Genomic DNA, 57671 nt, shown 5'->3' on the forward strand with positions numbered 1-57671 from the left:
TTCGGATTGATGTCCGGTCAAAATCTTGATAATGATATTAAGGTGGCTATAGCACGAGGGATCCACCTCTTCCCATTCCGAACAGAGAAGTTAAGCCTCGTCACGCCGATGGTACTGCGTAACAGTGGAAGAGTAGGTAGCCGCCGTCTTAGGTGAAAGGAGTCAGTCGAAAGATTGGCTCCTTTTTTTGGTATATACACTAGCCGTTTAATTTTCAATGATGTCTGCCTCTTATTGCTAGCTTCCATTTACAACAGTCATTTAGATGTAACATGACATGTCTGGTAGGAGGCATTAATAAAATACCAGCTATATCTTTTTTAGCCCAGAAATCAAGCAACCAAATCGAATCTTCATGATTTGTGATACCACCTTCTTCTAATATCCGGCTTATCCTTTGAGTTGGGATTTTGCGACGTATATCATCGGGAGATAAGGTTCGGATGATTTCTCTGCTTTTTCGTCCTACTTCATTCCTGTATTCTAAGAGTTCTTGAATACGTAGACTTTTGCTTAGCTGAATAATCTGGTTATCAGATAAGGCATTTCCTGTGTCTCTGATAGGGGAATTCATTCGGGTTTGCCAGTCTTCATTGAAGATCTGCTTTTCCCCGTTAACTAATATATTCATGGTCAGATCCTCAATTCTGCTGATATGCCATAATACCCAAGCGATGGTTTCATCTTTCGCTGTAGGCATAATGGCATATTCATCCTCTCTTAAATCTCCGACTAGCTCATCGACCTCGTTTCTCTCATTACCAGACACCACAGAGAGGTGTAATTTTCCATGAATCTCAAGAAAGAGCTCCTTGGTTTGCTCTATTAATTCCGGTTTACGGATAATGCGGTTTAGTTCTTTATGTGATTCGCTTAATCCGGCTCCAAAGTATTTCATTTTGGGGATTATTGGTAGCGTACGGCTGTCCCGGCGGCGGTAACCATCAGCATGCTTCCGCTTCCTCCTACGGTCTCATAATCTAGATCTACGGCGATTACAGCGTTTGCGCCCATTCGTGCCGCATGATCGCTCATTTCTTTCAAGGCCGTTTCTTTCGCTTCGCGTAAGACACTCTCGTAAGAACCTGCACGTCCTCCGACAATATCCCGGATGCCTGCGAAGAAATCTTTGAATACATTCGCTCCGATGATCGTTTCACCGGATACGATTCCGAAGTACTGGGTAATTTCTTTTCCTTCGATCGTGTTAGTTGTTGTGAGTAGCATAGCTTTTCAATTTAATCGTTTGAGGGCAAATATAAGATAAAGGGCGAACCAGTGTACTGATTCGCCCTTTGTTTTTATGTTTCTTTATATGAATTTATTTTACCGGTTGATCGGTCATGATAAACTCAAGCTTACCTCCATTTATGATATCGGAGTGGCTGATGAAAGGAGTCTCTAGGACTTTACCGTTTAGCTTGACTTCTTTAACGTATTTATTGGCGGGATTATTGTTGGTCGCCACGATCTCGAAAATACCGCCTTTTACGTGCATAGAAGCCTTATTTACCATCGGACGGCCCAATGTGTAAACCGGAATACCCGGACTTACCTGATAGAAACCTAGGGCGCTCATGACATACCAAGCAGACATCTGTCCGCAATCCTCATTACCGATGATACCATCCGGTTCGTTCGTGTAGAAATTCTGCATGATATAATCTAAATACCCTTGCCCTTTCCATGGAGAATCTGTCCAGTTATAAAGATAGGCCATATGGTGGCTCGGCTCGTTTCCATGAGCGTATTGGCCGATCAAGCCGGTAATATCTCCGGAGGCTTCCGCCCCGTCAATCTGGGAAGAGGTGGTGAATAAGGTGTCTAAACGTGTTTCCAGCTCTTTCTTGCCACCGATAGCGGCGATGAAGTTATCCATATCATGTGGTGCGAAGAAACTCCATTGGAAGGCATTCCCTTCGGTATAGTCGCTTTTCATATGCGAAGAATAGCGAGGGTTGAATGGAGTACGGAAAGAACCGTCGCCCATTACCGGACGCATCATCTTCGTCTCGGGATCTAAATAGCGTTTGTAGTATTCGGCTTTCTTGGCATACTCATTCGCCAACTCCATGTTGCCTGCCTTCTTGGCGATTTGGGAGATACACCAATCCTCGTATGCCATCTCCAATCCCCACGATACGGATTCGGGAACAGAGTCGGCGGGGACGAAACCATATTTCTCCTTATAGTAAGGGTGCATCGTGATCAGATCCAACTCACGGGTTCCTTTGAACTTCTCGGCAAGATCCTCACGGTAAACGGAAGAACGTGCGCCGGCTTCCGCCCACGTGCTCATATCACCTTCCGCTAAATCTTTCGCTACAAGATCGGCGAGGACCGAGACGGCCGGATATCCTACCATACAACCTGTATAACTAGAGGCTAAAGGCCATTTGGGTAATATTCCACCTTCTTTATAACCTTGCACGAGTACCTTACCCCAATCTGTCGCTAAGTCCGGATTAATGATTGTCATTAACGGATGAAGCGCACGGAACGTATCCCACAAGGAGAATACGGAATAATTTACGTAACCCGGTTCGGCGGTATGCACTTTCTTGTCCATGCCCAGATAACGCCCGTCCACGTCTTGATAAGCGAAGGGGGCGATCATGGTATGGTAGAGCGCCGTATAGAAATTGACCATGACTTTCGGATCTGCCTCGATCTGGATCAAGTTTAACGCCTCGTTCCAAATATGCGTTGATTCCTCACGGGTCTTATCGAAATCCCATCCGGGCAATTCTGCCTCGAGATTCTTCTCGGCGCCTTCCGGATCGACTACGGATAAGGCTACTTTTACATAAAGCGGTTGTGCCTTTTCAGAGAATTTGTAATGGAACTTCAAATCTTCCGCCGTATTCAGGCGCAAAAACAAGGAGTCCTTACGTAATTTCCCGTCCATGTATTGGTATACGGTCTCGATCGGTTCCGAGAAAGTAATCCGATAGGACATGGAGTGGAAATGTGCCCAACCTTGTGTCTTCACGGTACCTTCCACCGTGGAGTCGTTTACAAGTAAATATTGGTTACCGATCAGCTTATGTCCCCAGTTCGGTTGAAGGATATGCCCTAAGTCAAGCAGGACACGACGTTCTTTGGGATTGTCGTATGTATATTTATGGAAACCTACACGATCCGTAGAAGTCAATTCCACGTTGATGCCAAAGTTATCCAAGCGTACGGCATAATACCCCGGTGTCGCTTTCTCAGTGTCTTTCTTGAAGGTAGCTACCGGTTTGATGGAATCTCCACCGGAGAAAGGTAATAAAGCTACGTCACCCAGATCGCCGATACCCGTACCGGAAAGGTGCGTGTGGCTGAATCCATAGATATGGTTGTCGTCATAATGGTAACCGCTGCTCGCGTCCCATCCTAAGATATGGGTATCCGGGCTTAGTTGTACCATCGCGTACGGACGGGTAGCTCCGGGGAATGTGTGTCCATGGAACCCGGTTCCGATGAATGGGTTTACATACCTCACCTCGTCTTGTAGTCGCGGCGACTCCGGCGCTTGCTTGCATCCTACCAGCAGGCAGGCAAGAGCGGCCTGAAAAAATAAGATCGTTCTTTTCACTGTTATTATTGATTTAGTTTGTAATAAGCGAATTATCAATCATCTGTCACAAAGATAATGGCTTTGGGGGAATATTGGAAATTTCCTTTTAAAATCTGCAACCTTTTTCGGGCTTGGCTCGTCTTATAGATAAAAAAGTATGGGAACAAACGAATTTACGACAAAGATATTGCCGCTGAAGAATAACCTTTTCCGGGTTGTTTTCCGGATTACCGGAGACGTGGAGCAGTCTGAGCAGATCGTTCAGGAAGCCCTGCTTAAGGTTTGGGAAGACCGGGATAGCTGGATTGTCATTGAGAACTTACCTTCCTATTGCATGATGGTAGCGCGTAATCTGGCATTGAGGGAAACCTATTCCGGAGATAAGGAAAGGATGGAGCGGTATGCGGTAAGGTAATCTGCTTATGGATCGTGTATGGACTATCAACGAATAAATAAGTTGCTGGATAAATATTGGGAATGCGCCACATCCGTGGAGGAAGAACGGGAATTACGCCGGTTTTTCTCCTCAGCGGTGATACCTCCCGACTTATTGCCCTATAAGGCTTGGTTCGTATCTCATGAGGCCGAGGCATTGCCTCCCTTGGGGAAAGATTTTGATGCTCGTATATTGGAACAGATCTCGGAAGATCGAAAATTAATCACTACATTTGGAACGTTATTTAAATCTATTACTCATTTAATTCATAAGATTATGGGAACGAACATGAAGAAAGTCTTTACCACCCTTTTATGCCTTTTGTTTTGTATCGCGATCTCGGCGCAGGATAAAGCCGCTGATCTCAGTAAGCTCGTAGGCGATTGGTCCTTCTCTGCCCCCGACGCTCCGTATGGATATCAAGATGGCAGTTTGCAGATAAAGCAAGAGAACGGCAAGTTGACCGCTAAAGTGAATATACAAGGTAGTACCTTGGAGATAAACGATATCAAGGCGAAAGGAGATACCTATACCAGTTCTTTTTATGTGGATGGAACGCCTGTAGATTTAACTATGACCCAGAAAGGAAATAAGTTAGAGGGAATGGCCGACGCCGGAGGTATGCAGATTCCCGTGAAATTCAAGAAAACGAAGAAGTAGCCGCTTTGTGGTACTGTGAGTTTCTGTTAACTTCGCGGCAAAAACTACAAAGGGATGTTTACAGTAATCGGAATCATGTTCTGCGGCATTGCCGTCGGGTATTTCTTTCGTAAAGTAGAATTGCTGCAAAAGATCGGTAAGCCTATTTCTTATACGATTCTTCTTCTTTTGTTCCTGCTGGGAATTTCGGTAGGGGCTAATGAGTCTATCGTGAATAATCTTACGACGTTGGGCGGGCAAGCCTTGTTGATTGCTTCGGCCGGTACGTTGGGGAGCGTCTTGGCGGCGTGGGGAGTTTATCATTTCTTTTTTAAGGAAAGGAGCCGGGGATGAAAGGGAGTTTGATCGTCGTGGGCTTCTTTGCCTTGGGGTGCTTGCTGGGATGGAGCGGTTATCTGCCCGGGGTCATTATCGAGAATGATATAACGGTTTATGTACTTTACCTCTTGATGTTTCAAGTAGGGATTAGCATAGGAAGCGATAAGAAACTGAAAGAGATTTTGTCGAGCATACGGCCGAAACTCTTATTGGTGCCTCTGGCTACTATTATCGGGACGTTGAGCTTCTCGGCCTTGATCAGCCTTGCTCTTACCAAATGGAGCGTGTTCGATTGTTTGGCGGTCGGAAGCGGTTTCGCCTATTATTCATTATCCTCCATCTTGATAACAGAGCTAAAAGAACCGACGCTGGGGGCTCAATTGGCGGCGGAGTTAGGAACGATCGCCTTGATCGCTAATATTATCCGTGAGATATTCGCCTTGCTGGGCGCTCCGTTGTTCGTTAGATATTTCGGAAGGCTATCTCCGATCTGCGCGGGAGGAGCTACTACGATGGATACGACATTGCCGATCATCACCCGTTATTGCGGAAAGGATTTGGTCTTTGTCTCTATCTTTCACGGGATCTTGGTGGACTTCACGGTTCCGTTTTTCGTTTCTTTCTTCTGTTCGATGTGAGTGAAAGAGGCTTCCGAGATCTCGGAAACCACCTTGCAAGGTTGAAAAGTCATTTCCGAGGCCTCGGAAGGCATTTTGCAAGGTTGAAAAGTCGTTTCCGAGGTCTCGGAAGGCATTTTACAAGGTTGAAAAGTCGTTTCTGAGGCCTCGGAAGGCATTTTACAAGGTTGAAAAGTCATTTCTGAGGCCTCGGAAGGCATTTTACAAGGTTGAAAAGTCATTTCCGAGGCCTAGAAAAGCTATTTTACAGTTTGCAGCATCACTTCTACCGCTCTTTTTAATTGCGTGTCCTCGCCGGAGAGCTGCGCCTCGGGAGTATTGTACACCTCGACATCCGGTTGCAATTGTTGGTTTTCCAGATAATTGCCTTGCATATCTTTCACGCCTACTTGCGGGATACCGAACACCAAGGTCGGATCGATTTGCGTTTCCCACCATACGGCTGTCATGGTTCCCGGAACCGGGGCGCCGATCAGCTTGCCGATACCTAAGGTCTTATAAACCCAAGGGAAACCATGAGCGTTCGAATAATTATCCTCGCACATCAAGACACAGGACGGTTTGGTCCACTTATTGTAAGGATCGCTACCGATGTATTGTCCGCGAGGCTCGAAGCGCTGATACTCCTTGCCGCTCAATAAGGTAGCCAGATCATCATGCAACCAGCCACCTCCGTTATGGCGGGTATCCACGATCACGGCTTTCTTATTCCGGCACCGGCCTAATAAAGCGGAATAGACCTCACGGAAACTCTCGCTGTTCATACCTCTCACATGTACGTACCCGATTTGCCCGTTCGATAATTTATCTACGGTTTCTTGGCAATTCTCGATCCATCTTTTATAAAGGAGGTTCGATTGCTCTCCGTTACCGATCGCTTTCACCTGTTCCTCGAAACGCTGTTTACTGGTAGGATCATAGACAGAAAGCATTACTTTCTTACCGACTTTACCGCTTAGCAGTGGATAATAATCGGCGTCTTTCTTTATCGGTGTTCCGTCTATCTTCTCGATGATACAGCCTTTCTTTATCTGGCTGTCGGCCAATGTCAGCGGGCCCTTGGCGATGATTTCCTCGATCTTCAATCCGTCGCCCGTGTATGCGTTATCGAAGAAAGCGCCTAAGCTGGCGGTTTCCGGCCCGGTTAGTCCCGGATTGTAACGAGCGCCCGTATGGGAGCCGTTCAACTCGCCCAATAGCTCGGAAAGCATCTCTTGGAAATCAAAATTGTTGTTGATATGCGGAAGGAAACGGGCGTAAGCGGTCTCATACCCTTTCCAATCCATGCCCCGGAGTGTCGGATCATAGAACTTATCCAAGACTTGACGCCAAGCGTGGTGGAAGATATAAGCACGCTCCTCTGCCGGACGATAAGCGAACTCGGCCTTGAAAGCGATCGGTTTTTCCTTGCTATCCTTCAACTCTATCTTTTTCAGTTTACCGCCGGCGGTAAGATAGAGGTTCTCTACTTTCTTATCGGCGAATAGAGTGCCTCGACCGACATTCTTGAGCAGTAATTTAGTGGACTTTTCCTTCAAGTCGTGTTCCCATAAATCAAAGCCTTTCTCGAAAGCGGCGCAATAATATAGTTTATCTCCTTTCGGGGCGAGTACGGCGTCTCCCAATGAGGATGAATTAGCGGTCAGGCGAATAATCCGGTCCTTGCGGTTCTCCAAATCAAACTTCAAGGGGGCTACAGGCTTATCCTTATCCTCTTTTTTCTTATCGGAATCTTTATCGGATGTCTTATCCTCGTCCTTATCTTTGTTTTCATCCGCTTCTACCAAGGCCAGTTCTTCTTTACTGAGGCGGAATTTATCGTAAGCCTCACCGTCGAAGAACATGATGTACACATCCCGCTCAGCACCCCAGCTACCGTGGCTGCGGAAACCGGCACGGTCGGAGGACCAGATCATGGCCTTACCGTCTAATACCCATTTCGCGTCGCCATCCGAATAACCGCTTTCCGTCAGGTTCGTTACCTCGCCGCTACCGTCCGCTTTCACGAGGGCGATATCCGTATTGTTCCATCCTCCGACGGAGATGTAATCTACCAAGAACCACTTGCTGTCTGGCGACCATTGGAAATGCTGGTCTCCATCGCTATACGAATAGAGGTATTTCCCGTCCAATACGGTGCGGACCTGCTTGGTCTTTCGGTTGATAACACGTAAGGTGGTGCGGTTCTCAAGGAAAGCCACCTCGTTACCATCCGGAGAGTATAAGGGTTGGAACGAGGTTTGTCCGGAGACGACAAGAGGCTCCTCTTTCAATTCCGGGGCGTACGTGAATTGCTTATCTTCGTCACGTGTAAGTTTACTTTCGTAGATTCCCCATGTTCCTTCCCGTTCGGCGGAATATACCAATGAACGTCCGTCGGGGCTGAAATCTATATTGCGCTCTTGTTGCGGCGTGTTCGTGATTTGACGAGTCGTCTCGTATTCAATAGAAGTTACGTAAACATCGCCACGAGTGATAAACGCTACCTCTTTTCCATTCGGGGAGACGGCGATATCCGTAGCTCCATCGGTCAGAAGACGATGGATTACGTCGTTCTCGATCTTATCCGCGACGATCTGGATATTCACCTTGGCAGGTTTCTGGCCTTCCTTAACGGTATAGATCTCGCCGTCGTAACTATAGCATAGAGTCCCGGTATTATCGGAGGTAAGGAAACGCACGGGGTGGGTGGTATGCGTCGTGATTTGTTTCTCGCTGTTGCCTGCCAAATCTTTCTTGAAGATGTTAAAGCTTCCTTTCTCCTCGCTTAGGTAATAGAAAGACGCCCCATCCGCGGCCCATACAGGATTACGATCCTCACCGCCAAAAGTGGTTACTTTCTGGAAAGAGCGATCTTTTCCAAGCGTACATAACCAGATATCACGGGTGATAGAAGATTGATGATGCTTGCGCCAAGGGTCCTCGTAACCTTTGTAGTCATTGTATAATAATTTACTGCCATCTTTGCTGAGGGCTATATTTTCCATGTATAACGAAGAATATAAATCCGGCCTTCCTCCGTCCGTGCTTATCTCATAGACTTGCATAAAGCGGGTGCCGGGGAATTGGATATCCTTGGCGTCTTGCAATACGTTGGCTAGATACAAGATGTGTCCGTTGTCCTTAAAGGTAGTGGGATATTCGTTTGTGGAGTGGGTGGTGAGCCGCTTAGGTTCCCCTCCCTCCTTGTTCATGAGAAATATATCGAAGTTGCCGCTACGGTTGGAGGCGAAGGCTATTCTCTGTCCGTCGGGCGACCAGACCGGACGGGTATCATGCGCCGGATGTGTTGTCAACTGCCGGGCTTTTCCTCCGGAAGAAGGGACCGTGTAGATATCCCCTTGGTAAGAAAATGCGATCGTCTGCCCGTCCGGGGAGATCGCGCAGTAACGCATCCATAACGGACTGTCGTCTGCTTGCGCCGCCGCCGATAAAAATAACGCCAGCGCAGGAATCATCAAGTTTTTCATGTGTACTCTATTTTAGATTTACAAATGTAATCGATTTTCGATATTTATTAGGAGAAATAATTGCGTAGATTAAATTTTTAAATATTTTTGCATATGAACTTTAAAACCGCCAAGATGATGACTAAATATAGGGTGTGTATGACTTTTATGTCCATTTTATTATTGCTATTTCATTTTGTGTTTCTGTTTTCTTGTGGAAAGCTACCGGAAAAAACATTTGCTTTTTCTGATAACCTGCGGATTGACTCTTTGGAACATATGGCTATGGATTCGATTTACCGGAATCCTCGATATGCTCATTCCGCATTGGATGAAGCTTTAAGTCTAACTAAAGATAGCGATAAATATTATAAATTACTTGCGGTTAAAAGCCAGATTTATTTTGCAAATAGTGTATATGATTCCGGGTTTGTTTTACATCGGTCAATTATAGATTATTGCGACCGTGTACCGATGTCTCCCAAGATACATGGACTCTTAGGGACGCTGAAAAATACGGTTGGCAATTATTATTCATTTTTGGATAAAACGGATTCGGCCCTCCTTTGCTATTCCGAGGCGTATCAAGAGATCCGGCAGAGTGAGATGGAGCATAAAATCCCGGATATTTATATCAATATAGCGGATATATATGCCCGGAAAGGAGCTTACGATCAGCGAGCCCGCTACTTTCGCCAAGCTCTTTTCGTGAGTGATTCATTGGGTATTATGGATCGGATGTCCTTTCCTATTTATTTTGGTTTGGGCGAGACGTATATGGAATTGAGGGACTTTGACTTATCCGATCACTTTTACCGTTTGGCGGAGAAAGAACTGGATTCTCGTAACTTGAGCGAGAAATTCACCTTTTGCAATAGCCGGGGAAATTACTATTATTACAAGGAAGAATACGCGGAGGCGCTTCCTTGGTTCTTGAAAGCCCGTGAGGTGGTACGTCCTACTCATATGGATTTCTATACCAACGTATGCGAGATCAATTTAGGGGAGATCTATCTATGTATGGATCAGTTGGATTCCGCTCGTTTTTATCTGGAAAAAGGGTTTAGGTACTTCCATACCTATAATAATAAGACGGCCTTGTACCATTTGACAACCCTGAAGGCTTCGCTAGCCTTAAAAGAGGGGAACTCCGGGCTGGCTTATCAATTGTTGAGGAGTTACACGGATACGGTAGGCATAGATCCCAAGATGGTAGTGATCCGTAATAAGAACTTGCAGAATTACTTCGCTACCACGGGCGATTTTAGGCGTGCTTATGAGTATCAAACGAAGAATAGCGTCATTGAGAACAATATTCGTAGCGAACGAACCCAGATGCGTGTCGCCGAGATCGATATGCGTTATAGGCAAGATACGACTTTGCTCAAGCGGGAGGCTATTATTAAACAACAGGCCGGCCGGATGGAATACTTGGAAATGAGCCGTTGGGTTTGGATCTTGCTTTTTGCGATCTTGTCGATCGTCAGCGGCATGGCTTATTACTTTATGAAACGTAAACGGCATGCCCAGTGGTTAAGCCATATCGATCAGGTGACGAAGCTGAAGATGGAGAGTATCCGCAACCGTGTATCCCCTCATTTTATATTCAACGTTTTGAACCGGGAAATCAGCACGGAAGAGGAGGGAAGCCTCCGCCGCACGCAACTTTCCGGGCTGGTGGAGTTGTTGCGGAGTAGCTTGGAGATCTCGGAAAAGCTCAGTATTACGCTGCGGGAGGAGCTGAGGTTCGTGCGTACGTATCTGAACCTGCAAACGCAAGCGCTGGGGCCGGACTTCCATTTGGCATGGAATATCGATCCTTCCCTTGACACGGACGCGATCTATCTCCCGGCCATGCTGATCCAGATTCCCGTAGAGAATGCCGTGAAACATGGCTTGTGTGCGATTGAGGGCGAGAAGCGATTATCCGTTTTCGTGGAGCGCGACGGGAAAGGCATCCATATCCGTATAGAGGATAATGGACCCGGGTATCGTCCGTTTACGAATGCGGGACATACGAACGGTACGGGGATGGGAACGAAAGTCCTTTACCGTACGATCCTATTGTTGAATAGGAGAAATAAAGAGAAGATCACCTATTCGGTCCAAAGCAAGGAGAAGGGGATGGGGAGCGGAACAATCGTCAGTTTCTTTATTCCGTTGGATTTTAATTACGCTTTCTAGGTATCGTGAATGTACGAAAGTAATCCGGGCCGTTTCCTCCGGATAGTGGATGGAAGCGGCCCGGATCGAATTGAATCGAATCGGTTGATTCGGGTTATAGTCGCTCAATGTCTTCAACAGAAAGTCCGGAGCATTGGGCGATAAGTTCGGAGTCAAGTCCTTGCTCCTTCATCTTTCGGGCTATCTGGAGTTTTTCCTCTTGACGGCCTTTCTCGATCCCTTTCTGCATTCCTTTTTCAATCCCTTCCGTTTGTGCGTAATCGATGGTCGCATACCAATCCCGATAATTCTTTAGGTTTTCCTCGTAGATCGCACGTTCTTTTTCGCTGAGTGAGTTGACGTTCGCCACGTCCAGCAAGCGAAGGAAGGTCTCCTGTTCCTCCTTGAAGGGAGATTGTTCAAATAGGTTCATATTCTTCAATGTATAAATCCAACGTTCGAAGGAGCTCTTGCACTCCTCCTTGCTTAAACTGAATAACGGGAACGATATGTAGATCTGCTTCATCTTGATCTCATTGAACACCTTTCCCGTCCTCTCGTTAGCGAGGACAACATCTGTACGGAAGTCTGTGAACTCCGGCAACTTGAAATTCAAGAAATAGACTCCGTAGATGGGTAGCAACCGATATTGCCATTGCTTGCCGATTTGTCCTTGCCGGGCCACCATGCGACAAAGATAATAAAAACCTCTGTTAAAGAAATAGTGCTGGGGACAATTCTGCATCTCTAGGATGAACTTGGCCCCGGACACGTCCTCGCAGAGCAGGTCGAATATGATGGTACGGTTCTCGACGGTCTCGGGCTTGATCTCCTTGTCGAGGTAGGTGATGTCCTTGATCTGTCGTTCGCCGGCTAGGGCGGCGTTAAGGAACTTGATGGTAACTTGCTTGTCTTGGAAGACAGCCTTAAATCCAGCATCAGTCATGATGTCTACGTATTGTGCCATAGTTAAATGGTTTTAGGTGATTACTGCTCCAAAGGTAAGGTTTATTTTCGTATCGCACATCCTGTTTATTGTATATTTCTTAAAAAGCAGATTCATGGTAGTCAGCTTTACTATTTATAGAAAGTACGATTAGTATTAATAGTAGTGCAAAATACTATGGATAGTAATCGGCTCCCATTTTGATCAATTCTTATTATACGCTGATTATCAGAAATATAAATAACAATCTTTAAATATTAGGCTTATTGTACTTTTTAAGAGATCAAATTTGGTATGGTTGACTTATTCTTTTCACGTATAAAGATAACATTAAATAATAGACTAAGCCGCTAGCATAAAGTTCTCCAAGTGAATAACTAATCACTTCTCAACTCGTAAGCTTATGGCTTGACAAGCCTTGGATTATACGTTTGTAGTATTTGCAATGATTGCATGTGAATGTTTGTATTTTGTATTTATTATGCGGTTATGGATGGATACCATATATTAATGTACATGCGTACATTATATAATAGATAGAAACGGCTAGTCTAAACGATCGATTCTTTTAGTCATTTGCAAAGGTACGCGTTTCTTCGATACTTGCAACCCTTCCAGACGATTTTTTTATCGCTTATTCTCTTTCTTATCAATAGGATAGGTTATCCTTCACGAAACAAGCGATTCCTTCAACGAACCTCCCGTTTCGACGCTCAAAAAACGCAAGATTTAGACGATCGTTTAGACTAGTCGTTTTCGAGAAAAACAAGGGTGCTAAACGGCGGGATGGACTTTAATTAACACTATTATTAATATTAAATTTTGAATTTATGAACAAGAAGTTTTCTACTCTTTTGGCAGGTATGGCACTGTTAAGTGTTATGTCTGTTAATGCACAGACTACACCAAGTCGAGTAGACCCGGAAACTGTATTGGGTCAAGAATGGCGTTTAGGCGGTTTGAAGGAGGGAGCTAATTCTGGTCTTTATCAGTTGAAGGTCATGGATGGCACTACTCCTGCTTATCTTGCGATGGAGCTAAATCGTGGAACAGGTGATTATGAACTACGTGTTTATAGTGCAAGCGAAGCTAAAAATAATTTAGAGGCTACATTGTGGTGTGTTTCTGTCTCTAATTATAATCAAGGTCAAGCTCCTATTTATGACTTCCAGAATAAATTGTCTGGAACTATGTTGGATTTGACAATGGCTGGCCATGAGAAGACTGAGAATGGTACGAATGGTGCTTGGAAACCTGTTTTAGGTGGTGAGATCGCAGGTTGGGCATTCTCTCGCTCATACAAGGATTTGGAAGAAAAGAGACCTTTGTATTCTTATTTCTCAACGGACTCAATTGTTGGTTTGAAAGCGGATCCTACTACCGGAGCTGTTAAGGTTGCCAAGTGGGGTGCTAATCAAATAGATGCCACTTCAAACGCCGCTGATGTGACTAACTTTGCTTTGGTTGGCGCAGCACAAATCGCATTGAGCGAAGATCAAGTAAATACGAAGTTGGGTCTTCTTCAAGATAACAAGGCTGGAGTACAATTGACTTTCACTCCGGACGTGAAAGGTACTAGCTTAAAGAATCCGTTCAATGAGCAGAAGTTTATCGCAGAGGATAAAGATAATAACAAATGGCTTTTCATCAAGCAAAAGGATAAAGAAGCTTATTTGAAAGTTGATACGGCTTATACGAATGAGACAGGTACAAAGTTCTTAGCTTACGGTTGGACAGAGAAAGCAAAGGATAAAGCTGATGCTTACAGTTCTATTAGCTCTGAATTACGTGCTCAACATCAGTTCAAATTCATCTATTCTCCGAGTGGCGATAGCTTATACATCTATGTAAAAAAAGTTACTTGGAATAATGATGGCAAGTATTGGAATACGCACGTTACGGCTACTCCAGTTAACGAGCATGAGTTCTGGCGTGTCTCTTTGCAAGACTTGATTAAAGATGAAACTTGTATTTTGACAGTTGATCCGGAGGACCAGAACACTCATATTTCTTTGGGTCTTAGCGGATGTGAGGAAAAGGGTTCTTCCAAGACTTCCGTTGATGATGGTGTTTATTTCATCAAGAATAAACAAGGACAGTATTTAGCTTCTCCTATCTATGAGAATGGTACTATCCGTTGGACAACCGTGAATGAGGATGAGCAGAGTGTTGCTCATATGCCAGCTTATCAATGGGTTGTATTGAAGAAAAATACAAGTAATGATAAAGTGAAGGCTGTGTCTCCGGTTACTATCTCTAACCGTGAATTCGCAGATAAAGTTATAAATGCGGATTTTGATGGTGATGGCCAGATGGAGTCATATAAGACTGCTGTTTATTCTACTGTTCAGTTAAGAAAGGCAGAGGGTGGTTCTTATATGTTTGTATATGGAGATAAACTTACAGCGGAGTATGGCTCTGTCGGTATAGATTCTTTGTTCTTCGAGAAAGTTCCGGCAGCTTCTATTTCTGATCCGTATTTAGGTTACAGAAAGTTGGAGAAAGATTCTTTGTTGGTTAACAAATATACGTTTAACTATTGGCATCCTTATGCTACGGATAAATACATCGCTAAATCTACAGACTCTACGTTGACTGTGTTGGATGGAAAAGATGCTTTCGTAATTGATACATTGACTGAGCGTTGGAAAAATAACTCAAAGATATTTGCGACTGTAGATATCCCTTACGGTTATAAGGTTAGCGATGATGTGGCTAAGAATCGTATTAAAGGCTTGAAGACTCTAGTGAGAACTGCTTATGAGGTTTCTTATAAAGATGGTAAAGGTGAACTTAATGAATGGAAAGTTAATAAGGAAGATAAGTTTAATGTAGGTTCTAGTGCTACTGGTCATCAGCAATCTTATACGACTTATTATGCATTCTTCAAAGAAAACAACTATATCAGTGGAAAGCACTATTATGCGATTGTTAATGCTGCATATGATAATTATTCTAATGCTACAAAATATGTATTAGGTTATCAGAAAGCTGGAGTATCCGATTATGACGGTGCCGCTACATTGAAGAATCAAGTATTAGGCGAGACTCGTACTTCTGCTTTCGCTATCGAACCGGACAACACTCCGCTTTACCGTCGTTTCAGTTCTCTTGAACTTGAAGGTAATGAAGGTGACAAGGCCGATACTTTACGTTTTATCGAGAAATACCGTAAAGAATACTTGCAGGTTGAGAATAATAAGAACTTCATGAAAGAAGGTATTGACTTCTTAGGTATTTATACTCCGGATAAGACTGAGGATGGTTTGTCATTCATCGTTGATACCGCATGGGTAAACCGTGGTTCTGGTAATATCAAGCCTCAATATTTGATCTCTATTGATCGTAACGATTTCGAAGGAGTTGAAGGCGTACCTTGTACGGAAGATGACCATCACTTTACCGCAGAAGGTAAACCGACAGATAAATGGCATTGCGTTCACGCAAAACCGGCTGTTCCGGGCTTTGAAAGAGGTAAATATTTGATCAATTTCCATGATTTCGCTAATAAATATGGTTGGTCAACATTATCAAATGGGGAGCAAGATGCTGACTACATGTGGAAGAAATATGATCGTGCAGGTTTCGTGGAAGCTATCCGTGTAGCTGATACTTTGTATATCTTGAGAGATGAGTTCAAGAACTTACCGAACGAGAAGATCAACTTCGCTGATTTGAACAAGGCTGAGGAGGATGCTTGGACTGCGGCTAAGAAGGCTGGAGTATCTGAAGATGAATTTGTTTCACACAAATATATCTTATCTGGTGATAACCATAAGTATGTGACTTGGTCTATGCGTTTCGTAAACAAGGAAGTTGCCGCTAATGAGGTAGAAGCTGATAGAGCATTCTTGTTCGAGTCTATGAAGAGTAAACATGTTTCTGATTACAATAATTCTGCTATGGGTGACATCGCTCCTACATATGCGGCTTGGTTGAGAATGCAGAATGGTTGTTTAGTTCTGTCTGATGATCGTTCTTCTAATTTCGATGAGATGAATACAGGTGGTGACGATGCTTTGATCTTTAATGTGGAGCAAGGTGATGATATCGCAACAGATAACGAAACAATCGATGCTGTAGAAGGTATCTCTGTAGTAGCCGGTAACGGTACCGTAACCGTTCAAGGCGCAGCTGGTAAGTCTGTAGTTATCACGAATATCTTGGGTAAGGTAATCGCTGAGACCGTTCTTACTTCCGATAACGCTACAATCTCTGTTCCTGCCGGTATCGTAGCAGTGGCTGTTGATGGTGAGGAAGCTGTTAAGGCAATCGTGAAATAAGAAATAAACGAAATAAGATAATCATACAATTCCCGTGCGGGTATCGATCCAAGTAATCCGTGACGGATGAACAGGCGGGAGTTGGATTAATATTAATACTAAAGTAATAAATTAAGAGGTCCGTAAGTACCTCCGTGAGGAGGAAGTACGGATAAAGGAACAAGAGGATGCGTCGATATAATGTACGCATCCTCTTTTGTGTTTATAGCGGGTGTTGAGGATAAATCCTGCTTCTACTTGCAAAAGAGCGAGATAAGCAACGGCACGCTGATCTCGAGGATAATCCCGTGAATAATAGCCACAGGTACGATATTCTTTCCGGAATACCGGCTGATAACGGGAAGACAAACATCCATAGAATTGATTCCCGCCACGGATACCGGAGCGAATTTACCAAAGAAAGAGGCATACAACGGTGCCCCGAATAAAGCTAACATTTCCCGGATGATATTAGCCAATAACGCGATAGCCCCGAGTTGCGAAGCGATTTCTATCCCTGCCGACGCCTCTTTCAGTTGTACGATAAGCAAGGAGGATAAGGAATAATAAGCGAATCCGCTTCCTACAGCCATACAATCATATATATTCCACGAGGTCAATAACAAACTCGCCGCCGCAGAGAATACTAACGTGCCGATGATCGTAAAGAACGGCAGTAACAAACTGGAAAACCGGATATCCTTTACCATCTTTCCTAATTCGGCGTTTGCTCCCAGATTCAATCCTACTTGGATAACGAGGGCGTATAGCAAGAATTGCGGTAGTTTTTCGCAATACGTGGAGATAGTCGTGTTGGCGAAGGTTCCGCAAAAGATTCCCGCTGTGAAACATAAGATAACGATTAGGTTATTTTTCATTGAGACCTCCTTTCTTGATAAATAATTTATAAGCGATAAAAGATGCTACCAGACTTCCCAATACTCCGCAAATAGCTAGTATGGCAGCTTGTATTCCAAACTCACCAATATTATTCAGCAAAGATTGGTTGGCTCCTATGGTAATACCAAATATGAACAACATCGCGAAAATCGTATAAGAGATGGAATGTTCCAATCCCTTGAAAGCGGGGACGTGTCGGCATAAATAACCGACGCTTATCCCCAGACCTAATAGACCTAGAATGATAAACATAAGCATATTGTATTTTGAGATGCGCAAGACATCCTTTCCCCGGAAACGAAGCATACGAATACTCCCTCTTTTCCGCAGAAGTTAAACTTGAGTGCAATTAATACCTAGATGTAGGTGTAGAAGAGAACTATAAAAAGAAGTCCTCTCAAGAAGAGTATGAATGGATTTAGACAAAACCGCTGAACCAATGAACATGCACGATCGTGTTACCCGAGAAAGCTCGGGTATACCATCTTTTTGAGTTGTTCAGAAGCTTCTTGTTCATCTTATTTGTATCATTGTTTGATTTCTGGCGCAAAGGTAGTAATAAATTAGAGATTCTAAAACTTTTTCTAGGATCGGATATATAAGGGACTTGACTTGGATTTTGGATCTTTTTATGTACATTTGAGGTCCTACCCGCTATTGGGCCAACTAAAAACGGATAGAACAGATATGATTAAAAGATAAGATTGGTTATGAGGAAAAGAATGATTTTAACAGCATTGGCGGCTGTCGCTATCCCTACGTTGTTGATGGCGGCGGATGAGGCGAGATTAATGCGCTTTCCGGCTACAAATGGTTCAGAGATTGTATTCTCGTATGCTGGCGATTTATATAAGGTCCAGGCTACAGGTGGTGAGGCACAGCGATTGACATCGTATGTGGGGTATGAGATGTTTCCCCGTTTCTCCCCGGATGGTAAGACGATCGCTTTTACGGGACAGTACGACGGTAACACGGAAGTGTACACGATGCCCTCTTCTGGCGGTGAGCCATTGCGTATCACTTACACGGCTACGAATAGCCGTGATGATCTGGGCGATCGCATGGGCCCGAATAATATTGTGATGACTTGGACACCGGACGGCAATGGTATTGTTTACCGCAACCGCATCAGCGATGGGTTCTCCGGTAAGTTATATACGGTAAATAAAGAAGGTGGCCTTTCCGAGGTGGTTCCCTTGCCCGAGGGCGGCTTTTGTAGCTATTCGCCCGACGGAAAACAATTGGCTTACAACCGGGTAATGCGTGAGTTCCGTACATGGAAATACTATAAGGGCGGTATGGCCGATGATATCTGGGTTTATAATCCGGAGAAGAAAAGTGTAGAGAATATCACGAACAATGAGGCGCAAGATATCTTTCCGATGTGGATTGGTGATGAGATCTATTTCCTTTCAGATCGGGATTACACGATGAACTTGTTCGTTTACAATACGAAGACTAAACAAACAAGTAAGGTGACGAACTTCACTGAGTACGACGTGAAATTCCCTAGTAGTTTCGGGAATACGATCGTTTTCGAGAATGGAGGCTATATCTATAAGATGGATGCGGCGTCGAAGAAACCGGAGAAAGTGAACGTTACCCTTGCCTCCGATAATGTCTACGCACGTAGCGAGATCAAGGATGGTTCCAAATATATCACGAGTGCCAGCCTCTCCCCCAAAGGTGAGCGTATGGTGGTGACAGCTCGTGGCGAGGTATTCAATATCCCGGTAGATAAAGGGGTTACGAAAAATATCACCCGTACTCCGGGAGCGCACGAACGTGACGCTCAATGGTCGCCGGACGGAAAACATATAGCATATATCTCCGACGCTACCGGCGAGACCGAGCTGTATCTCCAAGATTCCGAGGGGGGCGAGCCTACCCAGTTGACCAAGAATAACGATACGTATATTCGTACTTTCCAGTGGAGTCCGGATTCCAAGAAGATTGTCTATACGGATCGTAAAAATCGGATCAATCTTTTGGACGTATCTAACAAACAGCTAACAAATATCTCACAAAGTCTGTTAGGTGAAGCCCGCAACGTAAGTTTCTCTCCAGATAATAATTGGTTGACTTATTCCCGTGTGTCCGATAATAATTTCTCAATCGTCTATGTCTACGATATCGCGGGTAAGAAAGAATATCCCGTGACCGATAAATGGTACGAGTCTTATTCTCCGGTATTCAGTACGGATGGCAAATATCTGGTATTCACTTCCGCCCGTGATTTCAATCCTACGTATAGCCAAACGGAATGGAATCATGTGTATAATAATATGGGTGGCGTATATCTGGCGTTATTGTCTAAGGATACCGCTTCCCCGTTTATGGAAACGGATGCGGAGGTAGCCATTGAATCTACCCCGGCGAAAGCGGATGCCTCTAAAAAGGACGAGACAAAGAATGAGGCTTCTACTCCGGTCGTAAAGATTGATATAGAGTGTATTACGGATCGAATCGTTAAGCTCCCCTTGCCGGGATCGAATTACTACGATCTTTATTCCGATGGAACGAACGTGTATTATTTCACGAAAGGCGGCATGAAGATGTTTGACTTGAAGAAACAGAAAGAGGAAACCGTTAGCGATGCCGCTATGATGGTTGATCCGGCTGGCAAGAAAGCTGTTTTCTTTAAGGACGATCAACTATTCGTAACCGATATACCGAAGGGTAAAGCGGATTTAAGTAAGCCGGTTAATCTGGCGAATATGAAGATCACGGTAGACTATACGAAGGAATGGGCGCAAATCTTCGATGAGGCTTGGCGTGCTTTCCGGGATGGTTTCTATCTGGAGAATATGCATGGCAAGGATTGGAAGGCGATCAAGGAGAAATACGCCGCCCTTCTTCCTTACGTGAAAACACGTTTGGACTTGAATTATATTATTGGCGAGATGATCGGCGAGCTGGGAGTAGGGCATGCTTATGTGAACCCCGGTGAGGTGGAAAGTCCTAAACGGGTATCGATGGGTCTGCTAGGTGCTGAGGTTTCTCGGGATAAGAGTGGTTTCTTCCGCTTGGAAAAGATCCTGCCGGGGGCTTCTTGGAGTAAGGAATTACGTTCTCCATTGACAGAGCCGGGTGTTGAGGCGAAGGCCGGAGAGTATATCGTCGCTATAGACGGAGTACCTACGAATAGCGTGAACGATATGTATAAGTTGTTGATCGGGAAGGCGAACGTTCCGACCGAGTTGTCCTTGAATAGCAAGCCTCAGTTGGCGGGCGCTCGTAAGATCGTGGTCAGTCCGTTGGCGGAAGAATATTCTTTGTATCACTATAATTGGATCCAAGATAATATCAAGAAGGTAGATAAGGCGACGAACGGTAAGGTCGGTTATATCTATATCCCGGATATGGGGCCGGAAGGCTTGAATGAGTTCTCCCGCTATTTCTATCCGCAATTGGATAAAGAAGGTTTGATTATCGATGATCGTGCGAATGGCGGTGGAAATGTCTCCCCGATGATTCTGGAACGTCTGTCTCGTGAGCCGTATCGTTTGACAATGCGCCGGGGTTCTTCTTTGATCGGGACCGTACCGGATGCCGTACAGGTTGGCCCGAAAGTTTGCTTGATCAATAAGTATTCCGCTTCCGATGGCGATTTATTCCCGTGGGGCTTCCGTGCGCTTGGCTTAGGTAAATTGATTGGAACCCGTACTTGGGGCGGTATCATCGGTATTAGCGGCCCGCTTCCTTATATGGACGGTACGGATATCCGTGTGCCTTTCTTCACGAGCTATGATCCGAAGACGGGTAACTGGATTATCGAGAACCACGGTGTGGATCCGGATATCTTGATCGATAACGACCCCATCAAGGAATGGAACGGTGAGGATCAACAATTAGACCGTGCTATCGAGGAAGTCATGAAACAATTAAAAGAACGCAAACCGCTAGCCCCTGTCCCCGCACCAAGGGACTGGAGCCATAAATAATGAGAGGTTATTTGTAGAGATGGGGCACGCCTCGTCTCTACAAATAAATAGTAAACGGATTAAAAACTAGTAATCTATCTATGGAACGATTCGCAGCCATTGACTTTGAGACCGCTAATGGAAAGCGGAGCAGTATTTGCAGTATAGGTATCGCCATATTGGAGGATGACTGGGTAGTAGATAGCATTTATACCTTGGTACGTCCTACCCCTAATTTCTATACCCGTTGGACTACGGCTATACATGGGTTGAGCGCTGAGGATACGAATGATGCGTTATGTTTCGAGGAGGCTTGGGAAAGCATCGCCCCGAAACTAAAGGATCTCCCCCTTGTTGCCCATAACAGTCCGTTTGATGAGGGATGCCTGAAAGCCGCCCACGAGGTATATGACTTAGCCTATCCGAAATATCCCTTCTATTGCACTTGCCGTCTATCCCGGAAGATGTACCCATTTCTGGTAAATCATCAGTTGCAGACTGTAGCCGCCCACTGCGGTTACGACCTTACCCAACATCATAACGCCATGGCCGACGCTTACGCCTGTGCCCATATCGCCCTTACGATGATGCGGGAAAAAGAGGTCGATACCTTGGAGGCGCTTATGGCTTCCTGCTACTCTAGGTAACTATGGGGTGTTTTTCCCGGCTATTTTATCCACCACGACAGCGATAGCGCCATCTCCCGTCACGTTGCAAGCGGTGCCAAAACTATCCATGGCAATATAAAGGGCGATCATTAACGCTTGCAGTGTCTCATTGAATCCTAGCATACTTTGCAAGATACCCAAAGCGGCCATAATAGCCCCTCCCGGAACCCCCGGAGCCGCTACCATCGTAATTCCCAGCATCATGATAAATCCGCTGAAATTGGAGAAGGTAACCGGTTCTCCCGCCATGATCATGATAGCCATAGCGCAAGCTACGATTTTCATGGTGCTACCTGCCAGATGGATCGTGGCGCAAAGCGGAACGGTAAAGATCGCTATATTCTCCCGTACGCCATTCTTGACAGCCTGCGCCAGTGTCACGGGAATCGTGGCGGCGGAGGATTGGGTCCCTAGAGCCGTAGCGTAGGCCGGTAACATATTCTTCAAGAGGCGGAGCGGATTCTTCCCGGCTATGGCTCCGGCTATCGTGAATTGAATCAATAACAATAATACATGTAAGGCAAAGATGACTATGATAACCTTAAGGAACATCGTGATAATACTCATGACTTGTCCACTCACGGTCATGTTCAGGAAGATACCGAAAATATGGAGCGGTAATAACGGGATGATAACCACCTCGATCAGCTTAATGATAATTTCCTTGAAATCCGTGAAAGAGTCACGCAGGGTGGTTCCCGCTATATTAGAAAGCCCTAGGCCAATCGTAAAGGATAGCAGCAAGGCTGTCATGACATCCATTAAAGGCGGCATATTTACCACGAAGTAAGGTGTCAGCATGAAATCTTCCGGATTCTCCATCGCCGTCAATTCCGTGTTGGTCGGTAGTATGTGCGGGAATATAGCCGATCCGCTCAGGAACGTGAAGAAACCCGAGAAGACTGTTGAACCGTAGGCGATCAAGGCGGTTATCAATAATAGCTTTCCGGCTCCTTTGCCCAGATCTCCGATAGCGGGAGTCACCAGCCCCAATATGATTAGAGGGATGGAGAACGATAGGAAGTTGCCGAACAATGAATTGAAGGTTACAAAGATACGTGCGATTCCTCCCGGTAAAAACTGGCCGAACAATACGCCGGCGGCGATAGCGATAACGACTTTAGTTAACAATGATACTCTGATCTTCTTCATGGTGTTGCTTTATTTTGAAGCCAATGGCGGCCATCGTAATACTCATCAACGGACTGATCAGGTTAAAGAAGCAATAAGGAAGATACGTCAGGGTCGCTACGCCTAATATCGTGGCTTGCGTCATGCCGCAGGTGTTCCACGGTACCAGCACGGACGTTACGGTTACGGAATCTTCCGTCGTACGGCTTAACAGGCGACTCTCATATCCTTTTTTCTTGTAGATATCCTTGAACATATTTCCGGTAAGGATAATAGATATGTATTGATCGGCCGTAACGATATTCAAGAATAAACCGGAGAATACGGTAGACGCCACCATGCCGACCCTCCGTTTCATAAAGCGCAGGAATACGGACGTAAGGCTTTCTAGCATACCGCTGGCCGTCATGGAACCACCGAAGCACATGGCGCAGATGATCAGCCAGATCGTATTCATCATACCCGCCATACCCCGGGTGGCGACCAAGCTGTTCAAGGCCTCGTTGCCCGTATCGATTTGGGTACTCCCGTAGAATGTCATGAATAATCCCTTAAACAGGGAGGAGGCATCCGCTACCGACGCTCCCGCTACCTCTTGCAATAAATGAGGCTGGAAAAAGATCGCGAGCACCCCCGCCATCGCTGTCGAGATAAACAAGGTGATCAAAGACGGTACTTTCTTGGCGATTAATATACCCGTTACCACCGGTACGATCAGTAGCCAGAGCGAGATATTAAAACTTTCGTTCAACGAGGCGGCGAACTCGGCTATTTGCCCGGATGCGTTCGAGGTATGCGTAAAACCCGCTATGGTAAAGATAATCAACGTGATCACCATAGACGGTATTGTCGTAAGCATCATATACCGGATATGGGAGAACAAAGGGGTATGCGTTACGGAAGAGGCTAATACCGTCGTGTCCGAAAGCGGTGAGATCTTATCCCCGAAATAAGCGCCCGAGATGATCGCCCCGGCTACCCACCCCGTAGCGAAGCCCTGTGCCTCACCGATACCCATCAAGGCGATACCGATCGTGGCGATGGTAGTCCACGAGCTACCGGTCATAACGGATACGACAGCGCAGATCACGCAACAAGAGGCCAGAAAGAAACTCGGATGGATAATTTGCATCCCGTAATAAATCAAGGTCGGGACGATACCGCTGATCATCCAGCTACCGGATAGAGCGCCAATCAACAATAGGATAATTATAGCTGTGGCCACTCCCAATATGTTTTTACATATCGCCTCTTCTATATCACGCCATTTGACTTTGCAGAAGATCATGGCCAAAAGGGAGGCGACCGCCGTGGTGGTAAGTAATACGACTTGGCTTCCGCCGCTCAACGCGTCGCTGCCAAAAGTGCGTATGGTTACAAACAAAAGAGCTACCAGCACGAGGATAGGCACTAGTGAAAGTAGAGGGGAGGGCATCTTCTTAAGATGATTTTCCATTGTTCATTCAGTCGCTTAAATAATGATGGTGCGAAAATACTAAAAATACCTTGAATAGCGCTATGAATTATAGATTGATTTCCTTATTTCACAGTCTTTTGGACGATCTTATAACCGGTTGCCGCTATAAGAATGCTCATAAACGGGCTGACGATATTAAAGATGCAATAAGGGAAATAAGTCCAAGTAGATACGCCAAGGATTGTAGATTGTGTCATGCCGCAAGTCGTCCACGGGATCAGCACGGAGGTGACGGTGACGGAGTCTTCCGTTGTCCGGCTAAGCAGGCGGCTCTCGAATCCACGTTGCTTATATACTTCTTTAAACATTTCGCTGTTCAGGATGATGGCGATAAACTGGTCCGCCGTGCAGATGTTCAAGGATAATCCGGACACGACGGTAGAGGCGACCATGCTGGTACGGCCTCGCATGAAATGCAAGAAGATACGTGTGATGCTTTCCAGCATGCCGCTAGCGGACATGGCCCCGCCGAAACACATGGCGCAAATGATCAGCCAAATCGTGTTCATCATCCCGGCCATTCCCCGGGTAGAGACTAGAGAGTTCAGGGCCTCGTTGCCGGTCTGTATCTGCGTGCTGTCATAGAAAGTCATCAGCAGGCCTTTGATATAGGCGATAATCCCGCTATCCGTGATCCCGGAAATCTCCAATAAGGCGTTTGGCTGGAAGATCAAGGCGAATATTCCGGCGAGTATGGAGGAGGCGAAAAGCACCACGATCGAAGGTGTCTTCTTGGCGATCATGATTCCGGTAACGATCGGTACGATCATAAGCCAAGGCGTGATATGGAACGAGCCTTTCAAGGCTTCGGAGAAAGTGGCTATCTGGGATGCGTCCGCTGCCTCCCTCGAGAATCCGGCGATGCTGAATACGATCAGTGTGACGATCATAGAGGGAACGGTCGTATAAAGCATATACCGGATATGCGTGAAAAGGGGCGTGTCCGTTACGGAGGCCGCCAATACCGTAGTGTCTGATAACGGCGACATCTTATCCCCGAAATAAGCGCCCGATATAATCGCTCCGGCTACCCACCCCGTACTGAAGCCTTGCGCCTCGCCAATCCCGATCAAGGCGATCCCGATGGTGGCGATGGTAGTCCACGAGCTACCCGTCATAACCGATACGATACTGCATAGCAGGCAACAGGCCACGAGGAAGAAATCCGTTTGCATGACTTGCAACCCATAATAGATCAAGGACGGCACGATCCCGCTTACCATCCAACTGCCCGATAGGGTTCCGATCAATAAAAGGATGATGACAGACGGTGCGATCCCATAGATGTTACGGGCGATTTGCCCCTCGATATCTTCCCACTTGATCTTGCAATGAAAGACGGCGATCAAAGAGCAGATCGAGGTGGCTATCAATAAGACGATTTGGCTGGCTCCTCCAAGGGAATCGCCCCGGAAAATATAGATGGCTACGGCCAGCATGATGACTAATGTCACTACGGGTAGTAAAGAGATCGCGATGGAGGGTGTCCGGGGCTTTTCTGCCATGGGTTTATTCACGTCGTTTGTTATTTATCATGGATAATCCGAATAAATTCTTTATACGGACCTTCCTTGTGTTATCAATTCTAATTAATTTCGCTGCAAAAATAAAAAAGGATTTGGATAGGGGGGTAACTTATGGTAGTAAATAATCGGTTAGGCTATTTATTTGTCTTTTTGGGGATGAGTATGGCGCTATATGCCCAGCGAAAGACGGAAGTGATCCGTTATGGCGATCTGGATCAGTGGGTGGTACGTAAGATCACGGAATCGGCTATTATCGGGAAGGAGACAAAGACTCTTTACTGCGTTGGCCCTATGGATACGATTATCGGAAATAAACCTTTTGAGCCGAAAGCTTCGCCTTGGGGCAGTTCTAACGTGATGGCAAGGGTGAGCGGGATTACGAAAGCTAGCGTCAGTGTCTACCCCGAAAGACGGGATGAGGGGTATTGCGCACGGCTGGAGACGGGTATAGAATCGATCTCGGCGATGGGTATCATGAACGTGAAGGTGCTGGTCGGTGGATGCCTCTATCTCGGCCGTTTTCTGGAACCGGCGAAGAATTCTTCGGAGACGTGGGGGCAGATCGTTTGCGGTATCCCGTTTCACCAAAAACCTACGTCCTTGTTATTCGATTATAAGGTGAAACTCTCCGGTGATCCCAATCGTATTAAATTGAGTGGTTTTAGCAAGAGATCGGAGGTAAATGGCATTGATATGCCTTTGGTGAATCTCTTTCTTCAGAAGCGTTGGGAAGATAAGGACGGGAACATATATGCTAAGCGTATCGGTACGCTGGTAATCCGGATGGATGAAAATACGGATTGGGTAAACGATGCCAGTTTTACGATCTTATACGGCGATATCACGAAACGTAGCGATTATGAAGAATATATGGGGTTTCAACTCGGTGAGTCCGCCCGTTATAGCTTGAACAGCAAAGGCAAGAATGTGCCCATCCAAGAAATCGGCTGGGGAACGGAGGACGATGAGGTAACCCATATGATCTTAGAGTTCTGTTCCAGTCACGGAGGCTCATACATAGGGTCTCCGGGAAATACCTTTTGGGTAGATAATATCCGGTTGGGATATTGATCCTATTATCGTTGAAACCCTATGGTATTTGTCTCCGGTCTTGATACAGAAGCCAACAAATGAAGCGTAGCTTGTTTTATTCTATGGTTTCGTGATCAGAATATAATAGTCTGATATTAGCCTCTAATATTCTGAATCCACTCCCATGGTCGTGCGGCATACCATATTTGGGGCCAGATTTATAGCTCCCGATTCTTATATCATACATTATCTTCCCATCGGTTAAGAGTGATATAAAACGTTCAAATGATGGCTCTGTATATATATCGGCTTTATTGAAGTAGAAGAGTTCCTTACCTCCTTCTTTTTTCGTTTGGGCAGTTACATATAATAAGTTCTTTAGCTTCTTTGTTAGTGCTTTTTGAATGTCTTGATAGGTGTAACCTACGCTACAATCTAACAGCTCTTTTGTATTTAAGTCAAATACTCCTATTAATATTGTCTTGGCGACAGGGTTGTTTAGGAGTTTAAAAGAATATTTCTTCATATATGTGTTATAGCTATTTGCAAACATAGACGTATGCAAGCTATTTATAGATGGTGCATCTTCATAAGGTGTGCCAAATTTATCTTTTAAATAAGCATTCGCGCGTTTGGGAAATGAGGGGCTTTTAGTGAATAGGGTAACGTAAGAGCATGAAGCGCCGCGATGAGATTTTATTTCGAATCCAGCTAAATCGGGCTCGTCTAAATTGTTCTCGACAACTCCGATGTAATCTTCAAATGTTTTTCCAATCCCAGTATTGTTGGCTCTATTGCTTGGAACATATTCCAAGGATTTAACCTCTTTGAACTTTGAAATAATAAAATCCTTATTCTCCATAACGTATTATATTAAATATGAGTAAGTCAATAATATCTCTATCTTTGGAAAAATCTTCCTCTGATATGAATAGCTGTTCTATGGTAATGTTGAAATAGTGGCATATTTTATAGATCTGACTAAGGGTGTACTTATGTGGAAATTTAGGGCTTTCTATACTCCCTATTAAGCCCGGAGCCACTTCGAGGAGATTCGACAACTCTTTTTGGCTAACATTGTTGGCCTCTCTTAGCTCCTTTATCTTAAGGATGATTTCAAGTTGATACTCGGTCTTTCTAATCATTATTGTTATTTTTGCCCAAAAATATAGTTTTATATATGCTTATGTACTCACAATATGTGAGCAATTGAGTATATTTGCACTCACATAATATAAGTAAGGAAGGTATGTACAAAAGAACGATTGATAATAGGTGGAGCTTTAAGGATGCCGATACCAAAGAATTTACTCATTGCTATCATGCGTATCCTGCGATGATGATTCCCCAAGTAGCAAGAGCTCTAATAGAGGAATATAAGCCAGAGGATGGAGTTGAGCTACTTTTTGATCCATATATGGGAAGCGGTACATCGTTAGTTGAGGCTTCTATAAAAGGTATAAACGCGATAGGAACAGACCTTAATCCATTGGCTAGATTGATGAGCCATGTAAAAACAACCCATTATGATTTATCTTGTATCAGAGATACTTTTTCAATGATGCAAGCCTTGTTCTTTGAGTATTCTGAAGATAAGGTCAAGAATAAGAATTTCGATAATATTTCTAATTATACTTATTGGTATTCCAGAGATAGCCTTTTGCGCCTTTCTTATATTTATCAAGTAATTAATGAATGTGTGGCTTTGGATTTCGCTGATTTCTTTAAAGTTCCTCTTTCTGAGACTGTTAGAGAGGTGTCGTTTACGAGGAATGGAGAATTTAAGCGGTTTAGGATGAAGGAAGAGAAAATTAAAGACTTCAAACCGGATGTCTTTCGATTGTTTGAAGAAAAGGTTATAAGAAATATAAATGGACTTGAGGAGTTTAATAGTATAAAATATCCATGTAATATAGGTATCTATGACTTTAATAGTACTATAGAAATCCCTTCCGATATAATACAGCCGAATAGTGTTGATATGGTTGTAACCTCTCCGCCTTATGGCGATAGTAGAACAACCGTTGCTTATGGACAATTTTCAAGGTGGGCAAATGAATGGTTCAATTTTGAAAATGCTAAAACACTAGATAATCTCCTAATGGGGGGACGAGTTCAGAAAGAGGAACTTTTTGAGACTAAAAGCATTAAATCTGAACTGGACGAAATAAAGAGCATTGACCCAAAGAGAAATTTGGAAGTGGTCTCGTTTCTTAATGATTATAGCTGTTCTATAAAGAATGTCGCGTCTGTAATAAAGAGTGGTGGAGTCGTTTGTTATGTCGTAGGGAACAGAACGGTTAAGGGGGTTCAAATTCCATTAGATTACTTTACTGCTGAAATGTTTGAGAAGAATGGTTTTACACATATCGATACTATTGTTAGAGAAATACCTAACAAAAGGATGCCTTCCAAAACAAGTCCTACTAATGTGGCAGGGAAGAAGGTTAGTACGATGTGCAATGAATATATAGTCATATTGGAGAAGAAATAAGGAAAGAGGCTGTTTTATTTGACTGAATTGATAGCCAATGGCTCCTAGTGTCGAGTTCTTTCTTTTTGACAGTTTGTAATCTTAACGCCCGTAGAATCGATTATTGCGGGGGAATGTACAGTCTACTCTTAAATTTGAGTTAAAATATATTTAATCGCTTGTTGGATAGTTGGATATCAAAAGATGCTCTTTTGTTCTAGCGAAACTAGCTCATCCTAATTCCTATTTTATGGGATGAAAAACCTATCTCAATGGGTTACGATAGGGAAGTGACAGGGTTATGATGGCTATTCTTGATAGTTCACGACCCTATTCTTGACTATTCACGATGCCCAACGGCACTATTGGCGTTGCCAAACACGACCGATAGCGTAGGCTTTTGTCGATACTCGTGTGTAAAAAGTAGTACTTTGCCGCATAAAACGCCGCTTACAACCTCCTTTTTCCCATTATCTTGCCTCTTTTACGAATAGGCTATGTCACGATATGCGCTTTATTTCGGTCAAAAGGATTGTATGAATGCTGTTTTACTGACAGGGAGATTCGCGGGAAATAGTCTGTATTGGAAGTAAAATATAAATAGATAATTGAAAGTAGAAATGAATTGTTCTTTTAATGTACGCTCGTACATTAATGTATAGTTAAATACGTTGATATTTGAGAATTTTTTATGGGATAGAAACGACTAGTTTAAACGATCGATTCTTTTAGTCATTTGCAAAGGTACGCGTTTCTTCGATACTTGCAACCCTTCCGAGCTATTTTTTTATCACTTATTCTCTTTCTTATCAATAGGATAGGTTATCCTCTACGAAACAACCGATTCTTTCAACAAACCTCCCGTTTCGACACTAAAAAAACGCAAGATTTAGACGATCGTTTAGACTAGTCGTTTTCGAGTAGTGGTCGATGATTTAAAGTGTTGAACGGTATTTAATTAACACTATTATTAATATTAAATTTTCGATTTATGAACAAAAAGTTTACAACGTTTCTGGCTAGTGCCATGCTTGCGACTGCATTTTCCGCAGGTGCGCAGGTTGATGCGAAGAAAGGCGACGTAATCTTGTTGGGAACAGAAAGTAGTAAATACTTGACTGTTGAGACAGGAGAACAATTCGGCAAATTGAACAATTCGGTGAATGTTTCAACGAATCTTTCTTCCTTGAACAAGGCTACTTGGACTGTTTCCGCTAAGAAAACCTCTTTAGGCAAAGACCTTTATTCATTCGTGAATAAGGCTACAAGCTTGACTTTGGCTGTCGATCCTGCTACGGCTTACAGCTTGGAGGATACGAAGAATTCAAAGAAGATCGCTCTTACGTTAGGTGGTGGCTCCGCTACAGAATGGGTGAGTGAAACGGTAAATAATGTAAATACTATCGTTTCTTACAACGGAGATTATATCTTGGCTATTGCTAATGATCCTGCGATTGGTTATTATCTGGTCAAGGCTAAGACTTTGGATAAATTGGGTACGGTAGTTGCGTTAAAGAGCGAGAAACCTAGTGAGACTCCAATGCCTTTAGGTGCTGATGACTTGAATACATTATTGCAATCAGTAGAGACGGACAAACCTGCTGAGTTGTTCTTTGGATTGAACATGGATCCGGAAGTTACGAAAGGGCAAAGCAATTTAATGACAGCTACGGCTTTGAACGCTCAGAATGCTGGTAGTGGTTATGTTTATTTACAGGCTAAAGATCAAAAATTTGATGGGAAAGATGCTTATGTAGTTGTTGATACGGCTTACTATGGCGGTACGGAATCCGACAAGCTTTTGAAATATACTTATGACCATATGGAGTATGCAGATAAGGCTAAACGTCTGGACGGCTCATACAAGTTTAAGTTTTCTTATAATGCTGCGAAGGAAGAATTGTATGTTCAAGTAGCGGAGGTAGCTCATGAATATAAGAAAGGTGATAAGAATGACGATCAATGGAAAGCATTCTTGAAAGAGAACAACAACTCTACGTGGACTCAGAGTGGTACGTCAGAGCCACTGGAAATAGTTAAAGACGAGTACATCTACATGTCTCAATTGAACGGTATGAATGTATTGACTGTCAATGTTGCGAAAGATGAGGACGGTGTTGGTACTCGTAAGGGCACTGATGGTAGTGGCAATAAATTATATCCTGTTCTGGGCGATCAGAACGTAAAGGTTACGATCGGAACGAAGTTCACAGGCTTGACATTGACAACCATTCCTAATGGTGTCTATACGATCCAGTATAAATCTACAGGTGGAAACCAACCGGAGAAAAATGGCACTTACGCTTTGGCGAACTTAGCCGGAAGTTTCGGTTGGACATATCAAGCTAAGAGACAAGATTTCAATCATATACCTGCCGCTCAATGGGTAGTTGAGAAGAACGGTACTTCCAATACGGCTACAGTAAATATCACGAACCGTGAGTTCAATGATAGATTAAAGACTACTTCTCCTCTTCAGTTCTTTAAGGTGGAAGGTAGTGATGATGTATTCTGTTTCTACGGACATGGAACTGATACCTTGTCTTTCAAGAAAGTTGCGGATGAATTGGTTGCCGACAAGAAGTTAGGTTACAAATATGTATCCGCTGATGAGGCTAAAGTTCAGACTTATACCTTTAATTACTTGCATGGTTTGGCATTAGATAAATATCTGTATACTCCTGCAGGTAAGGACTCTATCGTACGTGTAGACGAGAACGACGGTAAGTCAAACTTCCGTTTGGAATTGGTTGTAGAGAATGATACGTACGGTGTTGGTGATACTTTAGTGAGAAATGTTTATTATGTATATAATGCTGTTAATGGCGAGAAGCGTTACTTATCTTATGACGGTACCGCAAAGAAATACATGATGAAGAAAAATCCGACCCCATTCTTCTTAAAAGAGAATAACTGCATCGATGGTAAGCATTATTATGCGTTGGTAGAGGCAAGCTTTAAGACTTATACGACAGATACTAAACTGACTTCGGATCTGTATTATAAAGGAGGAGATGGCTACTATTATTCTGTAAAATGGAACTATTTATCTTATGAAGATGATAAAGGAACTACATATTATTCATATATAGTAAATGATAAAGATGGTAATCTTGTTGTTGCGGATAATAGTAAGGAGGATGTATATCTCTTCACTAAGGAAAACGGTAAGTTTGTTCTGAATGAGGATCCTACAGCGGAAGATTATACAAATGAGTCTAATGGATATGCTAAAATTAAAGTCTCTGTTGATGATAACACCTTGGATCTAACACAAGGTAATTTGAATGACAAGTTCAATGGTTATCAAGAAATCCGTACTTCTGCATTCGCTGTAGAGATCGATGACTCTCCATTATACCGCCGTTTTAACAACACTGTGTTAGGTGAGAACGAAACCGCTGATAGCTTGTACTTTGTAGAGAAGACTCGTGGTGAGTACTTGATGGATGAATGGAACAAGAACTTACTGGATAAGGATGTTGATTACGCCGGTATCTGGAACAAGGAAAAGGCTAATGGCAAATTGGCATTCATCATCGACTCTGTTTGGGTAAATCGTGGCTTGGGTAACATCAAACCTCAATATTTGGTTTCTGTGGCTCGTAACGACCAAGCCGGTACTCCGGGTGTTCCTTGTACATACGAACACAATCACTTTGATAATGCGGGTCATCAAGTTAGTGCCGCTGAGTGTTCTCACGCTACTAAGGCCCATGCTGGTTTCCATTATGGTAAGTATTTGGTAAGCTTTGGCGATTCCGCTATGATCAAGGATCACGAATTGGAGACTCCGTATATGGATATTGATGGCGGTTACACTCGCGTAGGTTTCGTGAAGGCTATTCACGCAGGCGACAGCTTGTTTATCTTGGTAAATGAGTTCAAGGATATGGATCCGGCTAAGTTGGACGTAGCTGATATCATCGATGCATACACGAAAGCTAAGATCAACACGAAGTATATCGTGAACTTGCAAGGTGACAACCATAAGAACGTAACATGGTCATTCCGTTATGTAACTCCGTCTAATGTGGCTGGCGTAACGGCTGAGGAAGGTGAGGCTAATGAGTTCTTGTTCGAATCTAACATCTACAATGAGGGTGCTACTTCAACTCTTGATGATGTGTTGGTAGACAGCAAGGATAAGAGCAAGGGTTATATCTCTTTGGGTGGTAAAGCTACTAAGGGTTACAATGAGGCTGTAGCCGGCTCCATCGCTCCTTCTTACGCCGCATGGTTGAAGATGCAGAATGGTTGCTTGGTATTGACTCGTGGTGATTCTAAGTTTGATGCAGCTAAGACTGGTTCTGACGGTGCCTTGATCTTCAACGCATACCAGAAGACTGACGCTGAGGATATGGTAACATCTATCGAAGGCGCTAACGCTGAAGGCGTATCTATCGTAGCCGGCAACGGTACTGTAACCGTTCAAGGCGCAGCCGGTAAGTCTATCGTTATCACGAATATCTTAGGTAAGGTTGTCGCTGAGACTGTTCTTACCTCCGATAACGCTACAATCGCTGTACCTGCCGGTATCGTAGCGGTAGCTGTTGACGGCGAGGAAGCTGTAAAGGCAATCGTGAAATAAGAAATAAACGAAATAAGATAATCATACAATTCCCGTGCGGGTATCGATCCAAGTAATCCGTGACGGATGAACAGGCGGGAATTGGATTAATATTAATACTAAAGTAATAAATTAAAGTTCATCCGTAAGTACTTCCGTGAGGATGGAAGCGGATAAAAAAACAAGTCCTTGGCAATGTGTTCGCATGCCAAGGACTTCGTGTTTATACTTGCCTTCGTCAGACCTAATGAGTGTATGAATTGTTTAATTCTGCGTAAGCAACTTCGTCAGCCTCTTGACCCCTTCCGAGGCTCCGGCCTGTATATGCTCGATGTCGTCGCGATAAGTACGTACATCTTTCGGGTCGATCAAATAGATCGGCTGGCCCCGACGCACGTAGTTCAGCAAACCGGCGGCGGGATAGACGTTTAAGGAGGTGCCGATAATCACGAAGATATCACAATCTTCCACCAGCTTGATGGAAGGCTCTATCATGGGTACCGCCTCTCCAAACCATACGACGAAAGGACGTAGCTGATTTCCGTGAGGGTCCTTGTCACCCAGATGAATATCCGGGTTCTCCGGCGATAGATCGTAGGTCGTGTCCAGATCCCTTACGGAGCATGCCTTCATCAACTCTCCATGCAGATGGATCACGTGGCTGCTACCCGCGCGTTCATGTAAGTTATCGATATTCTGGGTAATGATCCGTACGTCGAAATCTTTCTCCAAGGCGGCTAGCCCGAGGTGACCGGCGTTAGGTTTCGTATTCAATAACTCTCTTCTGCGCTGGTTGTAGAAGTCGAGAACCAATTTAGGGTTGGCGGCGAAGCCTTCCGGCGTGGCGACATCTTCCACCCGGTATTTCTCCCATAACCCGTCCGAGTCACGGAAAGTGGAGATACCGCTCTCTGCGCTCATTCCCGCTCCGGTAAGTATGACTAACTTTTTCATCTGTTACTTGTTTAATGTATAGATGTATATATTAATAGTTACGAAGTTACGACTTTATTTCGTAAAAAGCTTTGAATGAAATAAAAAGTTCTTACAAAATGCTGTTATACGATTAAAAGCATTACTTTTGTGGCTTATAATTAGTTGAACAAGAAAAAAGAATGGATAAAGTAAGTTATGCGCTTGGCTTAAGTATCGGAAATAATTTCCAGAACTCAGGCATCAAGGATCTTCAAGTGGAAGATTTTGTACAGGGATTGAATGACGTCTTAACAGAGGCAAAACCTGCTCTTAGTTATGATGAGGCAAAACAAGTGATCAATGATTACTTCATGAAGCTTCAACAAGAGAAACTGGAGATCAATAAGAAAGCCGGTGAGGAGTTCCTTTCTATCAATAAGCATAAGGCTGGTGTGGTAGAGTTGCCTAGCGGTTTGCAATACGAGGTGCTGAAGAATGGTACAGGCGCTAAACCTACGGCGAACGATAAGGTAAAATGCCACTATCACGGTACGTTAATCAACGGTCAGGTGTTTGATAGCTCCGTACAGAGAGGCGAGCCCGCCGTATTCGGTGTTTCACAGGTAATCCCGGGATGGGTAGAGGCTTTGCAGTTGATGCCGGTCGGTTCTAAATGGAGATTGTTTATCCCGTCTAACCTTGCTTATGGCGAGCGTGGGGCAGGTGAGGCTATCGAGCCGAATAGTACGTTGATCTTCGACGTTGAGTTATTAGATATCGAAAAATAATATATAAGAGTTAAAGAAAAATGAAAAAGTTAAGTGTATTAGTCGCTACAGTGATTGTAGCAATGGGCGCATCTTTCACCTCTTGCGGTGATTCTCACAAAAGCGCGAGCTTGAAGACTTCTATCGATAGCGCAAGCTACGCTATTGGTATCAGCACAGGTGCCGGTTATAAGGAAAACTTAAAGACTTTGCCGGGTGGTGAGGCTAACGTAGATGATTTGATCGCTGGTTTTATCCAAGCTATCAAAGGGGATTCTTCTGCGATGAAGATGAATCCGCAACAGGCTCAACAATATTTGCAGACTTACTTCGTAGAGGCTCAGGCTCGCGAGGCTAAGAAGACAAAAGAAGAGGGCGATAAGTTCTTGGCGGAGAATAAGACAAAAGAAGGCGTTATCACGACTGAGAGCGGCTTGCAATATAAGGTAGAGAAAGAAGGTACAGGCGCGAAGCCGACCGCTACCGATAAGGTAAAAGTTCATTATACCGGAACTCTATTGGACGGTACTAAGTTTGATAGCTCCGTGGATCGTGGCGAGCCGGCTGAGTTCGGTGTTGGCCAAGTAATCAAGGGCTGGACTGAGGGCTTGCAGATCATGCCGGTCGGTTCTAAATATATCTTCTGGATCCCGGCTGAGTTGGCTTATGGCGAACGTGGCGCAGGACAAGATATCAAACCGAACAGCGTATTGAAGTTCGAGGTTGAGTTGCTTGACATCGTAAAAGAATAAGTAGCGAAGAAATAGAAACGGAACGTTTGTAAGATAATAGGCGGGCAAATTATGCTAAAAAGCATTTTTTGCCCGCTTTTATTATTTATTGATTACTTTTTTCTTTCAGAATGATATATGATTCAAATTTATTATATACTTTTGATACATTAAATCTGAATGCATATAATAAAGCGAATTTAAAATGGAGAAGATAGACAAACTGGACCGGCAGATATTGAACATTATTTCAAAGAATGCTAGGATTCCTTTTAAAGATGTTGCCGAGGAGTGCGGTGTATCTCGTGCAGCTATTCATCAACGGGTTCAACGCATGATTGATATGAATGTGATCGTTGGCTCAGGGTATCACATCAATCCTAAAATATTGGGGTATAATACATGTACCTATATCGGCGTGAAATTGGAGCGTGGATCTATGTACAAGGATGTTGTCCCGGAATTCGAGAAAATACCCGAAGTGGTAGAATGCCATTTCACTACGGGTCCGTATACGATGCTGATCAAGCTGTATGCCCGTGATAACGAGCACTTGATGGAGCTTTTGAACTCCAAGATTCAAGAGATACCGGGTGTTACGGCTACAGAGACCTTGATTTCTTTACGCCAAAGTGTTAAACGTGAGATCCCTATCTGTAATATCAATGAATAAGACGAAGAATTATACATGAGCCCGGCCTATTCCAGTGCCGGGCTTTTTTGTTTATTCGGCGGTATCATCTATCTTTGTAATTCGTAATTGTGTGAGGTTCTATGAGTAAATATATAGGAATATTCGTTTTCGTATTCAGTTTGTTTTCTTTGGGAGTACATGCGGGGGAAAGTTTTCGTTTTCGGGTGTATTTGAAAGATAAAGGGGATTCCGGTTATACGCTGGATAACCCGGAGGAATATCTTTCCAAGGAGTCTGTTGAGCGACGGAACCGGCAAGGTATATCGGTGTCGGAATCGGATTTGCCGATCGCTCAAGCTTATCTGGATACCTTGTCCGCCAATGGAGGAAAACCGGTGCTGGAGAGCAAATGGTTCTCTACGGTCGTGGTGTCCAGTCCGGATAGCTTGGTCGCTGAGCGTCTCTTGCGCCTCCCGATCGTGGATTCCGTGAAATGGGTCTGGAAAGGTGACGAGGAAATCGATATTCCTAGGGAGGAGAATGATACGACACGGTTTATGCCAATAGATAAACCGGAGAAATCGCCTTACGGTTATGCCGAGGAGCAGATCAAGATGCTGAACGGTATCAAATTGCATGAGGCGGGCTTTAAGGGTAAGGGTATGCGTGTGGCCGTGGTCGATGCCGGTTTCATGAACGTGGATCGGATCAGCGTATTTGATTCCTTGCGGTTATTAGGAACGCATAACGTGGTTTTCCCCGGCCGAAGCGTTTTCATCGGGGATGATCATGGGACGAAGGTCTTATCTTGCTTGGCCGCTGATGCGCCGGGCTTGATGGTCGGTACGGCTCCCCAAGCCGAATATTGGCTGATAAAGAGCGAGGATAGCCGTTCGGAGTTTCCCATCGAGGAGGATTATTGGACGGCAGCTATGGAATTTGCCGATAGCGTGGGAGTGGATGTGGTCTCTTCTTCGTTGGGGTATTTCTCTTTTGATGTAGAGGCCCTGAACTATCATCAAGATCAATTGGACGGGAGGACTTCCTTGATCAGTCGTGCCGCTAAGATGGCTTCATCAAAAGGGATCTTGTTGTTTAGTAGCGCCGGCAACGAGGGGGGCGGTAGCTGGGGAAAGATAACCTTTCCAGCGGATGCCCCGGATATATTGACAGTGGGCGCTATCACGGATCGTAAGAAGAAAAGTAATTTCAGTTCTGTTGGCTTTACGGCGGATTACCGGGTGAAGCCGGATGTGGTTGCCTTGGGTACGGGCTGTTGCGTGATAGATCCTACGGGGAATATCCGTTACGCGAACGGTACCTCTTTCGCTACGCCGATCTTAGCGGGGTTGGGTGTTTGTCTATGGCAAGCGTTTCCCAGTCTGACGAATAAGGATATAATCTCTCTTTTGCAGCGTTTCGGCAGTAAGTTTGAGCAACCGGACGCTGAGTTGGGATATGGCATCCCGGATGTGTACAAAGCTTATAAACAAGAGCGTAAATATGCGGCCGAATCTAAATAACTTATCGGGTGAGAAAGAGGCTCTATCTTTGTTAGAGCTGAATACTCGTATACGGGGTGCGTTGTCGAGGGCTTTCCCGGAGACTTGCTGGGTGCGTGCGGAGATGAGCGATGTGCGGGTGAATACTTCTTCCGGACATTGTTATCTGGAGTTTGTGGAGAAGAATGTGCAGACCGGGCAATTGGTGGCCAAGGTACGAGGGTCTATCTGGGCGAAGACGTTTCGTATGTTGAAACCTTATTTCGAGATGGAGACCGGTCAGATGTTCGCTTCCGGCTTGAAAGTGTTGGTGAAGGTGTCTGTTGAGTTCCACGAGTTGTATGGATTGAGTCTTACGGTGCTTGATATAGATCCGGCTTATACGTTAGGTGATATGGTGCGTAAGCGTATGGAGATTATCCGCCAATTGCAGGAGGAAGGGGTCTTTACACTGAATAAGGAATTGCCTTTTCCGCTACTTCCTAGGAGAATCGCTATCATTACTTCTCCGACGGCTGCCGGCTACGAGGATTTTATGAATCAGTTGACACGGAATAAAGGAGGTTATCCGTTCTATACCAAATTATTCCCCGCCTTGATGCAGGGAGAACGGACGGAGGCTTCTGTAATAGCGGCTTTAGACCGGATTTATCAACATCAAGATCTTTTTGATGTGGTCGTGATTATCCGTGGGGGTGGGGCTACCTCGGACTTGAATAGCTTCGATTCTTATCTGTTGGCGGCGAATTGCGCTCAATTCCCTTTACCGATTATCACGGGTATCGGGCACGAACGGGATGATACGGTTGTAGATTTGGTAGCGCATACCCGGATGAAGACACCGACCGCTGTCGCCGAGTTCCTTATTTCCCGAATGGATAGCGTTGGTGAGGAGTTGGAGAGTTTGCGTCAAGACGTGAGTTTATTGGCTATGGATATTCTATCCCGACAGAAAAACTATTTACAATTGGTAGCGACCCGTTTCCCTTCTATCGTGACAAGCCGGATCGAGCGGAATCGTTCGGGACTGCAAACGATAGCGAGCCGTTTACCTGCGATGGTATCGGGTTTGTTATCACGCCGCCAGTCGGTGCTTGAGAATACGGAACTTCGCTTGCGGAACGGTATTACCTCTAAACTTTCCGAGAGTGGGCGTTTTATCCAGCTTACGGAGCAGTTTATCAAGATGGCTTCTCCTGATTATATATTGAAGAGGGGATATAGCTTAGCCTTGAAAGATGGCAAGATTATCAAACATGCCTCTGATTTGCGAGCCGGCGAAGAACTGACGACTCGCTTCATCGATGGTGAAATAAAAAGTATTATCAAACCATAGAGGGTGGTTTTATAACCGTCCGATAAATACATAATTAATATGGCGAAGAAAGAAGAAACATATAACGAGGCGATCGAGAAACTTCGTAAGATCGTGGCTGAGATCGAGAATGGAGACTTGGATGTCGATATCCTGTCCGAGAAGGTAAAAGAAGCTACCCGTCTGATCAAGCTCTGCAAGGAGAAGCTGTATAAAGTGGATGAGGAAGTTAAAAAAGTTTTGGAGGAATTGGATTGATGGATAAGTACGTCTTGATCGTTGCCGGGGGGAAAGGGCTTCGTATGGGTGGAGATCTGCCGAAGCAGTTTATTCCTATGCGGGGGAAACCTCTTTTGATGCATACGTTAGAGGCTTTTCATCGTTGGGATGCTTCCGCACGTATAATCCTTGTGCTTCCGGAGGATCATCAGCCGTATTGGAATATGCTTTGCAAGGAAATCGGCTGCAAGGTCCCGCATGCGATCGTGAAAGGGGGAGATACTCGCTTCTTCTCGGTTAAGAATGGGTTGGATTGGCTTTTGGCGGAGAGGCGTCGGAAGGGGGAGGAGGATAGCGGTCTGAGTTTGGTCGCTGTGCACGATGGCGTTCGTCCTTTCGTCTCTCCGGAGGTTGTTGAGGCCTGCTTTGATAAAGCGGCTGTCACGGGAGCCGTTATCCCGGTTGTTCCGATGATTGATTCCCTGCGTGAGACAGATGAAAAAGGGAGCCATCCGGTGGACCGTTCCCGCTATATGGCTGTACAAACCCCGCAAGTCTTCCATTTGGAATTATTGACAAAAGCCTATGAGCAACCTTATTCGTCTTTATTTACGGACGACGCTTCCGTGGTGGAGGCGATGGGGCATGCGATTGATACGGTTCCCGGTGATCGTGAGAATATCAAGATTACCACGCCCTTTGATTTGTTAATAGCGGAAGCGATGTTTGCCCGGTAAACCCTAAAAACTCATAGATGTTATGCTGGACCTTGATAAACGATCGATTACGTATTTGCCGGGAGTAGGACCCAAGAAGGCGGATATCCTGCAAAAGGAAGCGGGGATATCGTCGTATGAGGACTTGCTCTTTTATTTTCCTTATAAATATATAGATCGCAGCCGGTTTTATAAAGTAGCTGAGATCAGTGGGAATATGCCTTATATCCAGTTGAAAGGCCAGATTCTCTATTTCGATACGCTAGGCGAGGGGCGGAGTAAACGGCTGGTCGGTAAGTTCTCGGATGGTACGGGCACGATCGATTTGGTCTGGTTCAAGGGCTTGAATTATGTGACAGATAAGTATCGTCCCAATACCGAGTATATAGTTTTCGGAAAGCCTACGGAGTTCGGGCATACCTATAACATACCGCATCCGGATATCGACTCAATGGAGCAAGCTGATCAAGTGGCGAATGGCTTGACTCCTTTCTATAATACCTCGGAGAAAATGAAGAAATCTTTCTTGAATTCCCGGGCGATCCAGAACCTGCAATATACGTTGTTAAGCTGGCTGAACTGGGAACTTCCAGAGACGCTTTCCCCCGACGTATTGAAACGGATCCATATGATGTCTATGACAGAGGCAATGCGGAATATCCATTTCCCGGAATCTGCCGCTAAGTTGCGTGACGCCCAGTTACGTTTGAAGTTTGACGAGCTTTTCTTCATACAATTAAATATATTACGTACCGCTAGCGTTCGGAAACTGAAGCTAAAAGGGATCGTTTTCCCTACGGTCGGCCATTATTTCAATACGTTCTATAAAGAGTATCTTCCTTTTGAGTTGACGAACGCCCAGAAACGGGTAGTCCGTGAGATCCGGATCGATATGGGTAGCGGGCGGCAGATGAATCGCCTGCTGCAAGGTGATGTGGGGAGTGGCAAGACTTTGGTAGGCTTATTGTCTATGCTATTGGCGATAGATAATCATTGCCAAGCTTGTATGATGGCTCCTACCGAGATATTGGCAACCCAGCATTATGCGACGATCATGGGATTCCTGAAAGATATGGACGTTAAGGTCGCTCTTTTGACCGGATCTACCAAGAAGAAAGAGCGGGATAAGATATTACCGGCTATTGCCAGCGGTGAGATCCAGATCGTGATCGGGACGCATGCGTTGATTGAGGAGACAGTGGTTTTCTCTTCGTTGGGATTAGCGATTATCGATGAGCAGCACCGTTTTGGTGTGGAGCAACGCTCACGCCTTTGGACGAAGAATGCGATCGTGCCGCATGTGTTGGTGATGACGGCTACCCCGATTCCCCGTACTTTGGCGATGACTTTGTATGGGGATCTGGATGTATCGGTGATCGATGAGTTACCTCCGGGACGTAAACCGATACAAACGCTTCATCGCTATGATAATAAAAAGGCGCAATTGTATGAGTTCCTTCGGAAAGAGATACAAAAGGGGCGTCAGGTTTATGTGGTATATCCGTTGATTGAAGGAAATGAGAAACTGGATTATAAAGACTTGGAGGCCGGTTTTGAGACGTTCAAGGAGGTTTTCCCTGAATATAAGGTATGTATGGTACATGGCCGTATGAAAGCGGCGGATAAGGATACCGAGATGCAGAAGTTTATCTCCGGCGAGGCGCAAATCTTGATGGCTACTACGGTTATAGAGGTTGGCGTGAACGTGCCGAACGCATCCGTCATGGTGATCGAGAGTGCTGAACGTTTCGGCCTCTCTCAACTTCATCAGCTTCGTGGCCGGGTAGGACGTGGTGCTGAACAATCCTATTGTATCTTGGTCTCATCCTATAAACTAAGTAATGATACTCGTAAGCGATTGGAGATTATGGTGAACAGTACGAATGGCTTTGAGATCGCTGAGGCGGATCTCCGTCTCCGGGGACATGGAGATTTGGAAGGTACCCGACAAAGTGGCGAGGGGATAGACCTTAAAATAGCGGACTTGGCGGCCGATGGACAAATACTTCAGTATGCGCGGGATATCGCTCAAGGAGTTCTTGACGAAGACCCCGAATTATTGTCCGAACAGCACCGGATATTGAGCGAAAGGCTCAAAACTCTGTTCACAAGGAAGATAAATTGGGGAATGATTAGCTAATATGTTGTGAAACATATTGTTCTGTAAGTCTTTGATATTTAGCTTGTTTATTCGCTTGTTTTGCTTTTATTCAAAGTCATTGCAGAAATTTTTCGTTAATCAATTTTGTCGGCTTATTCAAATTTCCGAACTTTGACAAGTTGACAATCAGGCAGAGATGTCGGGTATTGCCGTTTTATCCTGAATTATAAGAATGAAAGTTATCAAAAAATGAGTATAAGGACATTTCTATTCATTTGTTGTGCCGCTGTGATGGTATCGACTGCTAATGCGGAGAACCCGGTGAAACCGGAAACTCCGGAGACTCCCAATCATCCAACCCACAAACTTATGGACAAGCGTGTATCTGAGTTAATGGCTGACCGTGTTGGCTTTAAGAAAGATATGGCTTTGAAGGAGCTTGCGGAGATTAATGAAAAAGCGGAGTTGGAGGCGAGAGAGAACTTGATGTTCCCTGCCGATGAATTATATGGCGAATGGACAAATGAATGGGTGAATCCTTTCCGGGGTAAAAAGGTAGATATGCCGGATTCTTGCGTGATTGATTGTTCGGCGTTTGTTTTGCCGATCGATACGATGATCCGGGTTACCTCTAAGTATGGCCCTCGCCGGCGTCGGATGCATAAAGGGGTTGATTTAAAGGTACAGATCGGTGATACAATCCGTGCGGCTTTCGATGGTAAGGTACGTATTAAGAATTTCGAGCGCAGAGGGTATGGCTATTATTTAGTGGTTCGTCATCCGAATGGTTTGGAGACTGTATATGGCCATTTATCTAAATTTTTGGTTGGTGTAAATGATATCGTTCATGCGGGAGACCCGATCGCCTTGGGGGGGAATACAGGACGTTCTACCGGTTCTCACTTGCATTTCGAGACTCGTTTCTTAGGTCAGGCTCTTAATCCTGCCGATATTATTGATTTCGAGAGTTGTGCGCCTCACCAAGATCAATATGTATTTCATAATGTAAAGATCAATGGACGCAAGAGTAATATTTATACATCCTCAAATGAGCAAATGGTTTATCATCGTGTAAAATCCGGTGACACATTAGGCAAGATCGCTCGTATGTATGGTACAACTGTGAATGAGCTTTGCCGCTTAAATGGATTGAAAGGTACTTCCATGCTGCGTATCGGCCAGTCCATTCGTTGTAGTGCCGGTGTGGAAACCGCGGCTAAAGCGACTCCAAAAGCTCAAACTCAAAAGAAATCGACTGCTTCCGTATCTTCTAAGAAAATCACGGTACAGGCAAGTTCTTCCGCTACCGCTTCTTTAGGAGAAGACACGAATACAATGAATGATGTGGAGGCTACTTCGGTTTATCATCGTATTAAATCCGGTGATACGCTTGGCGCTATCGCTAAAAGATACGGTACTTCTGTTAGTAAACTCTGCGAATTGAACGGTATCACAAAGACTACCGTGTTGCGTTTAGGACGCTCATTACGCTGTTCATAACGATATATAAGATGTAAGGAAACGAAAAGGAGCCGCTTATAAAGTGGCTCCTTTTTGTTGTAACCTCTTTTCATTTATCTTATTAGCTTTTGTTGTCTTGAATTTTCGAGAACATCTACGTCTTTTTTCCTATATTCGCGGGTATAATCTAGGATAGTATGCCAAATACAAAGGAACAATTCGAGCAAGTGATCTCCCTGTGCCGGGAGTTGTTCGAGAAGAAGTTGAAAGATTACGGGCCGTCGTGGAGGATCATGCGCCCCCAGTCGGTTACCGATCAGATATTTATCAAGGCGAACCGTATCCGTAGCTTGGAGATCAAGGGGACGAGCATGGTGGACGAGGGAATCCGTCCGGAGTTTATCGCTATCGTTAATTATGGTGTGATCGGCTTGGTCCAATTGGCGTTGGGATTTGCGGATACGACCGATATCACGATAGAGAAAGCCTTGGAATTATACGATAAATACATTGCGGAGACGAAGGAACTGATGTACGCCAAGAATCATGATTATGATGAGGCGTGGCGCAGCATGCGTATCAGCTCGTATACGGATCTTATTTTGATGAAGATTTATCGGACTAAGCAAATCGAGAGTCATGGAGGCAAGACGCTCGTTTCTGAGGGAGTGGACGCCAACTACATGGATATGATTAATTATGCCCTCTTCGGTTTGATCAAGCTGGAGTTTGGTGAGGAGTGAGCTACATGGAATATAAGGAAACCGTAAAGAAAGTGATCGCAGAGGTCTGCCGCCTGTTACTGGGAGTAGTCTTTATCTTCTCCGGGACGGTGAAGGCTGTCGATCCCATGGGAGGAGCCATTAAGATTGGCGACTATCTGACTTCCTTTGGGCTGGATAAGCTGCAACCTTTTACGGTATTGATCTCCTTCAACTTGTCCGCTCTGGAATTCATGCTGGGTGTCTGTATGCTATTAGGGGTGTACCGGCGGTATACGACCTTCTTGACCTTGCTGATGATGTCTTTCATGACGCCGCTGACGCTGTATCTGGCGATCTTCAATCCCGTATCGGATTGCGGTTGCTTCGGGGATGCCTTGGTGATCAGTAATTGGCAGACCTTCTATAAGAATGTCGTACTTTTGGCCGCCGCTATTTACGTGTTCATCCATAATCAGCGGCTTTTACAAGGCTATACCTACCATGTCTACTGGTTCGTGGCTTTGTGGTCATATGTCTTCGCTATCGGTTTCGCTTACCGGAATTATAATCATTTGCCGATCTTGGATTTCCGTCCCTATAAGTTGGGTGCGAATATCCCTGCCTTGATGTCGATACCGGAAGGTGCGCCCGAGGATGAATATGCGTATTCTTTTATTTACGAGAGGGATGGCGTACAGAAAGAATTTTCTTTGGAGAACGCTCCGGCCGATGATAGCACGTGGACTTTCGTGGATTCAAAGACCAAGCTGATCAAACAAGGATACGTTCCCCCCGTTACCACATTTCATATTTATAATGAGAATGACGCAGACGTGACTGATGAGTTGCTGAACGACCCGAAAGGTCTCTTTCTTTTGATCGCCCCCCGTCTGGAGAATGCGGATGATGAGCGTATTGACGAGATCAACAATGTATACGATTACGCCTTGGAGAACGGTTTGGGCTTTTATTGCGTGACGGGTTCTTCCGCCGAGGCTATCGCTACATGGAGTGATAATACCGGTGCCGAGTATCCGTTTCTTATGGCCGATGATGTCCTTTTGAAAACGATCATCCGCTCCAACCCGGGATTGGTCTTGCTGAAGAAAGGTACGATCTTGATGAAGTGGCATTACAACGATATTCCACAGGAAGAAGACCTGAAAACGATCGTAAACGGCTATCTGGAAGGAAATACCGACTGGAAAGCGAAAGAAGATGCCCGGCTAATAACCAACCTATTAAGTTTTACCGTACCTTTGTTGCTGGTTTGGGGATACGATGCCTTGCGCAATCGCCGTCGCCGGAAAGGAAAAGAATCTGAATAGAGATTTATTTGTATTACATATTTAAATTATTAAGTTATGAGAAAGAATATTGTTGCAGGAAACTGGAAAATGAACACTACTCTTGCTGAAGGTCTTGCTTTGGCTAAAGGTTTGGACGAGGCTTTGAAGGGTAAGACTCCGAATTGCGATGTGATCATCGGTACTCCGTTCACTCACTTGGCAAGCGTTGCTGCCGCTATCGATACAAACAAGATCGGTGTTGCCGCTGAGAACTGCGCTGACAAGGAAAAAGGTGCTTATACAGGTGAGGTTTCTGCCGCTATGGTAGCTTCTACTGGTGCGAAATATGTGATCTTAGGCCACTCTGAGAGACGTGCTTATTATCATGAGACTCCGGAAATCTTGAAGACGAAGGTTGAGTTGGCTTTGGCTAACGGTTTGACTCCGATCTTCTGCATCGGTGAGGTTTTGGAAGAGAGAGAAGCCGGTAAGCACTTCGAGGTAGTAGACGCTCAGATCGCTGGTTCTTTGTTCGACCTTTCCGCTGAGGATTTCGGTAAGATCATCTTGGCTTACGAGCCGGTATGGGCTATCGGCACGGGTAAGACTGCTTCCGCTGAGCAAGCTGAGGAGATCCACGCTCACATCCGCGCTACTTTGGCCGCTAAATATGGCAATGAGGTAGCTGATAACTGCACGATCCTTTACGGTGGTAGCTGTAACGCCGGTAACGCTAAGGAATTGTTCGCTAAACCGAACGTAGACGGTGGTTTGATCGGTGGCGCTTCTTTGGCCGTTGACAAATTCATGCCGATTATCGAGGCTTTTTAATTAATTCATAATAAGAAGGTATCTTTCCCCTCAATGAATGGGGAAAGATACTCTTTTTAATATTCTATCTATGAAAAGAATTCCTTGTATCTTATTGCTATTTGCCTTTTTGATGGCCGGTACTTCATCTTTATTCGCTCAGACGGCGTTGGAAGGTGAGCGTTCGACCATATTCGATGCGTTGCAGAGATCCGGTTTGGGAAAAGGCGAGGTCGTTATCAATCAATCCGCCGCTATCTGCGAGATGGTGGGTGAGCGTATGCGTGGAGCGAACGTGGAGACGACAGATAGCCTTACCTTCTTGAAGGTACAAGGGTATCGTACGCAGGTATTTTCCGGTAACAACCAACGGGTCTCGAAAGACGAGGCTTTTCGTAAGGAGAAGGAGATCAAGGAGCTTTTTCCCGAGGTCCCGACCTATGTCACTTACAACGCCCCGTTCTGGAAATTGCGTGTAGGGGATTTCCGCTCACATGAGGAGGCTTATCATATGATGCGCCTGTTGATGGGCGCTTTCCCGAAATACGGAAAGGAAATGTATATCGTACGAGAAGAGATAAAAATTCCCCTAAATTAAAGATGATGTCAGAAGTAAACGAAGAGACGCTATGTGCCCGGGAAGCTTTGGCCGGCCATTATAAGGAAGTATTGGGTTTGCTGGGTGAGGACGTGGAGCGTGAGGGTCTGCTTAAAACGCCGGAACGTGTAGCGAAAGCGATGCAGTTTTTAACCAAGGGATACCATGAGGATCCGGAGGCGGTACTCCGTTCCGCCATGTTTCAGGAAGAGGATTACAAACAGATGGTTATCGTGAAAGATATCGATTTCTTCTCCCTTTGTGAGCATCATATGTTGCCTTTCTTTGGCAAGGCCCACGTGGCTTATATCCCCAAGAAATATATTACGGGCTTAAGCAAGATCCCTAGGGTAGTGGATATCTTCGCCCGCCGCCTCCAGATACAGGAGCGTATGACGATGCAGATCAAGGATTGCATCCAGAGGACCTTGGACCCGTTGGGCGTGATGGTCGTGATCGAGGCGCAGCATATGTGTATGCAGATGCGTGGCGTGGAGAAACAAAATTCCTTGACGACTACCTCTGATTTCACAGGCTTTTTCCAACAAGCTAAGACGCGCGAGGAGTTTATGAATCTGATCAAGCATAACCGCTGATGACTTAATACAAGTCGGCATGCGTACCAGTATCGGTCATGATCAAGACCAGTTCGGTATCGTTTTGTTGCCATATTAAGAGCCAGTCGCTTTTAATATGGCATTCCCATAGGCCCTCAAATTTACCGCTTAGTTTATGGGGGCGATATTGGTTGGGGAGCGTACCGGTTTCTTGAAGAATATCGATAACCCTTTGAAGTAGATGAAGTTCTAATCCCCTTTTCTTACACGTTTTAAGATCTTTCTTAAAATTCGTGGTGTATTCCAATCGGTACATGGGTCAACCAAGGATTTGTTGAAACATATCTTCTGCGTTTTTCGCTTTGTGTGTTCTTCCGGCCTTGATATCCTCCAGTCCCTTCTCTATACCGGACTTCTTCCTGCCGATATTCCAACCGAATTTCTTGGCCAGTTCTTTGAGCAAGGCCATGTCTACCTCCGGTAAGGTAATTTCTACTTTCTTGACTGTCACTTCCATATCTTGGGTTGTTTATAGATTGTATGTGACAAAAATACGTTTTTTTATTGAATTGATAATCATCTTTGAGAGATTTCGAGAAAGACGATCGAAGGATATGACAATCTGTTAGGATTGACAATTTGTAATCGGAAGTCTCGGAGAATCGGTTTTTCCGGGCTAAGGTACGTCTTGTGCTTGAATTTGAAAAAATAAATCAGCAATCGGTTCATTGATAGAGCAATGCCGAAAAATAGCCTTTTGTTCTAGCGAAAATAATTCATCGTAATTCATATCCGATGGAGCAAAAGGAGGGAAAAACGGTGTTACGATAGGGCTATAAGGAGGTAAGAATGCTCATTCACGACTACTTACAATCCTATTTGCGACTGCTTATAATGCCCAATGGCACTACTGGCGTTGCTTAATGCGACCGTATGTGTAGGCTTTTGTCGCCTAATGTGTATCGAAAACGGTCTTTTTCATTGGAAAAGCACTGTTTATTGTTATCTCCCTTCCTTTATCTTGTGATTCCTGTGAAAATGAGAGGTCATGGAAAAGCTCTAATACTACTCAAAAAGACAGAAAAGTCTCTTCGTGGATGACCTTATGGAAATGAGAATTTTGCTTGATCAACAGCTAGAAAAAGCCTTTAGAAGTGAATAACTAATCACTTCCAAAGCCGTTAGTTATTCACTGGGTATACTCGTTAGTTATTCACTCGACAAGCCGCAAGTTATTCACTTCAGAAGGCAAAAGTAGGAGATTTTACCTTTCATCCCCCGGATACTTCCGTTGGTCACAATAATTTGATTGGATATTCCTGCTGATGTAATTTTGATATAAAAACGACATGAGCAGGAATCTTTTTATAATAGTTCTATTGATAATTACCCCTTTTTGTGGTTGGGGACAGGTCGATACGATAGCGGACCAGAAGTTACAGGAGGTGGTGATAATGGCTAAGCTCCCTACGGTAGAGATGAAATCGGGGAAGATGACTTATAGGCTGGATGCCTCTATCACCCAAAGCCAAGGGAATGTCTACGACGTGTTGACCAGTTTGCCGGGAGTCGTGATACAAAATGATGGCACTATTTTCTTGAATGGTCAAAACGGAGCGAATATCTTGATGGATGGTAAGCCGACCTATTTATCGGGGCAAGATCTTGTCAACCTCTTAAAATCGACTCCTGCCTCCATTACGGATAAGATTGATTTGATTACGCATCCCTCGGCACGTTACGACGCTAGTGGAAACTCCGGTATTATCGATATACGTACGAAGAAGATATTGCGAAGGGGAATGAACCTTTCGGTAAACGGTAGTTATGACCAAGGTAAATATGGAGAGGGTTTCGCTTCTACTACCCTGAATCTGCGAACGAATAAGCTCAACTTCTATCTCTCTTATTCCTATTCCCGGAAGAATGATTACGATGATCTGTATGTGGAGAGAAACTATCTGGAAGGTTGGCGGCCGGAAGGGGAGACCGGGCAGATGACGCAATCTTCCTATCGAACTTGGAAGAATACATCAAACTATTATCGTTTCGGGATCGATTATCAAATGTCGGATAAGACTACGATCGGGTTTTCGACGGATGGTAATCTGGCGGGTAACAAGGTTGAGGGAGATATGAACTCATCCATTCCTAAGCGATCTCCGCAAACCGGAGGTTCGCTTCGCACCTTGAACGATCAGAATCGTTCACAGGATAATTTTACGGCTGTTTTAAGTTTAACACATACCTTTAACTCTGATGGTGGGGTCTTGGATGCCTCTATGGATTACTTGCGTTATCGATACGAGGAAGACCAATATTTGAATAGCCAAGATACCTTGTTTGGGGATATGGATGGAGGAATCCATTTATACTCCGGACAAGCGAATCTGGTGTGGCCTTTCTCGAAATCCTTCACGTTCCATGCGGGCGCCAAGACCTCTTTCGTCTCTATCAATAATAACGCTGATTATAATCGGCTACAAGGCGACTCTTGGCAGTCGGACCATGACTTGAGTTGTGATTTTCAGTATGACGAGAATATAAACGCAGGCTATATACAGCTTGACGCCAAATTCTCTTCGGTAAGTCTGGAGGCAGGTCTTCGTCTGGAGAATACCCGTATAGAGGGCGAACAGTCGGGTAACGCTTATCAAAGAGACTCCTCCTTTACCAATCATTATACACATTTATTCCCAACGCTTTCTGTTCAGTATGCCTTGAGGAATGGGAATAGTCTGTCGCTTACTTATGGCAAACGGATTGTCCGTCCGAATTACCGGGACCTGAATCCGTTTGTATATATCCACGATGAGTATACGTATGATAAAGGTAACACCTTATTACGCCCGGAATTATCCGATAATCTGGAACTGGCCTATATACATGGCGATTTATTCCGGGTGGGGCTTGCTTTCAATTATACGAAGGATGTAATTATCAAGAGCTATTTGGATCAAGGGAACTATGTCGTTTATGTCTCACCGGAAAATCTCTCTTCCCGCGTCAGCGTAGGTCCCCGGCTCAGTACCTCCCAATTACCGCTAACCTCATTTTGGAACGTGAACGTCAGCGCATCCTTGATCTATAACCGGTATCGTTTACCGGAGAATTATCAAGTAAAGGTGAATAAGAGATGGACACCGAATATCGGGATCTCGAATCAGTTTAACTTTGCCCGGACTTGGAGCGCTGAACTTATCGGTTTCTATAATGGGAAAATGGCGGCGGGACAAGCTACGATCTATCCGTTATGGCAAATAAATGCCGGTATCCAGAAGAAGATATGGAAAGGTCGGGGAACGATCCAGTTATTCGCACGGGATATTTTCCATTCGAATGTATCGAGAATGAGCGTGATGACTCCCACCCAGCACGCTTTTATAAAAGAGCGGATGAACCGGACGGTAGTCGGTATTTCATTGACCTATCGTATAAATCGTGGTTTGGAGGTGAAAGAATCTCGCCGGAAGCATAGTGTAGATGAAAGTAAAAGAATAAATTTGTGAAACCTCTAGACAAATGGTTTATGAAAAAGATATATAAGTGGGTATATGCCATGATTTTTGCGGTCTCTTTGTATTCTTGTATCCGCTGGGTAACGGATTATACGAAAGAAGGACACTATTGGACACAGTCCTTGGGGAATAGTATCTTAGAAATCGTGATCCTTGCTTTTGTCTCTTATTTGTTTTTTATTTATTTCAGATGGCAGATCGAGAAGAGCCGAAGAGCGAAAGAACCGAATAGATGGAAATTTGTTTGGAGATCGTATGGAATGCCTTTCTTATTGATTATATTGGGTGTGAATGCTACGTTGGCAATAACCCGTATATTTACCGGTGATGCTTTCCATATGGACGATATAATAATCGCGAACGTGATAGGGTGTTTGTTTGCGTTTATGGTCTATAATGTTCAGCGAGCTCAAGTATTGGATAAAGATTACGCCGAGCAGCGTATCCAACTGGAAAAGATCAAGAATGATCAATTACAGACGGAATTGAAGTTCTTGAAATCCCAATATCATCCTCACTTCTTGTTTAATGCGCTCAATACCGTTTATTTCCAGATTGATGAAAGTAACAAGGCGCCTCGTCGCACGTTAGAGATGATATCCGAACTCTTGCGTTACCAACTGTATGGCGGTAATCAGAAGGTCAGTATCCTACAAGAAATTGATTATTTGAAAACTTATATAGCTTTGCGTAAGCTTCGTATGAGTGAACGCCTGCGGTTGCGTGTAGAGTTTCCGCCCGAATTGAATGAACTGAATATTTATCCGTTACTCTTCCTCCCGTTGGTAGAGAACGCTTTTAAATACGTAGGTGGCGATTATCAATTGGATATTATCATGAAATGGGAAAATAACCGGATCAGTTTGTTTATACGAAACTCCATCCCCGAGCTTTCAGCGGAGGACGAAGCGTTGCGTAAATCGGTGGATAAACGGCAACGTAAAGGCATCGGTCTGGTAAATTTACGCCGCCGATTATCTTTGTTGTATCCCAATAAGCACCGTTTGGAAACCCGGAAAGAAGAGACTGAGTTCGTAGCGGAATTAATGATTGAAATAGAAGATATATGACAATAACCTGCGTGATAACAGATGATGAGCCGATGGCCCGTAAAGGATTGCAATCGTATGTGGAGCGAGTGGATTTTCTCTCCTTGACCGGTGTATGTGAGGACGCTATCCAATTAAATACCCTGTTGAAAACTCAGCAGCCGGATTTACTTTTGTTAGATATCGAGATGCCTTATCTTTCCGGTTTGGATTTATTGGCGACCTTAAACCAGCCTCCCAAAGTGATCGTTACTTCCGCTTATGAGCAATATGCCTTGAAAGGGTATGAGCTGGATGTCGTGGATTATTTGCTGAAGCCTATTTCCTTTGAGCGTTTCTTAAAAGGCGTGAATAAGGTGCACGACCTGTTGGCTCGGGAGAATACGCCGGATGCGGATGCCTCGTTCTTCGTGAAAAGCGAGAAGCAAATGCGTAAGATCTACCTAAGAGATATCTTATTTGTAGAGGCGTTGGAAAATTATGTTAGTATCTATACTACTTCCGGTAGAGTATTGACCCATTCAACCTTGAAGCGGATCGGGGAATCCCTACCCGATGATCAATTTCTCCAAACGCATAAATCGTATATAATTAATGCGGATCGTGTCGATTTGGTAGAAGGGAATAGATTACGTATCGAATCCTATCAAATCCCGATCGCCCGTAATCTCAGAGATGTTGTATTTAAGCGTATCCTTAAGAATACGTTGTAATTACCAATTTATTGTATTTATACGAATTTCGTTCTTCAGGCGTTTTTGTAGTAAACTAAATACGGTAAGTTATGAAGATCAAAAGTTGTGCATGGTTGGTTTGTCTTATTTTGTGTTTGCCTATAATGATGAAGGCGCAGGTTCTGAAAATAGAGAATGGTATGGCTTTCTCTTCTTTGGTGAATGAAGGTGAGGACCTTTTTGATAAGTCTTTGTCATCGTATCAAATGTCTATAGGATTGGATTGTTTGGATCAGGGTTGGTATGCATTGTCAAGTAATGTGGGTTACTTACGTAAAGGTGGAAGTTTTGATTTCTATGAGGCTACAGATCCGGGACTCAATATGCTGAAGAGGAATATGAAATACATGTTTGATTATATCACCTTGAATACTACTTTTCGAGTAAAGACTCTTTCGGATAGTGGTTGGAATTTCTACGCAGGCGTCGGACCTCGTGTTGATGTAAATGTGAAGCGTCATATTTCTTTAGGCGATATGGATTCTTTGTTTCCCGAGCAGACAGCTCCTGCCGTGAACCGGATTATTGTCGGATTAAAATGTGAGACCGGCGTTAATTATAATTTCGATCGTTATTTGTTGGGACTAAACGTCAGTTATCTTCCGAGTTTTATAAAGCCTAATAAAGACTTCATTGCCCATGATCGAACCTTCACGGTTGGGATTTTACTCGGATATAGGTTATAAAGCGATAGAGACGCGGCATATGCCGCGTCTCTACAACTGGGGTATTTTGTTATTTGAATAACATTGGGGCGAATTTTGTGAGGTAGATGCGCCAGTTTTTCCAGATATGGCCGCCGTCGCTCTCGTAGTATTCGTATTTGTAGCCGTTATCGTCTAGTTTCTTGCGATAGTCTACGTTGTTTTTGTATAAGAAGTCGGTCTTGCCGATAGCGATCCAGTATAATTTCGGATGCTTGCCGAATTGTACTTTCAGCTTCTCATCCATATTCTGGTAGATGGGAGATTCGGAGCCTTCACGGGGGAGGATAGCGGCAGAGAATAATCCCACGTAATCGAACATATCAGGATATTGCTTAGATATATGCAAAGAATGGAAACCGCCCATGGAAAGTCCGGCTATCGCACGGCTGGATTTCTTTTTTTCCACACGGTAATTGCTCTCGATAAACTTAATGACATCCGGGAAGCTGCTTTCCATGCTACCCTCCATGGTTTTAGGTAGTTGCATATTCGGCTTAACTAAACCTAGGCTGGATTCTCCCGGAGCGGCCTCTTGATCCGCGTTTCCGTTTGTCATAACCACGATCATCGGTTTAGCCTTGCCTTGGGCGATTAGGTTATCCATGATCTGGGCCGTACGTCCTAAGGCGATCCAAGCTTCCTCGTCGCCACCCATGCCATGTAAGAGGTAGAATACCGGATATTTTTTGCCACTTGTCTCATAGCCAGCCGGCGTATAAACGGTAATACGGCGAGTCTTTCCCAATGTCGGGCTCTCATACCAACGGCGGGCGACCGTTCCGTGAGGAACATCATTAACGCTGTATAAATCACCCTGTCCACCCTTAATGATAAAGATATTCGTAACGGATGCCACGTCACGGTTCAGATAGACATTGTTCGGATCTGTAGTCTTTAATCCGTCGACAATAAAGGAGTAGCTATATAATTCGGAGGGAAGAGGTTCCGGTGTGGTATATTCCCAAACGCCTTCTTTACCTTCCTTTAAATCAACGGTACCGGGTACATCCACTAAACCGAACTGAGTCTCCATCTTCTGTGTGGGAAGGAAATCTCCTGTTACCTGCACCTTGATCGCTTTGGGTGCCATGAACCGGAAGGTTACGGTGTTATCCGGATGAATCTCCGGAGAGATGATGTTCTGACTACCCCAAAGGGCTTGTTGGGCGAACGTGATCACGCTGATCAGCATGAATACGGCCAAGATTGATAATCTTTTCATAATGATAAATTTATTAATGGTATTACTGAGGTCTAAAGATTTTTACAAATGTAATGAATAATCTGTTACATGAGCAATAAATAGGCTCGATAATGTGTGTCTTTCGTGACGGGGCATAATGAGAGGTAGCCTTCTTGAATCCTTCCATTCGCAAAGCGAAGTGGATAAGTCTCAGACATGAGGCGGTGTTTCTCGAGAGCTTCTCCGGCTTCCTTCTCGTAAGAAACCCGGTAATCGCCAACAGCCCTAGGCGCTACATAATGCTGGAATAGACGTAAAGCGACCATTCCCATCGTGTACCGCATATTGATCTCAATGCAGGGATGAATAGCGAAAGATCCATCCTTTTGTCTATAGGCCAGCATATCCACACCTATACAGCCCGCGTAAGTAGATCCGTACACTTCTTGTAATACAGAGCGTACCGCCTCTTGGATGCGGGAATAGGTTTCTTCGCCCGTGAATCGGGTGATGCGAGAGAGCATGGTGGATTGTTCCTCTAGGATGTTGCCTGTATAGGAGCCTCGCTCCTCGGTATTGAAAACGGATAATCCCTCGTAACGGACAGTACCTTGCCCGTCGGAATAAAATTCCATGGCGAAATCCTGTACTTTGTCTAATCCGCTTTCGATACTGATCATTCCTTGTTTGTTGAATGCGCCCTCTATCCAGTTTTTCGTTTTTGTATCCGGTTTTCGTTTCTCTACCCATAGCAATCCCCGTCCGGAAGAGGAATAGGGTGTTTTTAATACGAAGGGAGCGTTGCATAAGATCATGTATCTCTCCACCTCCCGGATTTTCGTGCAGAAACGAGGCGCTACCGGAATAGGGAGATCGGGTAGGAGGGCCTGTATCTTTTCCAGACATTCCGCCGCCGTTTGCCTACCGGTAAGGCGAAAATAATCCTCTTTCCAAGTCGGGACGGATAGCCGGACTTTTGCCTTGTCCCTCAACTGCTCGAATAAATGAAGACTATGCGGGGAAAGTCCCCACGGGGCCGCGTCCATAGGAGAGAGGTAGGGAGCGTTTTTCGCCAGCATCGCTTTTGTTACAGGTATAGGAGCCGGGTGTAGGTCTTTGGGCAAATGGGCGAAAAACGGAGGGGTTGCCTTACTATCTTCCAGATAGACAAAATCATCCTCTTCCGCATACCAAACCGGCAGCAGTGCCAAGTCTTTTTGCATTTTACGGACATTTGTCGGTGCCGTGTAGTTCTGTGTCCCTAAAAGTACGGCCGTCTCGTGGCCGGGATTGAAATAATGTATCCGTGACATAAAAGCGTAAAAACAACAAAGCCGTCTTTTTAAAGGACGGCTTTGCTCGGGTTTATGAGATTGTTATTCCAGATTCTCGTCGATGGCATCGATCTTCTTGACCGTTAAAGCCATATCCTCTTTCAGCTTTTCGATCTTGCGTTCCATTTCTTTCAGTAAACCGCCGCCGCCCTTGGAGGAAATGCTTAGGAAGCCGATGTTGTTTTCGTAAGTCTGAAGCTCGTTCTTCATGCGCTCGTACATACGCATCAACTTATCACGTTCGCTGAACAAACGGCCTTTACCTCTTTCGCCGCTGGTCATCTCGTTTAGGTTGTTGCGGAACGACTGCATCTTGCGATCGTTCTGGTCTACCTTCAAGCGATCGAATTGTTGGTCAACCGCCTCGTGATATTCCTTGTAGATCTTATCTTTCTCCTTGAACGGTACGAAACCGATCGTGTTCCATTCCGCCATATAAGACTTCAAGGTTGCGATAGCCTCATCATGTCCAAGGCTCTCGTCCATGCCCTTGATCTTAGCGATCAGCTCTTTCTTAGCGGCCAAGTTGGTCTGCTCTATGCTCTTTTGGGAAACAACGTTCTTATTCTTTTGCTCGAAGAAATAATCACAAGCCGAGATAAAACGTTTCCAGACAGCGTCGGAATGCTTACGGGCTACCGGTCCGATCGTCTTCCATTCTTTCTGCAAAGCGATCATTTTATCCGTCGTATC

47 protein-coding genes and 1 rRNA gene (1 of these 48 running past the window's edge) are annotated in these 57671 nt (G+C 44.6%); 30 read left to right on the top strand and 18 right to left on the bottom strand.

Translation table 11 applies throughout. From position 1 onward, the window contains the following. The first annotated feature begins 38 nt into the window (after positions 1-38). A 5S ribosomal RNA gene (gene rrf / locus HMPREF0999_RS16170) occupies positions 39-149 on the top strand. A gap of 65 nt (positions 150-214) precedes the next feature. On the opposite strand, the gene HMPREF0999_RS16175 is transcribed toward rrf, so the two are convergent. The 3 genes from HMPREF0999_RS16175 to HMPREF0999_RS16185 form a co-directional block, all read right to left on the bottom strand. After that, complete coding sequence (locus HMPREF0999_RS16175; protein WP_005866506.1) at positions 215-898, bottom strand: DinB family protein; 684 nt, start codon at positions 896-898, stop codon at positions 215-217. A gap of 8 nt (positions 899-906) precedes the next feature. Continuing rightward, entirely contained in the window at positions 907-1227 is a 321-nt protein-coding gene (locus HMPREF0999_RS16180; protein WP_005860908.1) for a YbjQ family protein, read from the bottom strand. Positions 1228-1321: 94 nt separating this feature from the next. Next, a complete protein-coding gene (locus HMPREF0999_RS16185) occupies positions 1322-3580 on the bottom strand; it encodes a GH92 family glycosyl hydrolase (protein WP_009276393.1) in 2259 nt (752 codons plus the stop codon). Between the two features lie 139 nt (positions 3581-3719). Between HMPREF0999_RS16185 and HMPREF0999_RS16190 the strand changes: the two genes are divergently transcribed. The 4 genes from HMPREF0999_RS16190 to HMPREF0999_RS16205 are packed head-to-tail and all read left to right on the top strand — an operon-like array spanning position 3720 to position 5614. Continuing rightward, the gene (locus HMPREF0999_RS16190) at positions 3720-3977 is read left to right on the top strand and encodes an RNA polymerase sigma factor (RefSeq protein WP_005860912.1); all 258 of its coding nucleotides are present in this window, start codon (positions 3720-3722) and stop codon (positions 3975-3977) included. An 18-nt stretch (positions 3978-3995) separates the two neighbouring features. Further along, complete coding sequence (locus HMPREF0999_RS16195) at positions 3996-4658, top strand: hypothetical protein (RefSeq protein ID WP_009276394.1); 663 nt, start codon at positions 3996-3998, stop codon at positions 4656-4658. 54 nt (positions 4659-4712) lie between these two features. Beyond that, positions 4713-4991, top strand: a complete 279-nt coding sequence (locus tag HMPREF0999_RS16200; RefSeq protein WP_005860915.1) for a LysO family transporter — start codon at positions 4713-4715, stop codon at positions 4989-4991. Further along, on the top strand, positions 4988-5614 hold the full coding sequence (locus HMPREF0999_RS16205; protein WP_008773989.1) for a lysine exporter LysO family protein: 627 nt from the start codon (positions 4988-4990) through the stop codon (positions 5612-5614). The genes HMPREF0999_RS16200 and HMPREF0999_RS16205 overlap by 4 nt, the downstream gene beginning before the upstream one ends. 239 nt (positions 5615-5853) lie before the next feature. On the opposite strand, the gene HMPREF0999_RS16210 is transcribed toward HMPREF0999_RS16205, so the two are convergent. Further along, positions 5854-9084: a S41 family peptidase gene (locus tag HMPREF0999_RS16210; RefSeq protein ID WP_009276395.1), complete on the bottom strand. Its 3231-nt coding sequence runs from the start codon at positions 9082-9084 to the stop codon at positions 5854-5856. A gap of 93 nt (positions 9085-9177) precedes the next feature. Between HMPREF0999_RS16210 and HMPREF0999_RS16215 the strand changes: the two genes are divergently transcribed. Then, positions 9178-11247 carry a histidine kinase gene (locus HMPREF0999_RS16215; RefSeq protein WP_009276396.1) on the top strand — a complete coding sequence of 690 codons (2070 nt, stop codon included), beginning with the start codon at positions 9178-9180 and terminating at the stop codon, positions 11245-11247. Between the two features lie 94 nt (positions 11248-11341). On the opposite strand, the gene HMPREF0999_RS16220 is transcribed toward HMPREF0999_RS16215, so the two are convergent. After that, complete coding sequence (locus tag HMPREF0999_RS16220; protein WP_009276397.1) at positions 11342-12193, bottom strand: Rpn family recombination-promoting nuclease/putative transposase; 852 nt, start codon at positions 12191-12193, stop codon at positions 11342-11344. 809 nt (positions 12194-13002) lie between these two features. Between HMPREF0999_RS16220 and HMPREF0999_RS16225 the strand changes: the two genes are divergently transcribed. Beyond that, positions 13003-16455 carry a DUF6383 domain-containing protein gene (locus HMPREF0999_RS16225; protein WP_009276398.1) on the top strand — a complete coding sequence of 1151 codons (3453 nt, stop codon included), beginning with the start codon at positions 13003-13005 and terminating at the stop codon, positions 16453-16455. Positions 16456-16688: 233 nt separating this feature from the next. Here the strand turns inward: HMPREF0999_RS16225 and HMPREF0999_RS16230 are convergent, their stop codons facing one another. After that, positions 16689-17312: a lysine exporter LysO family protein gene (locus HMPREF0999_RS16230; RefSeq protein ID WP_005860926.1), complete on the bottom strand. Its 624-nt coding sequence runs from the start codon at positions 17310-17312 to the stop codon at positions 16689-16691. Next, complete coding sequence (locus HMPREF0999_RS16235; RefSeq protein ID WP_172718840.1) at positions 17302-17586, bottom strand: LysO family transporter; 285 nt, start codon at positions 17584-17586, stop codon at positions 17302-17304. Before HMPREF0999_RS16235 ends, HMPREF0999_RS16230 begins: the two co-directional genes overlap by 11 nt. A gap of 458 nt (positions 17587-18044) precedes the next feature. Between HMPREF0999_RS16235 and HMPREF0999_RS16240 the strand changes: the two genes are divergently transcribed. Together HMPREF0999_RS16240 and HMPREF0999_RS16245 are read left to right on the top strand one after the other, a co-directional pair. Beyond that, positions 18045-21278 (top strand): S41 family peptidase, encoded by a 3234-nt coding sequence (locus HMPREF0999_RS16240; protein WP_009276399.1) that lies wholly within the window; start codon positions 18045-18047, stop codon positions 21276-21278. Between the two features lie 80 nt (positions 21279-21358). Next, the gene (locus tag HMPREF0999_RS16245) at positions 21359-21904 is read left to right on the top strand and encodes a 3'-5' exonuclease (RefSeq protein ID WP_009276400.1); all 546 of its coding nucleotides are present in this window, start codon (positions 21359-21361) and stop codon (positions 21902-21904) included. Here the strand turns inward: HMPREF0999_RS16245 and HMPREF0999_RS16250 are convergent, their stop codons facing one another. The 3 genes from HMPREF0999_RS16250 to HMPREF0999_RS16260 all read right to left on the bottom strand — a co-directional run bounded on the left by HMPREF0999_RS16250 (position 21905) and on the right by HMPREF0999_RS16260 (position 26038). Then, a complete protein-coding gene (locus tag HMPREF0999_RS16250) occupies positions 21905-23077 on the bottom strand; it encodes a dicarboxylate/amino acid:cation symporter (protein WP_005860935.1) in 1173 nt (390 codons plus the stop codon). Then, on the bottom strand, positions 23046-24512 hold the full coding sequence (nhaC, locus tag HMPREF0999_RS16255) for a Na+/H+ antiporter NhaC (RefSeq protein ID WP_005860937.1): 1467 nt from the start codon (positions 24510-24512) through the stop codon (positions 23046-23048). Before nhaC ends, HMPREF0999_RS16250 begins: the two co-directional genes overlap by 32 nt. Positions 24513-24595: 83 nt before the next feature. Next, a complete protein-coding gene (locus tag HMPREF0999_RS16260) occupies positions 24596-26038 on the bottom strand; it encodes a Na+/H+ antiporter NhaC family protein (protein ID WP_009276401.1) in 1443 nt (480 codons plus the stop codon). A 132-nt stretch (positions 26039-26170) separates the two neighbouring features. On the opposite strand from HMPREF0999_RS16260, the gene HMPREF0999_RS16265 reads away from it, so the two are divergent. Further along, positions 26171-27130 (top strand): PCMD domain-containing protein, encoded by a 960-nt coding sequence (locus HMPREF0999_RS16265; protein WP_005860941.1) that lies wholly within the window; start codon positions 26171-26173, stop codon positions 27128-27130. 76 nt (positions 27131-27206) lie between these two features. Here the strand turns inward: HMPREF0999_RS16265 and HMPREF0999_RS16270 are convergent, their stop codons facing one another. Then, positions 27207-27953 (bottom strand): MvaI/BcnI restriction endonuclease family protein, encoded by a 747-nt coding sequence (locus HMPREF0999_RS16270; RefSeq protein ID WP_005860943.1) that lies wholly within the window; start codon positions 27951-27953, stop codon positions 27207-27209. Further along, a complete protein-coding gene (locus tag HMPREF0999_RS16275) occupies positions 27943-28236 on the bottom strand; it encodes a helix-turn-helix transcriptional regulator (RefSeq protein ID WP_005860945.1) in 294 nt (97 codons plus the stop codon). Before HMPREF0999_RS16275 ends, HMPREF0999_RS16270 begins: the two co-directional genes overlap by 11 nt. Positions 28237-28340: 104 nt before the next feature. Here HMPREF0999_RS16275 and HMPREF0999_RS16280 point away from each other — a divergent pair, with 104 nt between their 5' ends. Beyond that, a complete protein-coding gene (locus HMPREF0999_RS16280; protein ID WP_008780617.1) occupies positions 28341-29585 on the top strand; it encodes a DNA methyltransferase in 1245 nt (414 codons plus the stop codon). A gap of 970 nt (positions 29586-30555) precedes the next feature. Next, a complete protein-coding gene (locus HMPREF0999_RS16285) occupies positions 30556-34155 on the top strand; it encodes a DUF6383 domain-containing protein (RefSeq protein ID WP_009276402.1) in 3600 nt (1199 codons plus the stop codon). 243 nt (positions 34156-34398) lie between these two features. Here HMPREF0999_RS16285 and HMPREF0999_RS16290 read toward each other — a convergent pair whose 3' ends face one another. Beyond that, complete coding sequence (locus HMPREF0999_RS16290) at positions 34399-35088, bottom strand: SIR2 family NAD-dependent protein deacylase (RefSeq protein WP_009276403.1); 690 nt, start codon at positions 35086-35088, stop codon at positions 34399-34401. A 161-nt stretch (positions 35089-35249) separates the two neighbouring features. Between HMPREF0999_RS16290 and HMPREF0999_RS16295 the strand changes: the two genes are divergently transcribed. The 14 genes from HMPREF0999_RS16295 (at position 35250) to folE (ending at position 48492) form a co-directional block, all read left to right on the top strand. Next, positions 35250-35837 carry an FKBP-type peptidyl-prolyl cis-trans isomerase gene (locus HMPREF0999_RS16295; protein ID WP_005866557.1) on the top strand — a complete coding sequence of 196 codons (588 nt, stop codon included), beginning with the start codon at positions 35250-35252 and terminating at the stop codon, positions 35835-35837. Positions 35838-35857: 20 nt separating this feature from the next. Further along, positions 35858-36568, top strand: coding sequence for an FKBP-type peptidyl-prolyl cis-trans isomerase (locus HMPREF0999_RS16300; protein ID WP_005860960.1), 711 nt, complete (start codon positions 35858-35860; stop codon positions 36566-36568). A 184-nt stretch (positions 36569-36752) separates the two neighbouring features. Next, positions 36753-37220, top strand: coding sequence for an Lrp/AsnC family transcriptional regulator (locus tag HMPREF0999_RS16305; protein WP_005860962.1), 468 nt, complete (start codon positions 36753-36755; stop codon positions 37218-37220). Between the two features lie 101 nt (positions 37221-37321). Then, positions 37322-38704 (top strand): S8 family serine peptidase, encoded by a 1383-nt coding sequence (locus tag HMPREF0999_RS16310; protein WP_008773976.1) that lies wholly within the window; start codon positions 37322-37324, stop codon positions 38702-38704. Beyond that, a complete protein-coding gene (gene xseA / locus HMPREF0999_RS16315) occupies positions 38685-40019 on the top strand; it encodes an exodeoxyribonuclease VII large subunit (RefSeq protein ID WP_009276404.1) in 1335 nt (444 codons plus the stop codon). The genes HMPREF0999_RS16310 and xseA overlap by 20 nt, the downstream gene beginning before the upstream one ends. Before the next feature lie 39 nt (positions 40020-40058). After that, positions 40059-40256: an exodeoxyribonuclease VII small subunit gene (gene xseB / locus HMPREF0999_RS16320; RefSeq protein WP_005860969.1), complete on the top strand. Its 198-nt coding sequence runs from the start codon at positions 40059-40061 to the stop codon at positions 40254-40256. Further along, positions 40256-40954, top strand: a complete 699-nt coding sequence (locus HMPREF0999_RS16325; RefSeq protein WP_008773974.1) for a 2-C-methyl-D-erythritol 4-phosphate cytidylyltransferase — start codon at positions 40256-40258, stop codon at positions 40952-40954. The genes xseB and HMPREF0999_RS16325 overlap by 1 nt, the downstream gene beginning before the upstream one ends. A gap of 22 nt (positions 40955-40976) precedes the next feature. Next, positions 40977-43073, top strand: coding sequence for an ATP-dependent DNA helicase RecG (recG, locus tag HMPREF0999_RS16330; RefSeq protein WP_008773973.1), 2097 nt, complete (start codon positions 40977-40979; stop codon positions 43071-43073). A gap of 210 nt (positions 43074-43283) precedes the next feature. Beyond that, positions 43284-44534: a M23 family metallopeptidase gene (locus HMPREF0999_RS16335; RefSeq protein ID WP_009276405.1), complete on the top strand. Its 1251-nt coding sequence runs from the start codon at positions 43284-43286 to the stop codon at positions 44532-44534. 158 nt (positions 44535-44692) lie between these two features. Beyond that, positions 44693-45238: a DUF1599 domain-containing protein gene (locus HMPREF0999_RS16340; protein ID WP_005860977.1), complete on the top strand. Its 546-nt coding sequence runs from the start codon at positions 44693-44695 to the stop codon at positions 45236-45238. A gap of 5 nt (positions 45239-45243) precedes the next feature. After that, positions 45244-46527: a BT_3928 family protein gene (locus tag HMPREF0999_RS16345; protein ID WP_005860979.1), complete on the top strand. Its 1284-nt coding sequence runs from the start codon at positions 45244-45246 to the stop codon at positions 46525-46527. A gap of 36 nt (positions 46528-46563) precedes the next feature. Further along, entirely contained in the window at positions 46564-47319 is a 756-nt protein-coding gene (gene tpiA / locus HMPREF0999_RS16350) for a triose-phosphate isomerase (protein WP_005860982.1), read from the top strand. Positions 47320-47389: 70 nt separating this feature from the next. Beyond that, entirely contained in the window at positions 47390-47896 is a 507-nt protein-coding gene (locus HMPREF0999_RS16355) for a cell division protein (RefSeq protein WP_009276406.1), read from the top strand. A gap of 5 nt (positions 47897-47901) precedes the next feature. Further along, positions 47902-48492: a GTP cyclohydrolase I FolE gene (gene folE / locus HMPREF0999_RS16360; protein WP_010185314.1), complete on the top strand. Its 591-nt coding sequence runs from the start codon at positions 47902-47904 to the stop codon at positions 48490-48492. Between the two features lie 4 nt (positions 48493-48496). On the opposite strand, the gene HMPREF0999_RS16365 is transcribed toward folE, so the two are convergent. Then, a complete protein-coding gene (locus tag HMPREF0999_RS16365; RefSeq protein WP_005860988.1) occupies positions 48497-48769 on the bottom strand; it encodes a type II toxin-antitoxin system YafQ family toxin in 273 nt (90 codons plus the stop codon). Positions 48770-48772: 3 nt separating this feature from the next. After that, the gene (locus HMPREF0999_RS16370; protein WP_005860990.1) at positions 48773-48970 is read right to left on the bottom strand and encodes a hypothetical protein; all 198 of its coding nucleotides are present in this window, start codon (positions 48968-48970) and stop codon (positions 48773-48775) included. Between the two features lie 832 nt (positions 48971-49802). Here HMPREF0999_RS16370 and HMPREF0999_RS16375 point away from each other — a divergent pair. The 4 genes from HMPREF0999_RS16375 to HMPREF0999_RS16390 all read left to right on the top strand — a co-directional run bounded on the left by HMPREF0999_RS16375 (position 49803) and on the right by HMPREF0999_RS16390 (position 54440). Then, on the top strand, positions 49803-51962 hold the full coding sequence (locus HMPREF0999_RS16375) for an outer membrane beta-barrel protein (RefSeq protein WP_009276407.1): 2160 nt from the start codon (positions 49803-49805) through the stop codon (positions 51960-51962). 20 nt (positions 51963-51982) lie between these two features. Beyond that, complete coding sequence (locus HMPREF0999_RS16380) at positions 51983-53041, top strand: sensor histidine kinase (protein WP_009276408.1); 1059 nt, start codon at positions 51983-51985, stop codon at positions 53039-53041. After that, on the top strand, positions 53038-53733 hold the full coding sequence (locus HMPREF0999_RS16385) for a LytR/AlgR family response regulator transcription factor (RefSeq protein ID WP_005866589.1): 696 nt from the start codon (positions 53038-53040) through the stop codon (positions 53731-53733). The genes HMPREF0999_RS16380 and HMPREF0999_RS16385 overlap by 4 nt, the downstream gene beginning before the upstream one ends. A 71-nt stretch (positions 53734-53804) precedes the next feature. After that, a complete protein-coding gene (locus HMPREF0999_RS16390; RefSeq protein ID WP_009276409.1) occupies positions 53805-54440 on the top strand; it encodes an outer membrane beta-barrel protein in 636 nt (211 codons plus the stop codon). A 49-nt stretch (positions 54441-54489) separates the two neighbouring features. Here the strand turns inward: HMPREF0999_RS16390 and HMPREF0999_RS16395 are convergent, their stop codons facing one another. The 3 genes from HMPREF0999_RS16395 to HMPREF0999_RS16405 form a co-directional block, all read right to left on the bottom strand. Beyond that, positions 54490-55683: an esterase gene (locus HMPREF0999_RS16395; protein WP_008773962.1), complete on the bottom strand. Its 1194-nt coding sequence runs from the start codon at positions 55681-55683 to the stop codon at positions 54490-54492. A gap of 65 nt (positions 55684-55748) precedes the next feature. Further along, entirely contained in the window at positions 55749-56957 is a 1209-nt protein-coding gene (locus tag HMPREF0999_RS16400) for a hypothetical protein (RefSeq protein ID WP_009276411.1), read from the bottom strand. 63 nt (positions 56958-57020) lie between these two features. Then, positions 57021-57671: the 3' end of a DUF349 domain-containing protein gene (locus HMPREF0999_RS16405; RefSeq protein ID WP_009276412.1), read on the bottom strand. Its footprint extends 1203 nt past the window's final position; 651 of the gene's 1854 nt are visible here — the last part of the coding sequence; its start codon lies off the right edge, out of view; its stop codon occupies positions 57021-57023.

The organism is Parabacteroides sp. D25, assembly GCF_000307475.1.
Taxonomy (GTDB): domain Bacteria; phylum Bacteroidota; class Bacteroidia; order Bacteroidales; family Tannerellaceae; genus Parabacteroides; species Parabacteroides distasonis.

Coding starts and splice junctions, on each gene's coding strand:
- HMPREF0999_RS16365 (WP_005860988.1), bottom strand. CDS start 48,769: ATGTACCGATTGGAATACACCACGAATTTTAAGAAAGATCTTAAAACG.
- HMPREF0999_RS16375 (WP_009276407.1), top strand. CDS start 49,803: ATGAGCAGGAATCTTTTTATAATAGTTCTATTGATAATTACCCCTTTT.
- xseA (WP_009276404.1), top strand. CDS start 38,685: ATGCGGCCGAATCTAAATAACTTATCGGGTGAGAAAGAGGCTCTATCT.
- HMPREF0999_RS16300 (WP_005860960.1), top strand. CDS start 35,858: ATGAAAAAGTTAAGTGTATTAGTCGCTACAGTGATTGTAGCAATGGGC.
- recG (WP_008773973.1), top strand. CDS start 40,977: ATGCTGGACCTTGATAAACGATCGATTACGTATTTGCCGGGAGTAGGA.
- xseB (WP_005860969.1), top strand. CDS start 40,059: ATGGCGAAGAAAGAAGAAACATATAACGAGGCGATCGAGAAACTTCGT.
- HMPREF0999_RS16325 (WP_008773974.1), top strand. CDS start 40,256: ATGGATAAGTACGTCTTGATCGTTGCCGGGGGGAAAGGGCTTCGTATG.
- HMPREF0999_RS16390 (WP_009276409.1), top strand. CDS start 53,805: ATGAAGATCAAAAGTTGTGCATGGTTGGTTTGTCTTATTTTGTGTTTG.
- HMPREF0999_RS16295 (WP_005866557.1), top strand. CDS start 35,250: ATGGATAAAGTAAGTTATGCGCTTGGCTTAAGTATCGGAAATAATTTC.
- HMPREF0999_RS16310 (WP_008773976.1), top strand. CDS start 37,322: ATGAGTAAATATATAGGAATATTCGTTTTCGTATTCAGTTTGTTTTCT.
- HMPREF0999_RS16250 (WP_005860935.1), bottom strand. CDS start 23,077: ATGAAGAAGATCAGAGTATCATTGTTAACTAAAGTCGTTATCGCTATC.
- HMPREF0999_RS16220 (WP_009276397.1), bottom strand. CDS start 12,193: ATGGCACAATACGTAGACATCATGACTGATGCTGGATTTAAGGCTGTC.
- HMPREF0999_RS16235 (WP_172718840.1), bottom strand. CDS start 17,586: ATGTTTATCATTCTAGGTCTATTAGGTCTGGGGATAAGCGTCGGTTAT.
- HMPREF0999_RS16285 (WP_009276402.1), top strand. CDS start 30,556: ATGAACAAAAAGTTTACAACGTTTCTGGCTAGTGCCATGCTTGCGACT.
- nhaC (WP_005860937.1), bottom strand. CDS start 24,512: ATGGAAAATCATCTTAAGAAGATGCCCTCCCCTCTACTTTCACTAGTG.
- HMPREF0999_RS16240 (WP_009276399.1), top strand. CDS start 18,045: ATGAGGAAAAGAATGATTTTAACAGCATTGGCGGCTGTCGCTATCCCT.
- HMPREF0999_RS16370 (WP_005860990.1), bottom strand. CDS start 48,970: ATGGAAGTGACAGTCAAGAAAGTAGAAATTACCTTACCGGAGGTAGAC.
- HMPREF0999_RS16190 (WP_005860912.1), top strand. CDS start 3,720: ATGGGAACAAACGAATTTACGACAAAGATATTGCCGCTGAAGAATAAC.
- HMPREF0999_RS16275 (WP_005860945.1), bottom strand. CDS start 28,236: ATGATTAGAAAGACCGAGTATCAACTTGAAATCATCCTTAAGATAAAG.
- HMPREF0999_RS16245 (WP_009276400.1), top strand. CDS start 21,359: ATGGAACGATTCGCAGCCATTGACTTTGAGACCGCTAATGGAAAGCGG.
- HMPREF0999_RS16265 (WP_005860941.1), top strand. CDS start 26,171: ATGGTAGTAAATAATCGGTTAGGCTATTTATTTGTCTTTTTGGGGATG.
- HMPREF0999_RS16395 (WP_008773962.1), bottom strand. CDS start 55,683: ATGAAAAGATTATCAATCTTGGCCGTATTCATGCTGATCAGCGTGATC.
- HMPREF0999_RS16230 (WP_005860926.1), bottom strand. CDS start 17,312: ATGAAAAATAACCTAATCGTTATCTTATGTTTCACAGCGGGAATCTTT.
- tpiA (WP_005860982.1), top strand. CDS start 46,564: ATGAGAAAGAATATTGTTGCAGGAAACTGGAAAATGAACACTACTCTT.
- HMPREF0999_RS16225 (WP_009276398.1), top strand. CDS start 13,003: ATGAACAAGAAGTTTTCTACTCTTTTGGCAGGTATGGCACTGTTAAGT.
- HMPREF0999_RS16180 (WP_005860908.1), bottom strand. CDS start 1,227: ATGCTACTCACAACAACTAACACGATCGAAGGAAAAGAAATTACCCAG.
- HMPREF0999_RS16290 (WP_009276403.1), bottom strand. CDS start 35,088: ATGAAAAAGTTAGTCATACTTACCGGAGCGGGAATGAGCGCAGAGAGC.
- HMPREF0999_RS16210 (WP_009276395.1), bottom strand. CDS start 9,084: ATGAAAAACTTGATGATTCCTGCGCTGGCGTTATTTTTATCGGCGGCG.
- HMPREF0999_RS16205 (WP_008773989.1), top strand. CDS start 4,988: ATGAAAGGGAGTTTGATCGTCGTGGGCTTCTTTGCCTTGGGGTGCTTG.
- folE (WP_010185314.1), top strand. CDS start 47,902: ATGTCAGAAGTAAACGAAGAGACGCTATGTGCCCGGGAAGCTTTGGCC.
- HMPREF0999_RS16385 (WP_005866589.1), top strand. CDS start 53,038: ATGACAATAACCTGCGTGATAACAGATGATGAGCCGATGGCCCGTAAA.
- HMPREF0999_RS16400 (WP_009276411.1), bottom strand. CDS start 56,957: ATGTCACGGATACATTATTTCAATCCCGGCCACGAGACGGCCGTACTT.
- HMPREF0999_RS16270 (WP_005860943.1), bottom strand. CDS start 27,953: ATGGAGAATAAGGATTTTATTATTTCAAAGTTCAAAGAGGTTAAATCC.
- HMPREF0999_RS16355 (WP_009276406.1), top strand. CDS start 47,390: ATGAAAAGAATTCCTTGTATCTTATTGCTATTTGCCTTTTTGATGGCC.
- HMPREF0999_RS16200 (WP_005860915.1), top strand. CDS start 4,713: ATGTTTACAGTAATCGGAATCATGTTCTGCGGCATTGCCGTCGGGTAT.
- HMPREF0999_RS16380 (WP_009276408.1), top strand. CDS start 51,983: ATGAAAAAGATATATAAGTGGGTATATGCCATGATTTTTGCGGTCTCT.
- HMPREF0999_RS16260 (WP_009276401.1), bottom strand. CDS start 26,038: ATGGCAGAAAAGCCCCGGACACCCTCCATCGCGATCTCTTTACTACCC.
- HMPREF0999_RS16195 (WP_009276394.1), top strand. CDS start 3,996: ATGGACTATCAACGAATAAATAAGTTGCTGGATAAATATTGGGAATGC.
- HMPREF0999_RS16175 (WP_005866506.1), bottom strand. CDS start 898: ATGAAATACTTTGGAGCCGGATTAAGCGAATCACATAAAGAACTAAAC.
- HMPREF0999_RS16335 (WP_009276405.1), top strand. CDS start 43,284: ATGAGTATAAGGACATTTCTATTCATTTGTTGTGCCGCTGTGATGGTA.
- HMPREF0999_RS16280 (WP_008780617.1), top strand. CDS start 28,341: ATGTACAAAAGAACGATTGATAATAGGTGGAGCTTTAAGGATGCCGAT.
- HMPREF0999_RS16345 (WP_005860979.1), top strand. CDS start 45,244: ATGGAATATAAGGAAACCGTAAAGAAAGTGATCGCAGAGGTCTGCCGC.
- HMPREF0999_RS16215 (WP_009276396.1), top strand. CDS start 9,178: ATGAACTTTAAAACCGCCAAGATGATGACTAAATATAGGGTGTGTATG.
- HMPREF0999_RS16340 (WP_005860977.1), top strand. CDS start 44,693: ATGCCAAATACAAAGGAACAATTCGAGCAAGTGATCTCCCTGTGCCGG.
- HMPREF0999_RS16305 (WP_005860962.1), top strand. CDS start 36,753: ATGGAGAAGATAGACAAACTGGACCGGCAGATATTGAACATTATTTCA.